The organism is Mesorhizobium sp. M0991 (assembly GCF_040318915.1).
Classification (GTDB): Bacteria; Pseudomonadota; Alphaproteobacteria; order Rhizobiales; family Rhizobiaceae; genus Mesorhizobium.
This window is the reverse complement of sequence record NZ_JAMYNE010000020.1, coordinates 1-55,713: the sequence shown is the minus strand read 5'-3', so window position 1 is coordinate 55,713 and position 55,713 is coordinate 1. Positions and strand designations below refer to the sequence as shown.

Annotated in this window: 57 protein-coding genes and 4 pseudogenes (1 of these 61 only partly in view); 15 read left to right on the top strand and 46 right to left on the bottom strand. The window is 60.5% G+C overall.

The annotated features are described in order from the left end of the window. The 15 genes from NKH70_RS24980 to NKH70_RS24910 form a co-directional block, all read right to left on the bottom strand. Nucleotides 1-1,055, bottom strand: partial view of an iron-containing alcohol dehydrogenase gene (locus tag NKH70_RS24980; RefSeq protein ID WP_353026273.1) — the 5' portion only. 268 nt of this gene lie to the left of the window's left edge; 1,055 of the gene's 1,323 nt are visible here — the first part of the coding sequence; its start codon is at nt 1,053-1,055; its stop codon lies beyond the left edge, outside the window. Then, nucleotides 1,048-2,577, bottom strand: coding sequence for a xylulokinase (locus NKH70_RS24975; RefSeq protein WP_352719847.1), 1,530 nt, complete (start codon nt 2,575-2,577; stop codon nt 1,048-1,050). The genes NKH70_RS24980 and NKH70_RS24975 overlap by 8 nt, the downstream gene beginning before the upstream one ends. A gap of 65 nt (nt 2,578-2,642) precedes the next feature. After that, on the bottom strand, nt 2,643-4,172 hold the full coding sequence (locus NKH70_RS24970) for an ABC transporter substrate-binding protein (RefSeq protein WP_353026271.1): 1,530 nt from the start codon (nt 4,170-4,172) through the stop codon (nt 2,643-2,645). 47 nt (nt 4,173-4,219) lie between these two features. After that, the gene (locus NKH70_RS24965; RefSeq protein WP_031212286.1) at nt 4,220-5,119 is read right to left on the bottom strand and encodes a carbohydrate ABC transporter permease; all 900 of its coding nucleotides are present in this window, start codon (nt 5,117-5,119) and stop codon (nt 4,220-4,222) included. Further along, entirely contained in the window at nt 5,119-6,030 is a 912-nt protein-coding gene (locus NKH70_RS24960; RefSeq protein WP_352719844.1) for a carbohydrate ABC transporter permease, read from the bottom strand. Before NKH70_RS24960 ends, NKH70_RS24965 begins: the two co-directional genes overlap by 1 nt. A 343-nt stretch (nt 6,031-6,373) precedes the next feature. Next, a complete protein-coding gene (locus NKH70_RS24955) occupies nt 6,374-7,420 on the bottom strand; it encodes an NAD(P)-dependent alcohol dehydrogenase (RefSeq protein WP_353026269.1) in 1,047 nt (348 codons plus the stop codon). Between the two features lie 545 nt (nt 7,421-7,965). Continuing rightward, nucleotides 7,966-8,466, bottom strand: a complete 501-nt coding sequence (locus tag NKH70_RS24950) for a GNAT family N-acetyltransferase (RefSeq protein ID WP_352719840.1) — start codon at nt 8,464-8,466, stop codon at nt 7,966-7,968. Nucleotides 8,467-8,489: 23 nt separating this feature from the next. Next, nucleotides 8,490-8,795, bottom strand: coding sequence for a type II toxin-antitoxin system TacA family antitoxin (locus NKH70_RS24945; protein ID WP_352592712.1), 306 nt, complete (start codon nt 8,793-8,795; stop codon nt 8,490-8,492). A 21-nt stretch (nt 8,796-8,816) separates the two neighbouring features. Then, nucleotides 8,817-9,011 (bottom strand): hypothetical protein, encoded by a 195-nt coding sequence (locus NKH70_RS24940; RefSeq protein ID WP_352719838.1) that lies wholly within the window; start codon nt 9,009-9,011, stop codon nt 8,817-8,819. Next, nucleotides 8,995-10,113: a Fic family protein gene (locus NKH70_RS24935; RefSeq protein ID WP_353026268.1), complete on the bottom strand. Its 1,119-nt coding sequence runs from the start codon at nt 10,111-10,113 to the stop codon at nt 8,995-8,997. The genes NKH70_RS24940 and NKH70_RS24935 overlap by 17 nt, the downstream gene beginning before the upstream one ends. Before the next feature lie 760 nt (nt 10,114-10,873). Further along, nucleotides 10,874-11,089 carry a hypothetical protein gene (locus NKH70_RS24930; protein ID WP_352719833.1) on the bottom strand — a complete coding sequence of 72 codons (216 nt, stop codon included), beginning with the start codon at nt 11,087-11,089 and terminating at the stop codon, nt 10,874-10,876. Beyond that, nucleotides 11,086-11,286 carry a hypothetical protein gene (locus tag NKH70_RS24925; protein ID WP_352719831.1) on the bottom strand — a complete coding sequence of 67 codons (201 nt, stop codon included), beginning with the start codon at nt 11,284-11,286 and terminating at the stop codon, nt 11,086-11,088. Before NKH70_RS24925 ends, NKH70_RS24930 begins: the two co-directional genes overlap by 4 nt. Nucleotides 11,287-11,717: 431 nt before the next feature. Next, the gene (locus NKH70_RS24920) at nt 11,718-11,960 is read right to left on the bottom strand and encodes a hypothetical protein (protein WP_352719829.1); all 243 of its coding nucleotides are present in this window, start codon (nt 11,958-11,960) and stop codon (nt 11,718-11,720) included. A 397-nt stretch (nt 11,961-12,357) separates the two neighbouring features. Next, nucleotides 12,358-15,783, bottom strand: a complete 3,426-nt coding sequence (locus tag NKH70_RS24915; RefSeq protein ID WP_353026267.1) for an acyl-[ACP]--phospholipid O-acyltransferase — start codon at nt 15,781-15,783, stop codon at nt 12,358-12,360. A 122-nt stretch (nt 15,784-15,905) separates the two neighbouring features. Continuing rightward, nucleotides 15,906-16,454, bottom strand: a complete 549-nt coding sequence (locus NKH70_RS24910; RefSeq protein ID WP_352719825.1) for a hypothetical protein — start codon at nt 16,452-16,454, stop codon at nt 15,906-15,908. A 336-nt stretch (nt 16,455-16,790) separates the two neighbouring features. Between NKH70_RS24910 and NKH70_RS24905 the strand changes: the two genes are divergently transcribed. After that, nucleotides 16,791-16,973, top strand: a complete 183-nt coding sequence (locus tag NKH70_RS24905; RefSeq protein WP_352719823.1) for a hypothetical protein — start codon at nt 16,791-16,793, stop codon at nt 16,971-16,973. 694 nt (nt 16,974-17,667) lie between these two features. Here NKH70_RS24905 and NKH70_RS24900 read toward each other — a convergent pair. After that, complete coding sequence (locus tag NKH70_RS24900; protein WP_352719821.1) at nt 17,668-18,315, bottom strand: helix-turn-helix domain-containing protein; 648 nt, start codon at nt 18,313-18,315, stop codon at nt 17,668-17,670. Between the two features lie 246 nt (nt 18,316-18,561). On the opposite strand from NKH70_RS24900, the gene NKH70_RS24895 reads away from it, so the two are divergent. Beyond that, nucleotides 18,562-18,771, top strand: coding sequence for a hypothetical protein (locus NKH70_RS24895; RefSeq protein ID WP_353026266.1), 210 nt, complete (start codon nt 18,562-18,564; stop codon nt 18,769-18,771). A gap of 399 nt (nt 18,772-19,170) precedes the next feature. Continuing rightward, complete coding sequence (locus NKH70_RS24890; RefSeq protein WP_353026265.1) at nt 19,171-19,557, top strand: hypothetical protein; 387 nt, start codon at nt 19,171-19,173, stop codon at nt 19,555-19,557. A gap of 47 nt (nt 19,558-19,604) precedes the next feature. On the opposite strand, the gene NKH70_RS24885 is transcribed toward NKH70_RS24890, so the two are convergent. Together NKH70_RS24885 and NKH70_RS24880 are read right to left on the bottom strand one after the other, a co-directional pair. Beyond that, nucleotides 19,605-21,131: an efflux RND transporter periplasmic adaptor subunit gene (locus NKH70_RS24885; protein WP_352719815.1), complete on the bottom strand. Its 1,527-nt coding sequence runs from the start codon at nt 21,129-21,131 to the stop codon at nt 19,605-19,607. 3 nt (nt 21,132-21,134) lie between these two features. Further along, nucleotides 21,135-21,395, bottom strand: a complete 261-nt coding sequence (locus tag NKH70_RS24880) for an FtsX-like permease family protein (RefSeq protein WP_502908397.1) — start codon at nt 21,393-21,395, stop codon at nt 21,135-21,137. Nucleotides 21,396-21,419: 24 nt separating this feature from the next. Here NKH70_RS24880 and NKH70_RS24875 point away from each other — a divergent pair. Next, nucleotides 21,420-21,590 (top strand): annotated as a pseudogene (locus NKH70_RS24875) (glucoamylase family protein); the annotation flags it as partial. A 220-nt stretch (nt 21,591-21,810) separates the two neighbouring features. Here the strand turns inward: NKH70_RS24875 and NKH70_RS24870 are convergent. The 7 genes and pseudogenes from NKH70_RS24870 to NKH70_RS24840 all read right to left on the bottom strand — a co-directional run bounded on the left by NKH70_RS24870 (nt 21,811) and on the right by NKH70_RS24840 (nt 28,270). Next, a complete protein-coding gene (locus NKH70_RS24870) occupies nt 21,811-22,257 on the bottom strand; it encodes a pyridoxamine 5'-phosphate oxidase family protein (RefSeq protein WP_352719944.1) in 447 nt (148 codons plus the stop codon). A gap of 363 nt (nt 22,258-22,620) precedes the next feature. Beyond that, on the bottom strand, nt 22,621-23,211 hold the full coding sequence (locus tag NKH70_RS24865) for an NAD(P)H-dependent oxidoreductase (protein WP_352719811.1): 591 nt from the start codon (nt 23,209-23,211) through the stop codon (nt 22,621-22,623). Between the two features lie 154 nt (nt 23,212-23,365). Further along, nucleotides 23,366-24,623, bottom strand: a pseudogene (locus NKH70_RS24860) (MgtC/SapB family protein). 2 nt (nt 24,624-24,625) lie between these two features. Continuing rightward, nucleotides 24,626-25,075, bottom strand: coding sequence for a thioredoxin TrxC (gene trxC, locus NKH70_RS24855; RefSeq protein WP_352719807.1), 450 nt, complete (start codon nt 25,073-25,075; stop codon nt 24,626-24,628). Nucleotides 25,076-25,237: 162 nt separating this feature from the next. After that, nucleotides 25,238-25,684, bottom strand: a complete 447-nt coding sequence (locus NKH70_RS24850) for a pyridoxamine 5'-phosphate oxidase family protein (RefSeq protein ID WP_352719805.1) — start codon at nt 25,682-25,684, stop codon at nt 25,238-25,240. Nucleotides 25,685-26,178: 494 nt separating this feature from the next. Continuing rightward, nucleotides 26,179-26,793, bottom strand: a complete 615-nt coding sequence (gene fixJ, locus NKH70_RS24845; RefSeq protein WP_352719803.1) for a response regulator FixJ — start codon at nt 26,791-26,793, stop codon at nt 26,179-26,181. Beyond that, nucleotides 26,783-28,270 carry a PAS domain S-box protein gene (locus NKH70_RS24840; RefSeq protein ID WP_352719942.1) on the bottom strand — a complete coding sequence of 496 codons (1,488 nt, stop codon included), beginning with the start codon at nt 28,268-28,270 and terminating at the stop codon, nt 26,783-26,785. The genes fixJ and NKH70_RS24840 overlap by 11 nt, the downstream gene beginning before the upstream one ends. Nucleotides 28,271-28,565: 295 nt before the next feature. On the opposite strand from NKH70_RS24840, the gene NKH70_RS24835 reads away from it, so the two are divergent. The 3 genes from NKH70_RS24835 to NKH70_RS24825 all read left to right on the top strand — a co-directional run bounded on the left by NKH70_RS24835 (nt 28,566) and on the right by NKH70_RS24825 (nt 29,760). Continuing rightward, nucleotides 28,566-28,877 carry a hypothetical protein gene (locus NKH70_RS24835; RefSeq protein ID WP_352719801.1) on the top strand — a complete coding sequence of 104 codons (312 nt, stop codon included), beginning with the start codon at nt 28,566-28,568 and terminating at the stop codon, nt 28,875-28,877. Then, nucleotides 28,874-29,356, top strand: coding sequence for a universal stress protein (locus tag NKH70_RS24830; protein WP_352464060.1), 483 nt, complete (start codon nt 28,874-28,876; stop codon nt 29,354-29,356). The genes NKH70_RS24835 and NKH70_RS24830 overlap by 4 nt, the downstream gene beginning before the upstream one ends. A gap of 134 nt (nt 29,357-29,490) precedes the next feature. Continuing rightward, nucleotides 29,491-29,760 (top strand): DUF6455 family protein, encoded by a 270-nt coding sequence (locus tag NKH70_RS24825; protein ID WP_292656670.1) that lies wholly within the window; start codon nt 29,491-29,493, stop codon nt 29,758-29,760. Nucleotides 29,761-29,979: 219 nt separating this feature from the next. Here the strand turns inward: NKH70_RS24825 and ccoS are convergent, their stop codons facing one another. From ccoS to ccoN, 8 genes are all read right to left on the bottom strand, one after another. Beyond that, nucleotides 29,980-30,135, bottom strand: a complete 156-nt coding sequence (ccoS, locus tag NKH70_RS24820; RefSeq protein WP_292656569.1) for a cbb3-type cytochrome oxidase assembly protein CcoS — start codon at nt 30,133-30,135, stop codon at nt 29,980-29,982. Then, complete coding sequence (locus NKH70_RS24815) at nt 30,132-32,414, bottom strand: cation-translocating P-type ATPase (protein WP_352464061.1); 2,283 nt, start codon at nt 32,412-32,414, stop codon at nt 30,132-30,134. Before NKH70_RS24815 ends, ccoS begins: the two co-directional genes overlap by 4 nt. Further along, entirely contained in the window at nt 32,411-32,908 is a 498-nt protein-coding gene (locus NKH70_RS24810) for a FixH family protein (RefSeq protein WP_352464062.1), read from the bottom strand. The genes NKH70_RS24815 and NKH70_RS24810 overlap by 4 nt, the downstream gene beginning before the upstream one ends. Next, nucleotides 32,905-34,464, bottom strand: a complete 1,560-nt coding sequence (ccoG, locus tag NKH70_RS24805) for a cytochrome c oxidase accessory protein CcoG (RefSeq protein WP_352719798.1) — start codon at nt 34,462-34,464, stop codon at nt 32,905-32,907. Before ccoG ends, NKH70_RS24810 begins: the two co-directional genes overlap by 4 nt. 217 nt (nt 34,465-34,681) lie before the next feature. Continuing rightward, complete coding sequence (gene ccoP / locus NKH70_RS24800; RefSeq protein ID WP_352719796.1) at nt 34,682-35,545, bottom strand: cytochrome-c oxidase, cbb3-type subunit III; 864 nt, start codon at nt 35,543-35,545, stop codon at nt 34,682-34,684. 2 nt (nt 35,546-35,547) lie between these two features. Next, nucleotides 35,548-35,697: a cbb3-type cytochrome c oxidase subunit 3 gene (locus tag NKH70_RS24795; RefSeq protein WP_352719794.1), complete on the bottom strand. Its 150-nt coding sequence runs from the start codon at nt 35,695-35,697 to the stop codon at nt 35,548-35,550. Between the two features lie 11 nt (nt 35,698-35,708). Continuing rightward, nucleotides 35,709-36,440, bottom strand: a complete 732-nt coding sequence (gene ccoO / locus NKH70_RS24790) for a cytochrome-c oxidase, cbb3-type subunit II (RefSeq protein ID WP_353026263.1) — start codon at nt 36,438-36,440, stop codon at nt 35,709-35,711. Nucleotides 36,441-36,451: 11 nt separating this feature from the next. Further along, nucleotides 36,452-38,062, bottom strand: a complete 1,611-nt coding sequence (gene ccoN / locus NKH70_RS24785) for a cytochrome-c oxidase, cbb3-type subunit I (protein WP_352719792.1) — start codon at nt 38,060-38,062, stop codon at nt 36,452-36,454. A 241-nt stretch (nt 38,063-38,303) separates the two neighbouring features. Between ccoN and NKH70_RS35850 the strand changes: the two genes are divergently transcribed. After that, complete coding sequence (locus NKH70_RS35850) at nt 38,304-38,720, top strand: hemerythrin domain-containing protein (RefSeq protein WP_502908396.1); 417 nt, start codon at nt 38,304-38,306, stop codon at nt 38,718-38,720. Here NKH70_RS35850 and NKH70_RS24775 read toward each other — a convergent pair. Continuing rightward, on the bottom strand, nt 38,717-39,445 hold the full coding sequence (locus NKH70_RS24775) for a Crp/Fnr family transcriptional regulator (protein ID WP_353026261.1): 729 nt from the start codon (nt 39,443-39,445) through the stop codon (nt 38,717-38,719). The two genes, NKH70_RS35850 and NKH70_RS24775, sit on opposite strands and share 4 nt — an antisense overlap. Before the next feature lie 154 nt (nt 39,446-39,599). Between NKH70_RS24775 and hemN the strand changes: the two are divergent. Next, a pseudogene (hemN, locus tag NKH70_RS24770) lies at nt 39,600-40,930 on the top strand (oxygen-independent coproporphyrinogen III oxidase). A 12-nt stretch (nt 40,931-40,942) separates the two neighbouring features. Here the strand turns inward: hemN and NKH70_RS24765 are convergent. The 6 genes from NKH70_RS24765 to NKH70_RS24740 form a co-directional block, all read right to left on the bottom strand. Beyond that, nucleotides 40,943-41,374, bottom strand: coding sequence for a potassium channel family protein (locus NKH70_RS24765; RefSeq protein WP_352719783.1), 432 nt, complete (start codon nt 41,372-41,374; stop codon nt 40,943-40,945). Nucleotides 41,375-41,418: 44 nt separating this feature from the next. Continuing rightward, nucleotides 41,419-41,898: a group III truncated hemoglobin gene (locus NKH70_RS24760; protein ID WP_352719781.1), complete on the bottom strand. Its 480-nt coding sequence runs from the start codon at nt 41,896-41,898 to the stop codon at nt 41,419-41,421. 39 nt (nt 41,899-41,937) lie between these two features. Continuing rightward, nucleotides 41,938-42,807, bottom strand: coding sequence for an SUMF1/EgtB/PvdO family nonheme iron enzyme (locus NKH70_RS24755; RefSeq protein WP_352719778.1), 870 nt, complete (start codon nt 42,805-42,807; stop codon nt 41,938-41,940). A 73-nt stretch (nt 42,808-42,880) separates the two neighbouring features. Then, nucleotides 42,881-43,984, bottom strand: a complete 1,104-nt coding sequence (nirK, locus tag NKH70_RS24750; RefSeq protein WP_352719776.1) for a copper-containing nitrite reductase — start codon at nt 43,982-43,984, stop codon at nt 42,881-42,883. A gap of 249 nt (nt 43,985-44,233) precedes the next feature. Then, nucleotides 44,234-44,680 (bottom strand): pseudoazurin, encoded by a 447-nt coding sequence (locus tag NKH70_RS24745; RefSeq protein WP_352719774.1) that lies wholly within the window; start codon nt 44,678-44,680, stop codon nt 44,234-44,236. Between the two features lie 149 nt (nt 44,681-44,829). Next, entirely contained in the window at nt 44,830-46,032 is a 1,203-nt protein-coding gene (locus NKH70_RS24740; RefSeq protein ID WP_352719772.1) for an NnrS family protein, read from the bottom strand. A gap of 252 nt (nt 46,033-46,284) precedes the next feature. Between NKH70_RS24740 and NKH70_RS24735 the strand changes: the two genes are divergently transcribed. Continuing rightward, on the top strand, nt 46,285-46,989 hold the full coding sequence (locus tag NKH70_RS24735; protein ID WP_352719770.1) for a Crp/Fnr family transcriptional regulator: 705 nt from the start codon (nt 46,285-46,287) through the stop codon (nt 46,987-46,989). On the opposite strand, the gene NKH70_RS24730 is transcribed toward NKH70_RS24735, so the two are convergent. The 4 genes from NKH70_RS24730 to NKH70_RS24715 all read right to left on the bottom strand — a co-directional run bounded on the left by NKH70_RS24730 (nt 46,986) and on the right by NKH70_RS24715 (nt 50,327). Then, nucleotides 46,986-47,201, bottom strand: a complete 216-nt coding sequence (locus NKH70_RS24730) for a DUF1858 domain-containing protein (RefSeq protein ID WP_352719768.1) — start codon at nt 47,199-47,201, stop codon at nt 46,986-46,988. The genes NKH70_RS24735 and NKH70_RS24730 overlap by 4 nt on opposite strands. A 91-nt stretch (nt 47,202-47,292) precedes the next feature. Next, the gene (locus NKH70_RS24725) at nt 47,293-47,631 is read right to left on the bottom strand and encodes a DUF779 domain-containing protein (protein ID WP_352719766.1); all 339 of its coding nucleotides are present in this window, start codon (nt 47,629-47,631) and stop codon (nt 47,293-47,295) included. A gap of 65 nt (nt 47,632-47,696) precedes the next feature. Beyond that, complete coding sequence (adh, locus tag NKH70_RS24720; RefSeq protein WP_352719764.1) at nt 47,697-49,214, bottom strand: aldehyde dehydrogenase; 1,518 nt, start codon at nt 49,212-49,214, stop codon at nt 47,697-47,699. 144 nt (nt 49,215-49,358) lie between these two features. Next, nucleotides 49,359-50,327: a helix-turn-helix domain-containing protein gene (locus tag NKH70_RS24715; RefSeq protein WP_352464088.1), complete on the bottom strand. Its 969-nt coding sequence runs from the start codon at nt 50,325-50,327 to the stop codon at nt 49,359-49,361. A 696-nt stretch (nt 50,328-51,023) separates the two neighbouring features. Here NKH70_RS24715 and blh point away from each other — a divergent pair. From blh to NKH70_RS24690, 5 genes are read left to right on the top strand one after another with little or no spacing between them, the layout of a single operon-like run. Beyond that, on the top strand, nt 51,024-52,319 hold the full coding sequence (gene blh, locus NKH70_RS24710; RefSeq protein ID WP_352719762.1) for a bifunctional sulfur transferase/dioxygenase Blh: 1,296 nt from the start codon (nt 51,024-51,026) through the stop codon (nt 52,317-52,319). A gap of 26 nt (nt 52,320-52,345) precedes the next feature. Then, complete coding sequence (gene bigR, locus NKH70_RS24705) at nt 52,346-52,657, top strand: sulfite-sensing transcriptional repressor BigR (protein ID WP_352719939.1); 312 nt, start codon at nt 52,346-52,348, stop codon at nt 52,655-52,657. Continuing rightward, nucleotides 52,654-53,064, top strand: coding sequence for a YeeE/YedE family protein (locus NKH70_RS24700; protein WP_352464092.1), 411 nt, complete (start codon nt 52,654-52,656; stop codon nt 53,062-53,064). Before bigR ends, NKH70_RS24700 begins: the two co-directional genes overlap by 4 nt. A 20-nt stretch (nt 53,065-53,084) precedes the next feature. Further along, nucleotides 53,085-53,492, top strand: coding sequence for a DUF6691 family protein (locus NKH70_RS24695; protein WP_352516579.1), 408 nt, complete (start codon nt 53,085-53,087; stop codon nt 53,490-53,492). Continuing rightward, a complete protein-coding gene (locus NKH70_RS24690) occupies nt 53,489-54,271 on the top strand; it encodes a sulfite exporter TauE/SafE family protein (protein WP_352464093.1) in 783 nt (260 codons plus the stop codon). The genes NKH70_RS24695 and NKH70_RS24690 overlap by 4 nt, the downstream gene beginning before the upstream one ends. 315 nt (nt 54,272-54,586) lie before the next feature. On the opposite strand, the pseudogene NKH70_RS24685 reads toward NKH70_RS24690, so the two are convergent. Together NKH70_RS24685 and NKH70_RS24680 are read right to left on the bottom strand one after the other, a co-directional pair. After that, nucleotides 54,587-54,893 (bottom strand): annotated as a pseudogene (locus NKH70_RS24685) (hypothetical protein); the annotation flags it as partial. Between the two features lie 180 nt (nt 54,894-55,073). Then, nucleotides 55,074-55,713 (bottom strand): amino acid ABC transporter permease (locus NKH70_RS24680; protein WP_353026259.1); only part of this gene is annotated, 640 nt, incomplete at its 5' end.

Here is a 55,713-nt window from a genome sequence, read left to right as displayed (position 1 = left end):
GCGTCGAGTGCCGTCTTCCTCATCTCGGCAATGCAAAGCGGTCCAAGTTGCCCGCCATAGCGCGCCAGCATTGCCGCCTCGTCGATGAAGGTCGGCCTTGCCTGCGGCGGCTCTTCCATGTCCAGTAGCCGCGCTTGCAGTCGCGCCATGACCAGCGAGGCAACCCCGACCTGCTGGCCGTGCGTGGTGCCGGGATGATGGGCTTGCGCGAACATGTCGATCCAGTGGGAGATTTGGTGCTCTCCCATGGACCCAGGGTGGGAAACGCCGGCGAAGCACACACCCATCGAGCACAGCGTCAGGATGCGCTGGAGGTGCCCGACGGCGGTGATGTCATGCCTGGCAAGGCCAGGCGCATGGGCCAGCATCGGTTCCTCATCACCCGCCTGCAGCAGGTAAGGCACCTCGGAATAGTAAGTGTCGAACAGCCGATGCGAAGCCCACCAGTCGATCTGGGCGGTGGAGCGGCAGAGGCTGTCGCCAAGCCCGGCGGCGCTGAGCCAGGCGGGTGCTGCAGCCGAAACACCAACGTCCAGGAAGATGCCCCGCGGAGCATGCGAGGGCAGCGAGATCTTGAGCCCGGAGGCCAACGTCACCGACGCTGTCGAGGCGCCGTAGCCATTCATCGAGGCGGCCGTGCCGAAGACGGCATAGGGCCGCTCGTCGAGGAAGGTTGCATGCTTGCAGCTGTCGTTGAGGACGCCCGACCCGACGGCCACGACCCCGTCGGCGTGACGCGTCTTCTCCCTGACCATCTGGATCGTTGCCTCATCGCAGTCGAGGCCGTCAGGCAGCACGATTTCGTCGATGTCGGCGATGGCGCGCAGCGCCTTCGCGACGCGCCGGCCCATCACATCGACGGTGTTGACATCGGACACAACAGCGATGCGGCTGCCTAGGGCCAGGGGCGCAACGAGATCCGCCTCCCGGCCCTCCGTCGTCTCCAGCAATTCGATCGTCTGGAACGGCAGGACCGCTGCCGCGCCTGTCTTGGGATCTTTCCAGCGTCCCGCGACAACGTCCTCGATTAAGGCGTTCCAGTTGGTTTCAGCCATGATCGGCCTCCATGAAGGCCGCGAGGCGCTCGTTCCAGGCTGAAAGCGTAGGCCAAAGATCGGCATGGATCGCAAGAAGCTCGGCGTAGAGCGCGGCCCGTTTCGCGTCCGGTTCGAAGGTTTTGGCCGGCTTGCTGGCCATTGCGAGCGACGCTTCGGCGATGGTGGAAAACCAGCCCACGCCCTTGGCCGCTGCCATCGCCGCGCCAAGCGAGGAGGCTTCCACTGTCGTCGAACGCATTACGGGACGGTCGAGTGCATCTGCCAAAATCTGCATCCACAGGTCGGACTTCGCTCCTCCGCCGATGGCTATGAACTGGTCGATGGTCTGGGCGGCAGCCGCAGCGGCCCGCTGACTTGTCGCGGCCTGATGCAGCGCTATGCCTTCCAGCACGGCGCGATAGATGTCGCCGCGGCGGCTGGAGCCGGATAGCCCGGCAATGACACCACGGGCAGCACTGTCCCAGTGCGGATCCATGACGCCCTGCCAGTAGGGCAGGAGCATTATGCCGCCTGCGCCGATCGGGCTGGTAGCGGCTTCGGCCTCGAGCGCCTCCAGGGCGTCGCTTGCGCCATGCAGATCGACGCCAAGCATTTCGCGCGCCATCCAGTCGACAAGAAAAGTGCCGGCGCGAAGGCACGTCTCGTAGATATAGCCATCATCGGCGACCGCCGTCTCTGTGCGGAAGGCCAAATCATGCACGTAGTCGATGCCGAAGCTGCCAGAGACGACAGCCGTACCGAGGTTGATGTAGGCGCATCGCGGCTGCAACACACCCGCGCCCGTGCCGGCGCATTGACCGTCGCCGCCGCCGGCGACGATCGGTGTGCCCTCCCGCAAGCCCGTCAGCATGGCCGCTTCCGACGTTAGTTGGCCTAGAACGGCGCCGGGCCGCGCCAGGTCAAGCATCATGCGCCGGGCGACGCCTGCCGCGTTCAGTATATCGTTCGACCAGTCCATAGCTCGCATATCGAGTATGCCCATCGGGTCGGCGGATGCGGTGGACGTCACCCACAGGCCACTCAAGCGAAACACCAGATAGCCGTGAACTTCGGCCATTCGCTCCACCCGGGCAAAAATCTCGGGCTCTTCCTCGCGAAACCAGATCATGCGGTAAAGGCAAGGAATGACGTCCAGCGGCTTGCCGGATATTGCGTGGACGCGTGCCGCGCCGAAGCTCTCGCCGAAGCGCCGTGCCTTCCGCCGGGCGCGCTCATCGAGCCAGAGCGTTGCAGGCCCGACTGCCTGGCCCTGCTCATCGAAAAGTCCGAAGCTCTCGCGTTGGTTGGCAATCGCAAGGGCTGCAATGCGTGCCGGCGAAACCGTTGCCGCGACAGCGCGCAGCGCTGCGACCGTCGAGGTCCACCATTCGGCCGGATCCTGCTCGAAATAGCCCGAACGCGGGTTGGACATTGCAAGCGGTGCACGGCCTTCAGCCACGGCCAGACCATTGCGGTCCCAGGCGATCGCCTTGGTTGCCGAGGTCGAGGAATCAATGCCGATGACGAGATCTGGAACCATTGCCGCCACATTGCCAAACGGCGAGGGCGGCCGAAGCCGCCTTCGCCCAAATCACCGATTAGCCGCTAAAGACCGGCGTCCTTGACTTTGCCGTCGACAATGCCGGCAATGGCATCCAGGCATGCCTTGGCATCGCCGCCATAGTCTTGGCCCGTAAGCAATTTGCCGAGTTCAACCGGAATGTCGTTGTTCGACAGATCCGCCCAGATCGGCATGTCCGGCTCCGATCCCATCTGGTTGTCGATAGTGTATTTGATCGCGTCGAAGTGGCGTGTCGTTCCGGGCCCGACAACGCCCTTTGCCTTGACCCGAGGATCTGTAAAGGACGAATTGCGCATCGGCGAGGCGCCGCCGCCGAGCGTCGACACCCGCGCCATCACATCCTTCGAGCAGACCCACTGCATGAACAGCCATGCTGCTTCCTTGTTCTTGGAATATTGCGACAGCGAAATCGTCGAGCCACCCTGGTGGCCGACGGCCGGGATTTCGTTGAAGCCGCAATCGGCGGCGGCGCGACGGCCAGGAACCTCCTTGGGCGCGGGCAGGGCCTCGAACAGGCCTTTGACCTTGGAATCTTTGGCGTCGAAGCCGGGGAAATCCTCGCCCCAGGTGATTGCCATGGCGGCCTGACCCTGTGTCAGCGCCTGTCCCTGGCCGTCCCACGTCCAAGTCGTCGCGGAGGGCGGCGAGTTCTTGACCAACTCCTGATAGAATTTGAGCCCGGCCACGCCGCGTTCGTCATTGCCGACAAACTTCTTGTCCTTGTTGAAGATCGAACCGCCATGGCCCCACAATGCGAAGGTCCAGTCGCATTCCAGCGAATAGTGGCCGGACTTCGCCTGGCACGCGGTGCCGAAGATGCCGTTGCTTTTTTCTGCCTCAGTGAGCGCCTGCACGGCCTTGAGGTAGGCGTCGAGGTCTGTCGGCAGCGCAATGTTGTGTTTGTCGAATAGATCCTTGCGGTACATCAGGATGAAGATCGGAATATCGAATGGAATTCCGCACTGTTTGCCGTTGTACATGGCAATGCCGTCGACCAGCGGCTTGGAGAAATCGTCCCAGTCGAAGTTGGGCATCGCCAGTTCTTTGTTCTGGTCATAATACTCGCGCGGATCGACGACATCCTGGGCAAATGTGGCCATCCAGGACTGGTCGAGATAGTAGACGTCGTAGGTGCCAAGTTGGCCCTGTACGTCTTGCGTCGCCTTGGCGAGAACCTGCTCCAGCGGCACGATCTCGACTTCCACCTCAATGCCGGTTGCCTTGGTGAATTCACCTGCGACAAGCTGGTTGGCCACGATCGTTGGCGGCGTCGCTTCCGAAGTGTAGCGGATTTTGGTGCCGGCATATGGCTTGCCGACATCAGCCAGCCACTTCAGCATGTCGGCGTCCTGGGCGCGGGCTTCCTCAACCCCGAGCCCCAGCATCCCCCGATTGGTGCGGCCGCCACCTAGCATGGCCGATCCGAAGGCAGAAAAGCCGACACCGGCGAGCGCCATCTTCCTCATGAAGTCGCGTTTGGTTATTCGGCGCGCCGTAAAATCGTTGCAGGTATCGGCGACGAATGTCTTCTTGTCGTGTTCACTGAAGCTCATGATCGTTCCTCCATTGCGTTTTTGTCGTCGTTCTTCTCGTCTGCGCCTCACTCCTTCAGGGACCCGAGGGTGAGGCCGCGGACCAGATGCCGTTGAACCAGCAGGATGAAGATGAAGCTGGGTATGATCGCGGACGTGCCGAGCGCTGTGATGTAGCCCCACTCGGTCGCGGTCGAGGTGACAAAGGTCGAGATCTTCACCGGCACGGTGCGGATCGACGTTGTCAGGAACAGTGAGAGCAGGAACTCGGTCCACGAAAAGATGAAACACAGAACAGCTGTCGCAGCGATGCCGCCCTTGACCATGGGAAGGACCACGCGTCGGAACGTCTGCCAGCGCGTCGCGCCGTCAATCAGCGCCGCCTCATCAACCTCGCGCGGAACATCGTCGAAGAACGATTTCAAAAGCAAAACTGCCAGCGGCAGGTTGATCAAACTGTGAACGAGGATGAGGCCCGTATAAGTATCGCGTAAGCCGAGATCGCGGAACATGAAAACGATCGGAATGACGATCGCGATTGGCGGCATGAAGCGCTGCGAGAGAATCCAGAACAGGAAGGACTGCTGGCCGCTGAACTGCATTCGCGACAGGCAATAGGCAGCCAGGGTGGCCAGCAGCAGCGTCAGCGCCGTCGATCCGACGGCTATGATGGCGCTGTCGAGCAACGACTGGCGGGAATCGTAGGAGCTCGCGCCACCCTTGATGACCCCGGCCGCCTCGCCGCCTTGTTCCATGCCGATGTCGACGCGCGAAACGCCAAGCAACGTCACACGGTAATTGTCCGGCGTCGGCGTGAAACCGGTGTAGACTGGTCCGCTGCGGTCGAAAATCGCCGAATAGGGTTTGATGGACGACAGAGCCCACCACGCGATCGGGAACATGAAGATCGCCACCACCAGGACGGCGAGCACGTCACGGGCGATCGTTTGGGCGCGCGACGACTCCATCAGAACCTCACCTTGAACAGCCTGACGAACAGGTTCGACACGACGATCAAGACGACGAGCACGATCAGCGACAGGGTCGCGGCATAGGGAAAGTCTCCGGTGAAGTAGATTCGACCCGCGTAGAATGAAAGTGTCTCGGTGGCCGTGCCTGGCCCGCCGGCGGTGATGATGTAAACGTAGTCGTAGATGCGAAAGAGATCGACGCCGCGGATCAGCACCGCGACCGCTATCACCTTGCGCAGCATCGGCAATGTGAGCCGCCAGAATGTCTGGATGCCGTTGGCGCCGTCGATCGCCGCGGCTTCGAAAGGTTCCTTCGGCAGCGCCCTGAGTCCTGCCAGGATGATGAGCACCATGAACGGCGTCCATTGCCATATGTCTGCCAGCAGGATTGCCGCCAATGCGGTTCCGGGCTGCGTCAGGATCGGCTGTGCCGGCGAGATCAGGTCGAGGGCATAGAGGTAGAACGACAGGACGCCGAAAGAGCCGTCCTGCATCAGCAGGAACATCATTCCGGTCACCGCAGGCGGCACCACCAGCGGCAGTGTCATCAGCGCCCGCAGCACGCCGTAACCTTTGCGATCGGTGTCAAGCAGAAGGGCAATGAGGATGCCGAGCGCAAGCTGAACCGCAAGCGCGACGAAGGTGTAGATCAGCGTGGTTTCCAGCGAATGCCACATACGCGCATCCGAGAAGGCCCGCGTCCATTGGTGGAGCCCTGCGAAGTCAAGCTGCCGGGAAACGACATTGCGTTTGTGAAACGACAGCCAGACTGAATAGGCGAGGGGGTAGATGCCGAAAACGAGAAGCATCACCGTGATCGGCGCGAGCCAGGGAAAAGGATGCTCGGCCGTCATGAACCGGGGCAGGGCCCACCTGGAAGTCGGCCGCGTGAGGATAGCGCTGCTCACGTGCAAATCTCCGCTCGGTCACAGAGACGCATCGGCCTTCTCCCTATCGGCCAGATTGTGCCAACTTGAACTTTTGTAAGTTTGTTGTGCCTTTTGTTAGGAACGTGTCGGACGGCCGCCGATTTGTCAAGTCGGTTCCGTCAGCGCTCAAGGGATTTGCTCGTGGTCCCAGAGGATGCCGTCATCGCCGGGTATGGAGTTGTTTTTGGAGGAAACGCCGCCGGTAAATGCCGTGCACCAGCCTCAAACGCGCTCAGGGCCGCCGCCAACTTTGGCAGCCCAAGGAAAGCTACGAAAGCATCGAGGAGATCGGGAGGACAGCCGGGGGCTTCTGGAACTCCCCTTAATCCGGCAACAGGATCTGAAGCTTTACGTCCGCCGGCCGGGCTTCGACTGCGCGGTCGAAGGCGGTGATGGAATCTTCGAAGGGGAAGGTCGCCGAAATGAGTGGCTTTAGGTCGACCCGACCCGACCCCATCAGCGCGATTGCCCGCTCATATTGGTGGCAATATCGGAACACAGTCTCGATGCGGACTTCCTTGGTCGAGGCGGTGGCGACATCGAATGCGATCGGCGCCACCGGCAGGCCGACCACCACCACCGCGCCGCCGGGCCGCGGCAGATCGAGCAGGGTCTCCCATGCCTTGGACGAGCCCGAGCATTCGAAAACGACATCGGCGCCCCAGCAATCGGTCAGGCGCTTTACCTCCGCCGCCAGGTTCTTGTCGCGGATGTTGACCGGGATCACGCCTTGATAGCCGCTGGCGATGTCGAGCTTGGGTTGGGCGAAATCTGCAACAATGGCGCGGGCGCACCCGCCGGCGAGTGCCGCGATCGCCACCATCGTGCCGATCGGCCCGGCGCCAATCACCACCGCCGTGTCACCAGGCGCGATCTTTGCTTTGGCAGCCGCCTGCATGCCGACGGCGAAGGGCTCGACCATGGCGCCTTCGGCGAAGCTGACATTGTCGGGCAGTTTGAAAGTGTAGTTGGCGGGGTGGACGACATAGGGTGTCAACACGCCGTGGATCGGCGGCGTTGCCCAGAACCTGACCGCCGGATCGATGTTGTATAGGCCGAGCCGGCTCGCCCGCGAATTGGGATCGGGGATACCCGGCTCCATGCAGACGCGGTCGCCGACCTTCAGATGCTCGACGCCTTTCCCTGTTTCGACGACAGTGCCGGCGGCTTCGTGGCCCAAGACCATCGGCGCTTCGACCACGAACGGGCCGATGCGGCCATGCGTGTAGTAGTGCACGTCCGAGCCGCAGATGCCCACCGTATGGATCTTGATGCGAACTTCGCCCGCGCCTACGGTCTGTGGCAGATCGATCTCACGCAGCTTGAGTTCGTGCTGGCGTTCAAGGACAAGGGCGCGAACGTTCGTCATCGACGTAATCTCCTCTAATGCCGATTGTTCGAGGCCTCCTCGACCTTGCTTGCACTCGGCACGTTCATCATAGCCGCTCATTCACGGCTTCAAAATCCAGTTCGGAAACGGGTGTGGCAAGATTCCGACTATCCGTACCAACCCGGCCAAGGGACTTTGAAGGCCGACCATGCCGCTGCCGATTGCGTTTGGATCATTCAGGGTGCTCTGAGGTATCCAGTGATAGATTCGGCATCAGGATGGGAACCAGTGTTTAGAGGGCGACGTGCACACTTGCTGCACACAAAGTTCTCCCATCTTTCGGTTCTGTTTTGGCGAAGCGGCGCAACAGGGCATGCTGTGACGCGATGTTTGAGAGATTGTCGCCCGGCTTCGGCTGCCCGAGCGACAGAGCACCTGACAGGGCGCCGTAGCACGACGAAAGAGGGTCCTTTTTATTGGGTCTGCGAGATGCTTCTGAGGGCTTCGGCAAAGCACAGGGTGGCCGAACCCGTCGCGGTCCGACGGCGAAGGCTGCGCGTTAGGCGATGTAGGTGCTGCGTCGATCATGGCTCCACCAGTTGCTGGATTGCGTGCATCGGTAGGACCAGCCGGAGGGAGTCCGGCAGCCGCACGAAGCCGTTTCCCTCATAGAAGGCAGCGGCGCGCTCGCTGATGGCATCCACCACCAGCATCGAGGAACCGACTGTGGCCGCGCTCGCATAGGCGCGCCGCACGGCGTCGGCGAGAAGCATCGCACCCAGGCGTTCGCCCTGACGGGCTTCCGAGACCGCCAGCCGTCCGATCAGCGTGGCGCTGACCAGCGGATAGCGCGGGATGTGCTTGCGCGCGGCGGCCGGCACGTCGCCCTGTGCAACGCCGGTTGCGCAAAGCGTATAATAGCCCAGCACGACATCCGGTTTATCAGGCTCCACGAGAATGAAGACCCCATTCGCCTTGCGCCGCACATCTTGGCTTGCCTGCGTCCGGAGATAACGGTCGAGTCTGTCGACGCCGCAGGCAAAGCCGTCCCGGTCGTGATGCGACGCGAGCGCCTCGATCTTCAAATCTGGCCGAGACGCCGCCATGCTCAGGACGCGACCCGGCGCTTGTGCTCGGCCAAGGCGCGGACCAGCCGCTCACTCGGCTCTGGCGGATTGACCAGCGCGTCGAAGAATGCCGCGCGGTCGCGATCGGACAGCACCAACGTCTCATGCTCGGCGATCGTCCGGCGCGCGGTGTCAGTGAGCGCAGTGACGCAGAAGTCGCTGACTTTGCGTCGTGACAGATGCGCTGCCCGCTCGATAAGATCCTTAGTCTCTTCATCCAACCGGAATCCGAGGCGTTCGACGCGGTTGGGCGTCTCTCGTTCGATCTGGGGCTGTTTGCGCGCCATTGGGATCACTCCTGTCGTGGTCTATGTTTCGCAAACAATGTACGTCACATAGACGAACAAATCAACGTCCGATTTCTGCCCTTCATCCACGCGCCGGTGGTCGAACATCAGCTTCGCCCGCTGTTCGGCTTCTACTGGGTGCTGACGGTGCCAGGCAGGCAGGCTCTTCGACAGCCCGCTTCTTCTGCCCTGTTGTGGTTTACGCTCGGCCAGCAAGAGTGTTCAATGCGTAACGTGTGTATCGTCGTTCGCCAGTTCTAATCAGTGCACCCTTGGCAACGAGGTCCTGCAAATCTCTTGTCGCTGACGCGCGAGATGCCTGAGTGATGGCGATGTAATTCTCGGCGCTGAGACCGCCCTTGAAACCATCTATACCTTCGCGGAACATCCGGGTGATGACCTTTTCCTGGCGCTCGTTGAAGTGACCGCGGTAGCGTTCGTAAAACTTGGCCTTGGCGACGGAGAATTCGACACGGGCAAGCGTTACGCGCTGCGCTTCAAGGATCGTTTTAGCGAAGTAGAGCAGCCAATCCGTAATCGCGTTGCTCTTGTTGCTGGCCTCCAGATGGTCGTAGTAGGCCTTGCGGTGGCGTTCAATCGTGTACGCCAAAGCGATGAGACTGGGCTCACCCAGGCTTTGCGCCAACGCCTTTTCGCAGAGGGCACGCCCTATGCGCCCGTTGCCATCCTCGAATGGGTGAATGCTCTCGAAATAAAGGTGCGCGATTCCGACACGCGTCAACGCCGGAATCGGTATCTTGCCTTTGGGCGCGGTTTCGTTGAACCAAGCCGCGAAGGCGTCCATTTCGGTCTTCACCCGGGCCGACGGCGGCGCTTCGAAATGCACTTTGGGCTTATCCAGCCGATTGGAAACGATTTGCATAGCATCGGCATGCTGGCGGTAGCTGCCGATGGTCCCGATACCCCGCTCACCCGACATCACCATCTTGTGCCAGGCGTAGAGGGTGCGGTGCGAGAGTGTATCGGCGAAACGCAAGTAAACATCGGCCATCATTTCAGCGATGCCGCGCTCGGCGGCCGGCGGAATGTGCCTGATCTCGCTTCCCAGGCCAAGTTGCTGGCGTAAGGATGATTGCAGATTCTCGCGGTTGAGGTATTCCCCTTCAATCGCGGATGTCTTCAAGGCCTCTTCGCTGATAAGATCGATGCGGATCTGGTCGCGATCGTTGGCACCGACATGACGAAAGACGCCCAGGAACTCGCCCGATCGCAACAGGAACTCGCTTTCCAGCGGTTCCAATACCTTCTTATCGTAGGTAAAATGCGGCCAGTCAGCCTGCTCCCAATTCCATACCATGAGTTATAGAGCACCTTTCTATAACTCATGAAGCCACGAAAGGTGAGCTATAGCAATCCTCGCTATGCCTCAAGGTCCTGTCGGATAGGTCAACACCCCCCGGCGGCACCGCAGGTTTTCCTGATTGCGCCGGAGTTGATCCAACCCAGGTCGGCTCCGAAAGGGCCGCTGGAAACGTTGAAGGACATAGCTTGAGGCGCCCCGAGAACCGGTCTTTCGCACAGCTCCCCTCACGCAGCTATCAAGGGCCGACACGTGTAGCGTCATTATGGAAGTCAGCGGCGGTTCGTACCTCACAGGCGCTCGCGGCTTTGCCTGTTCAAGATGTGGGCACGGCTCGGATCTGAACCGGTAGGCTGGAGCACGGAGCCGGCCCCGACGGGCCTTGGGGCTGGGCTCCGGGAAGTGTCCTGTCCCTTGGCACTGGAACCCTGATTTCGGGCCAGTCCAACTGGCGGTTGCTAGACGTATAGCAACTCATGCGCCTAAGTTTGCCTACGGCCCGCGCGCACCTGGCAAGCCCGCCCACCCTAGTCCCCCGCTTGGTGCAACAGCGCCCGTCCGGCCCGCCGCACCCAACCGTGCGGCGGGCTTTTTTCACGCGGTGGAACACCGGCGCACAGGGAAGTTCGGCGCACGCAGCATACCCTTCGCCTCACAGTATTGCTGCCGGATCGCTTGCCCTGATCGGCCCACGTCGTCGATCGACAAAGGTTCATATGGAGCGACAACGCTCGCTAGGGCTTCCCGATGATGGGAGTCATGCTCGGTCCTTTCTCGGCAGAGAGCGGGCAACAAGCCGAAGGCGCTCATAAAGAACAGCCTCGTCGAACTCACCGTCCGAGAAGAGTGCCATTGCGGTCACGCTCAGGCGCTCCGCCTGCTCGCTACTAACCGAGATACCTGCCTCGGCGCAGACACGATCAAAGACCTGTTTCAACAAAGCCAAATCGCCAGGATAGGCTATGCCACTCATTGAGACAGGCCCATGGCAGCAGATACTTCGACGACCGCCTCGGTTAGCTCTTCGTCGGATGCGACCAAATAAGGCGCAGCCTGCCTAATTTCCTTCAGTGCTGCTTTGATCGAAACTGTGTTGCCATACTCGGCCCTGTTTAGAAGTGCAGCGATTGCTTGTTCTAGAACTGGAGTTACCCTTTGCACATTGCTCATCCAACCCACCCCAAAAAACACGCCCCGGTGGGATAATAGTCTATTCCTGATTGGCTTCAATTGAATTTAAAAAACGTACGGTTGCTCACCGTTGCTTAGCCGTTCAGCCCGCAATATTGGTGAAAATTTATTCGGCATGCCTCTTGATGCGATCGCGGTGCTTGAAGTGCGCGTGCATGCTTACGGAGCCGGGCCTTGGCCGGCTGTTCTCTATCTGATTCCAAATGCCCACATTGGTAGAGAAACCGCCCAAGGTCTTCCACGCATTCAACCACCTCCATCTCAACGGCAGAGAGCTGCGTGAGGCTCCGCTCCTCGAGCCGCATCATCCTTTGCAGCGGTCGGATCTCACCCGGCATGCCTTCGACCAGCTTCCTGCCCTCCTGCAGGACGTTTACTTTCTCAACCAGCTCGAGCGAATCCAAGCGAGGTCAGTGATGATCATAGTGCGTCGCGGGCTCGTGCCGGCAAGCGGCTCGTCGAGTAGGAGCAGGCCAACCGATTGTTGTCAGCGCCAGACCGATTTGCAGCCGCTGTTTCTCGCCACAGGCAAGTTCCGAAACAGGCCGATCGAGCGCGCCGTGAGGTTCACCAGCGCTGCCGTGCTCAAGAATGCTCATTGAGACCGGAACGCCACGGATATTCTTGAACGGATAAGCCTGAACCCTGAACATTCCGCGCGCGCCTCGTCGAGGACTCGCCCAGGCCCGTGGTCGCAGCCGCTAAGAGCCGCGGCAAGCTGTCCGTGGTCATTGACTGTTCAGCGCCGTGGCGATTGGATCCGCGCCGGCGAGGAAGCGACAGGGCAGTTTGCCCTGGCTTTCAAGCTTGATCAGCGTCCGAGCACGCTGGCGGCGTCACCACCCCCGCTTGCCGTTCTGCGAGGTCCAGAACTGCTCGCCCTGAGTTCGGCAATCGGGATAGCTATATGTTTAAGTTTCCAAAGGTCAGACAGAGACGACCGCCTCACATCCTGTGATTTGCGGGACCTAGTGAAGTACCGGCGTTACTACGCGGGCGGCAAGTGGAGGGGACTGCGCGGGAAAGCGGGCAGCTTGGTTCGTCGGCCATTCAAGCGGCGTTAATCTTCATCTCTGCGCCGAGCACCATCTTTGTCACGGCGGCGAAGTCGAGCTTCCCCGAGCCGAGGACGGGCACTTTCGCAACGACGCGCACTCCGGCGGGCACCATCAGGTCCATGGCGCCGTTGGCCTTAGCGAAGGCCAGGAATTCGGCACGCGTGGCGTTGACGGCCTCGGTGATGAGGATCAGCTTTTCGCCCTTGCGCGCATCTGGCACGGCGGCGACCGCCGAGAGCGAGCCTTTCCACAATTCGCCCGCCAGCGCCTCGACGGCGGCCAGCGAGATCATCTCGCCACCGATCTTGGCAAAGCGCTTGGCGCGGCCTCGAATGGTGATGAAGCCGACATCGTCGACGGCGACGACATCGCCGGTGTCATGCCAGCCGTCTTCGAGCGGCTCGAGCAGGCCCGGCTTCTCGGTGCGCAGATAGCCTGCCATGACATTGGGCCCGCGCACGAAAAGCCGCCCGCCATCCTCGACGCCAGGCACCGGGTCCAGGCGATACTCCATACCCGGCATGATTTTGCCGACACTGCCGGAGCGGTTGTACATCGGCGTGTTGATGGAGATCACCGGCGCGGTTTCGGTCACGCCGTAGCCTTCGAGGATGCGCAGGCCGAACTTTTCCATATAGGTCGCGCGGGTCGAAGGCTTGACCGGTTCCGCGCCGGCAAAGCAGTAGCGCACTGAGCGGAAGTCGTAGGGGTGTGCGGTGCGGGCATAGCCGGCAAGAAACGTATCGGTGCCGAAGATGATCGTTGCGTTTGAGGCATAAACAAGCTCCGGCACGATCCGGTAGTGCAACGGCGAGGGGTAGAAATAGACCGGCACGCCCGAGATCAGCGGCAGCACCGTGCCCGCCGTCATGCCGAAGGAATGGAAGATCGGCAGCACATTGAAGACCTTGTCGCCCGAATGGAAGTCGATACGCGAGGCGGCCTGCGCGGCATTGGCCAGGATGTTGCGGTGGGTGAGCACCACCCCCTTGGGCGTGCCTTCGGATCCCGAGGTGAACAGGATCACCGCCGGATCTTCAGACTTGCGGGCGACCCGGGGTGCGCTTTTGCGCAAAAGGCCGAGCAGCTTATCCTTGAGGCCAATAGTGGCCCGCAGATCATCAAGCCACACAATATCGACCGAGCGGCCGAGTTCCTCGACCACGGCGCCAAGTTTCGCTTGTTCGACAAAGGCGCGCGAGGTCAGCACGGTGCGCACCTCGGCGGCCTTGCAAGCGGAGAGGATGTTGGCCGCGCCGGCAGTGAAGTTCATCATCGCGGGAACCTTGCCGACCGACATGACGCCGAGCAGTGTCGCACAGGCGCCATTAGCGTTGGGCAGCATGATACCGAGCGTCTGCTGGCCGGCATAGAGATGTTCGAATTTCTCGCCAAGCACGGCAGCCGCTGTCAGCAGCTTGCCGTAACTCAGCGAACCGGTGACCGGGTCCTGCACGGCCAGCTGCTTCATGCCGCGTTCGTTCGCCGTCTGGATGATCTTCTCCAGCACGGTCTTCTTGATGTCCTGGGTGCGGAAGAGGAGGTCCGACATGACCTGGTAGAGGGCAGCGCCCGCCGCTGCGCGGCGCTTCCGGCCCTTCAGATCCGGCGCTACTTGAAGTTTGACGGGCTCCAGAATGGTCACCTTGACCTTCGGGAACAGCCGGCGACGAACATGCTGCGAGGTCAGCCGCGAAAAATAGCTCTTCTCCAGGCCGTCGATGCGCACGGGCACGACCATCGAGCCGGTCTTGTCGGCCACCATGGCGGCACCGTCATAGACCTTCATCAGGCCGCCGGTCACGGTGATCCGGCCTTCGGGGAAGATGACCAGCGGATCGCCGCCTTGCACGACCTTGATAAGCGTGCGGGTCGACATCGGCTTGGCCGGATTGAGCGGCAGGGCGCGGGCGAGATTCATAAACGGCTTCATCCACCAGGCCTGGGCGATGGTGTAGTCGATGGCAAACACCGGCTCCTCATCGGTCAGAGTCAAAGCCAGCGGGCCGTCGAGGAAACTGACATGGTTGAGCGCCAGGATGGGTGCCGGGCCGGCCGCCTTGAGGTTTTCCAGCCCCTCCACCTCCAGACGATGGAAGGCTCGGAACAGAATGGAAACGAAGTCGCGGAAGGCGTTGGTTGGCAGATATCTCAGCATCAGCCAGGCGGCGACCACGTTGAGTGCGGCGAGGCCGAACAGGATACCTCCAGTGGAGACGCCCGCTGTTTGAATCGCGGCGACGAGTATGCCGCCCACCGTCATGAAGCCTGCATTGACGATGCTCACGGCGGCGACGACGCGAGCGCGGCTGGCTTCGGGCGCCCAGGCTTGTACGGCGGCGAAGGTCGGCACGACAAGAAAGGCACTGGCAATAGCCATGCCGGCAAGGTCGATCGCGACATGGACCGTGTTTGGTCCGGCGAAGAATGTTGCGAGCGTTTCGGCCCTAAGCGAAGGCTGCATGCTCCAGATGGTCCAGGCCAGGTCCAAGCCGAATAGTGCCATCAACGCCGTGCCAACCGGGGCTGGCAAGAGCACGATGCGGCCCTGCGACATCCATGCGGCTATGGCAGAGCCAATCGCGATCGAGACGGCGAACACCGCGAGATAGGCGGTGACAGCGATTTCTCCGCCACCGAGCGAATCCTTGACCAACGTAGGCAGGATCGAAAGGACAATGGCCCCGATCAGCCAGAACCACGACGTCATCAGTCCGGCGCGCCAGATCCGCTTGTCGGCACGCAAGCTGTTGACCTGTCGCCACGTCGAGCGAAAGATGTTTTTGTCGATGACTAGGTCGGGAGCCGCAGAACCGGTTGACGGAATGTATCGGCTGACAAACCAGCAACCGATGGCGAGGATCATCATCATCGGCCCAAAGACCGAGACGCCTATGCCATCGGCCGAGACAACGCCTCCGGCGATAGTGCCGCCGAGGATGGCGGCGAAGGTTGCCGATTCGATCCAGGCATTGGCGCGGGGCAATTCCTTGCGCTCGAGATGATCCGGCAGGATGCCGTACTTTATCGGTCCGAACAGTGCCGAGATGATGCCGAACATGAGCAACGCCATAATCAGCACCGGGATCGACGACAGCGCGATCCCAACGACTGCGACAGCAGCGGCGGCGATCTCGGCGAATTTCAGCCGACGGGCGATGAGCGCCTTGTCGAACCGGTCGGCGATCTCGCCACCAAGGGCGGACAGGAGCAGGAAAGGAGCCATGAAGACGGCACCCGCCAGGGTGACCAGTGATGCCGCCTTGTCCGCCGCCAGGGTGAACAGAATAAGGAAAACCAGCGTGTTCTTGAGGAAATTGTCGTTGAAGGCGGACAGGAACTGCGTCCAGAAGAGAGGCGCAAAACGCCGTGAAGTCATCAGATGACTGTTCGTATGGTTGTTCGTGACGATTTCCATAGCGGCGACTTCCATTGGGCAGACCGTTGAAGATCCTGGTCGGATCGATCAGCGGTCTTGCGCGGTTTGAGCCTTTTTGTAGTGGGAACCCGATTACGCTTCGTTACTGCGGCTCACATTGATCAGCAGCTTTTCGGTGTTGCCGGTTGATGAAGCAGCTTGCCTCTTCCGCGTCTCGCGGTGTCTTGGTGATGGTTCGAGGTATCCACGAGCCTGGTCGCGGCCATCGGGCAGAACCCTGGGCCGCTATGCTTGCCCCATGAAATTGATGCGGCCGTCATCATCCAGGCGGCGATAGCGAAAGTGGGCGTGGTCAACGTTTGCAGGCGCTTGAACCCTCGGGAGCATAGCTGTTGGAGATCATCGATATTGTCTTTTGGTTTCAGGGTGAGGTTGCGCCGGCGTTGGTCTGTTTCCGGGTTCGATACAATCAGCCGGTCTTGCGACAGTCTTCGCAGCCGGTCGAGGACGGCGTCAGTGAGCCGGCTCGCTTCATCGGCATGAGCGGTGACGGCATACGTCATCAAAGCAATAAGACTGCCCGCATCCTCACCCCGTCGTTTGGTCGAAAGTAAGGTGGGACAATCAGGGTGCGCAGACTTGTCATTACTGATACTGCGCTTCACCCCAGCTTTTAGCGTGCGCCCTTCGGCATATGCGTGGTTCACCATTCCTTCACTTTATTAGCGCACGTTCATATGCGGACATGTTGGTGTAGCTTGTACGTGCCCAAAGCCCCGGCGCATCGACCCAGCGCTGGGGCTTTTTTTGTCCGCCTGGCAATCCGCGTGTTCCCCAGACAGGGGCGTGAACTGCGCAGTCGCCCTTGAGGTGAGTTCGCCGCTGTGGTGTCCTCTTGCATCGACCAAGGTTAAGGCGATGCCATCGACTTGAGTATAGCTGTGCGTGTTTTGACATTTCGACGTCGCGGTGTCGGATTATTTGCATGCAAACCAGTTTCACGACGCTATCCTCCCATCCTCAACGGAAGATTCTGGGAGGAGTGCATGGCTGCGCATGAGCAACATGTCGTTGAAATCGTTAGGGACAACGGGTGGTCGGTTCGCGTGACGGTCAGCGGCACCACCACCACGGTCCCTTTTACATCAGAGAGCTACGCGCGCTCGTTTGCAGACGGTCAGGCATTCCGGCTGGGCGTTCAGGTCGCGGAGATCAAGCAGGCCGCCTAGCTGCGCGCTTGGCCCAAAGCCGCATGGCAATTGAAGCCCGAGTGACCAAAGTCGGTTGAAATTAGCCGTTGAGCGGCACAAGAGGGCTGCGGTTTCACCGCGAGTGCTGAGATAACTCGCTTCGATGGCGGCCGCGCCCTCGTGGTTGCGGCGTCCTTGTTACAGACGACGGTGCTGGCTTGCAGAAGGTTGACAGCGCCTGCATCGTCCAAACTCGGAGCCCTCATCACGGCGAAATTGCCGGGATGCTTGCCGAAAATGCGAGGGCAATTCGACGTCACCCACCTCCGCTGGGACGAAGGTATCCATCATCTGCAGCGGGTCGGCTGCGGTTGCCCGGTTGAAGCGGTCGTAGGCCTGCTTGGCGGCCTTCAAAGACAGGCCATCTGAATCGGCGTCCCAGTGGGATCCTCATCAGGGGTCGAGCGGCAAGCGCGCACGCGAGTTGCCGCGCTTCGCGGGCTGTCCAATCAGCCGGCCGGCTCGTAAACGCCGGCAGCCTCGTTGGCAGCTGCGAGCACCGCTTTCATGTCGCGTTGTTGAGTACAACGAGATCGGCTACCGAGCCGCTGGCCCGCACCGCCAACGAACTGAAATCCCGTGCCTGTGTATTATTGCTGACCCTTCCGCAAGCGTTTGGGCTTGAAGCGGCAACGCTTACGGTCTGCCACGCGCGGCAAGTGACCAAGTAGCCTCACTCGCTCATCGCATGAAGCACGTCGTGCTTGATGATCTCGATGCTGCGCAGATTGAGCAGGCGGATGACGCCTTTGTCTTTCAGCCGGGTGAAAACCCGCGATACGGTTTCGATGGTGAGGCCGAGATAATCGCCGATATCCATGCGCGACATCGGCAGTTCGACCTGTCGCAAGCCGCCCTGTCGCTCCGCCATGTCGACCAGGAACGCGGCGACGCGTTCGATGGCATTCTGACGGCCGAGAACCAAGAGATGTTCCTGCGCTCTCGTCAGGCCCTTGAGAGCCAACGGCAGCAGCTGACGGGAGAGATCCGCACCAGTGGCAAAGCGGAAGACGCGGACACCCACGGCGTTGATGGCTTCGGCGAAAAAATGATGGGTGGTGTCGGCTTCGAAACCGAATGTCTCTCCGGCCAGATGGAAGGCACTTATCTGCCTGCGACCGTCCGCAAGCAGGCGGTAAACACGCACGGCGCCAAACTCGACCTGATAGAAGGCTCCGGCCTTTTCACCTTGCGCATAGATTTCCGAACCGCAGCGAAAGAAGCTGACCGACTGTAGCGGTGTCGGATCGAATGCCGTAGGCAGGCTCGACTGTAAGGCGTGCAACGGCAGTGAAATTCTGGAGCTCGATTGGGCGTGCATGGCTGTTTCCCGGTTGATCCGTAACACAGCAATCGCGCGAATCAGCAGGTCGCGAAATTCGGTTCTATCCCTACGGGAAACTACCTAGTGCTTGGCTGGGAAAGCGGTGAAGGCCGGCAGCGTGCCTACGCGGCGCTCGCCTTCTCGGGAACTTGCGTATGCTTCTGCCGACTTGTGCCGCATTGAAATTGTCGGAGCACGCAATCATCAGCGTCGGTCGACAGCCGTCATACTGGCAGACTGGCAATGGAAACGCGGTTTCGACACGTCGGCAACCGGGCCGAAATCCGCCGCCTGCAATCGCAACTGAAATCACTGGTGAGGATGCAGGAGTGGGCAAATGAAAGCCAGATCGCCAAGATCGGAATCAGAGCCGTCGACATCATCGACGTCGACATGGCTCGCATTCAGATGATCTTCCCGGGTAAGCCCGACGAGGCGACCGGTGGGCGCTGAAAGCCAACGGCTTTCGCTGGTCGCCGTCGTCGCAAGGCACTTGGCACCGCCATCTTAACGAGGCCCGGACGATGGGTGGACGAACTGGTGATGAAAGCCATCACCGCCGAGGACGCCTGGTGAACCGCGCCGAAAGGGATCGCAATTCTTCGAAGTTATGGAGTTTTTCGGGAATGGCGATCCTTTCTTTGGTGGCGAGGCCGAGGGACAATTGATCGAACAGTTCGCGAGATGCCGATTCGCGCAGTCGCGCCAACTATGCTCTGGCTGCAACGCATCCAACGTTACCATCCATCCTGACATGAACGCGCCGGCAGTCATGCTACTGTGGAAGCGCAGCTGGCCGATCCTACGACATCGTTCTGGCAGCCTGCCATGAAGTGAAGAGGAGAGTTCACCATGTCCAGGATGAATCGCCGCGCCTTGCTTCTCAACTCCGCCAACGCCGTTGTCGCCTCGACGGTTGCGGCATCGGCTTTCGCCACAAAGCCGCGACGGGAGGACCGGGAACCGTCCCGCGATCTGCGGGCGCTGATCAATGCGCACAAGGCAGCGTACGCGGCATTCGGCAAGGCGATCCACGAAATGGGCGGCAGTAACCGCGACCACGACAGAGCCAGCCGGGCTGAGGAAAGGGCGCTGCTGGCTGTATGCGCCTATCCTGCGGTCAGGGAAGGTGATCGCCGGTCCAAGGCCCGATATCTTTTGAAGATCGAGGCGCGCGGTGAGCTCGACTTGGCAGAGCATATGCAAGCTCTTCTCCGCTCGACGATGGGGGAGGGATAGGACCGGGATTGCGTGTCCTGCTTCTCGTCGATGCCATTCGTGTGCAGCTAGAACCAGGCGTCGAGCCAGTTGCCTATGCCTCGCTCGATAGCATATTGCGAGCGGCATAGAGTTCGCCAATGAAGTCGGTGATCAAGGTCGAATTGATGCCGTCCGGCGGGCGCAGGAGTAGCGCGCGGAAATTGACGGCTGGCTCGAATGGCCTGGCCAAAATACCGCCGATCATGCCGTCCGCAACGACGGAGGGATTGACCATGCCCTTCGCTGCAAGGATAGCGATGGTCAGGCCGTAGGGCGTTTCGATCAGGATGCGCGGCCGTACCCCATGCGCGGCCAGGATCTTGTCTCCTTTGTTGTCCACCCGCCAGTTCCCGCTGGACGGTCACGCCGTCCGTGACCCTGTCGCTCGGGTGCAGTACCACGCGATCGCCTGGGGCAAGGCCCGACAGAACCTCCGCCGTACGGCTGTTTCGCTGACCGATCTTGATGATGGATACCCGTGTACGGCCGTCCCTTACCGCGAATACCGCCCAGTCGTCTCCTTGTCTGAACAGGGCAGCCACCGGGACGGCCAGGATGTCATGGCCTTTCCAGATCGTGACATGCACGATCACGCGGTAATCATGTCCTAGCGCCGACCACTTCGCCGGAGGGTCGGTGAAGTCGATCGTCGTGCGGACCCGTTGTTCCTCGATGCCAAGGGCTGAAACCTTGGTGAAGCCCGCCGGATCGACGCGGGAGACGCGGCCCTGGACCGGCAGTCCACCCCAGTTGTCGATCCAGACTGGCGCGCCTTGCTTTATGCGGACAGCGTCGGTCGACAACAGGTCCGCGACGATTTCGAGATCGAGCGGGTCACCGATTTCGATCAGCGGGGCACCAGCCTGGACCACACCTTCGCTCTCCTGCATGATCTTTAGGACGCTGCCGCTTACGGGGGCGCGCAACTGTATGCAGCAGGCGGGATTCAGCTCCGGCGCGGCACCCGATTGTTCGCCAAGTCGCGCTGCAACGCTGTCACGCTCGTTTCGGCGGACCTCGAGTTGGGCTTTCGCACTGGCAAGAGCTGCTTCATTGGTCTCAACGTTGAATTTGGCTGTGTCGAGAACCTTTAGGGAGATCGCTTCTGTGCGCGCCAGCGCCTCGGCCCGCCGGAGCTCCGTTCGCGAAAATGAAAGCGCGGCTTCGATCCGACGGGTTTCGGCTGCCGCAAGGTTCACGGCCGCGTCGGCCGCAGCCAGTGCCGCCCGCAGCTCCTCATGGGTGCGTGCGTCGTGAAAGCCCGGCAGCGTCGGCTGCATCACAGCCATGACGGTTTCGTCCTTGGTGACCTGATCTCCCACGTGACGCGGCGGAGAGATGCGCAGGACTTTGCCGGCGATAGGAGCCGACACTGTATAGACGTGGCGCACGCGCGTTTTCGCCTCGTCCTCGATCGTGACCTCCATGGGACTTTTCGTCACCGTCGCAAGGTCCACAGCAATGGGCCGCGGCCATGCGAACCAGACCGCGCCGGCCCCCAACAGCGTCACAGCCGCGATCCCAAAAATTCGTTTCATCCAGATTGCGCGCATGGTTCAATCTCGCGTCTTGAGAACGGTGACAAGGTCCAGCTCGTTGAGCCTTCGGCGAACCACGACAGCGGAAAGCACGGCTGCGGCGAGCACGATGGCGCTGGCGAAGACATAGGTGGATTGCTCGACGATCAGGCGCACCCGCATCAGTTCGCCTGCCAGGTTCTTCTGCATGATCCAGGCAAGGCCATAGCCAATCAGCCATCCGGGCGGCTGCGCGATCAGCGTGAGCAGGGCGAGTTCGAGTAGGAGGATGCGCAACACTTCGCCCCGAGTGTTTCGCCTTGGCACTTCGGCCTCAACGAAGGGCCGGTTGTCCTGATGCTCGAGAACGACCGCAGCGGCCTCTTGTGGCGGCTGATGCGCTCGTGCCGGTACATCCGCAGCGGCTTGCAACGGGCGGGGTTCGAGGGCGGCTGGTTGAGGGAGCTCGAACCAGGCCCGACGCCAACTGCTTGATCGGCTTGGCCGCGGAGGAATGAACAGGCCGAGAAACAGGGGAGCGTCGTAGTCACGACCTTTCCTTTGGCGAAGCGTTCCCGGACAATTCGGCGCTGGCCCCGGCCGGCAAGCCGCGATGACGGCGCGCTGACAATTCAGGCAAAAACGATCGGGCCGGCGCAATCGACTGCAGGGTGCCGCTCGCCGTTCGGCGCATGCATCGAACGGCGGAAACAGCCTATTCGCTTGCTTCACGGCCCGACACCTCTTCAACGAGAATCCGGAAGAAGAGGGGCGGCGAGCTGTCTGACACGGGAGGTATGACTGGCTTGAGGGCACCAGGCTCCCACCAGTCCGCGTGCTTGCTCAACACTGACCATGCATGACCGCGCTGATACTCGTGGCCGATCCGGTCACTCAGTTCTTCATAGCGGCCGTAGACAACGACGCTTCTCCATCCGCGGCCTTGGCCGTGTTCCTCTACCTGGGCGCACACCAAGGGATTGGCTCTCATCCATTCGATCTTCTTGCCTAGCAAGGAAAACGCATAGAGGTGAGTGTCAGCGTAGGCGTAGTTGAAGCACACGACGTAGGGCTGTCCGTCCTTCGCGCATGCCAGATGGCCGACGCGATTGGCCGCCAGCAATTTCGTGCATTCCAAACTGGAAAGTGTACGGATCCGCATCGATGCGATCTCCTGTTTTTTGTATTTCACATCTTGGCAGCCGCACTCGCAATGACGTGGATCAAACTGCTGCGTCCGCTTGGTCGGCAGGGCTCGGTCGCCCCTCGGAATGCGCGCGCGCCAATGGCAGCGGTAGCTTCAGGCTTGGGACATCTATTCCGGCCGTCGTCATGGATGCTCTCCTGAGTTGAAGATCTCGATGGGAGGCAATGAACCGGGAAACAAGGGCCGGCGCTTTGATGCGGGTCAAACAAAGTTGCAGTGCTGACCGGCGCTTCGCAAAGCCGTGCCAATTCTCATGGTCGGCCACCTTTGCATTCGTGCGAAAGGGGAGCTTTGCTGTTCCGGTTGAAGACAACCGTGCTAAAGCGCCCGCTTACCGAGCCTGCGCATTTGTTCGACCCATTTCGCCCGTGTCGTATCGGTGGCACCCGCGACCATGCCGAACAAGGTTTCGCGCACCGGGCTCACGCCGGCGAAACGCAGAATGCTCCGCCGCATGCCGGCAATGCCGTGGCTGAGGAACCATAGCCGGTAAAGGATGGCAGGCATGCCCATCGTGACCACGACGCGGGCGGAGCGGCCGCGAAGCAGTTTCCTGGGCAGGCCGCCACCCTTGTCCGGGTAGGCAAAGGCAGTTTCCGGCCGAATCACCTGTTCCAGAAAAGCCTTGAGCAGAGCCGGTACGGTCCCGAGCCACAGCGGAAAGACAAATACAATGTGCTCCGCCCAGACTATCGCTTCAGCGGCGTCCTCTAGGCTGTCGGGAATCGCGCCGTGCTCGAACTCCTGCAACGTCCGAAGCATTGGAAAATCGAGTGCCGCGAGGTCGACCCGGCGGACCATATGCCCCGCCAGTTCTGCACTTTCGCCATAGGCCCTGGCGAGATTACGGCAAAGCCGGTGTGGCGACGGATCGGGATGGCCGAGAACAATCAAGATGCGCCGCGGCATGGGTTACCTCCGAGGCGGCTTGGCAGCAACCGGACGTGCCGTAATTTCGGGGCGTGACCCTTCAAGCTGATCATGGCCTACTCCTTCGTGGAGTTTCATAAAACGGCTGTCCGGCTTGGCCCTTGATCGGCATCAAAGAGGCCGGATCTCGGCGCTACCAGAAGGTCGAGGGCGGCAACATCGTGCCGTAGCCGGCTATTGCGGCGACGAGGGTTGCACCTGCGAGCGGCAACCAGAACCTGATCGGGCCGGCAAATGCGGCCAGCGACAGGCGGCAGATCGCGTTTGCTGCCAGCGCCGCGAGCACCGCCTGGCCAATGGTCTCGACAGGGACCGAATGCTTGACCAGGCGCAAGGCACTGAGCACCGAGACATCGACATCGAATGTGCCCGCAAGCGCCGAACTCGCCAGCAAGCCGCGTCCGCCGAATTGAGCAGCCAATGCAGCGCTCGCGGTCGCGACGATCGCAAACAGCAGGGCGAAGAGCAGCAACGGGCCTAGGTCGAAGGGATTGCGCGCGACGCCGGCACCCTTGCGATCCCCGCTGTTCCGAGCCAGGAGCAATGCTCCGCAAACAGCGAAGGAGAGCGCCGCGACAATTGCGGGAATGCCGACCGAAGGGAACACGCTCGGCTCAACGATCAGAACCACAGCGCAGACGCGTAGCAAAGAAACCATTGCGGCCAGCGACGCCGCGCCAGCGAGCGGCAGAGGATTGCTTGCCGACACGGCGTTGCGGGCCAGCGCCACGGTTACGGCGGTGGAAGAGACGATCGCGCCGGCGAGCGAGCTGACGAGCAGGCCGCGGGTGGTCCCCAGGACGCGAACGGCGACATAGCCGGCGAACGATATCGACGCCATCAGCACCGTGAGGAACCAGACTTCCCATGGATTGAAGCCGCCCCATGGATCCATCGTCCGGTTTGGCAGCAAGGGCAAGGATGATCGCGCTCATCACAGCCAGGATCAGCGCGGAACGAAGCTCGATCCAAGTCAGTCGCTTCAGGAGGCCGTGCAGGATTTCCCGACTGGCAAGGATGGCCGCGAGTGCTGCTCCTCCTGCAGAAGCGGCGCGGTAATCGCCAGCGACGGACAATGCACCGAGCGCGAATACGCAAAGGGCTGCTATTACCGCCGTAACACTGAAATCCTCATCATGGGCTGCCTCACGCGCCTTGTACCAGGCGAAGATTGCCGCAAAGGCGATGAAACCACCGACCAGCACGGACACTCCGTCGAGAGCATCGGCCAGAGCTGCGAGAATGCCGCCGAGCAGACCGGATATGCCGTAGGTTCGAATTCCGGCCGTCCGGCTACGATCGGGCGCTTCCCGCTCTCGCCAGCCGCGCTCCAGTCCGACGAGCAGGCCTATAGTTAGTGCAAGTCCGAGCCGGGCGATGAGCGGATCCACGATTAGGCGCCGGCCACAGGCAGGTGGTCGCGGATCCACCTGACGATCTGCCCCGCCTTCATTGCGCCGGATGTGCGTGCAACCTCATGTCCGCCATGGAACAGGATCATGGTCGGGATGCCGCGAATGCCGAGCCTGGCTGAAACGGCCTGCTCATTATCGGAGTTGAGCTTGATCAGCCGAACATGCGGTTCCAGTTCGTTTGCTGCGGCTTCATATGCGGGCGCCATCATCTTGCAGGGCCCGCACCATGGCGCCCAGACATCCACGACAACGGGAAGGGTGCCTCGCTTGACCTGACGATCGAAGGTTCGTGCGTCGACGTCCTCGGGGTGGCCGGAGAACAGCTTTTTCCCGCACTTTCCGCATTTTGCGTTTTTGGCATCGCGCGCTGGCGGCAGTCGATTGATCCCGCCGCATTTGCTGCAAACCACCAGATTTTCCTGCGCCATCGCCCTTCACCACTGGTATACATGCGCCACAGAGTGCCTATCCCCAAGCTGGCTCGAACTTCCAATGTTTTTTTGCGCGATGGACGGTTTTAGCGTGAAAACGGATTGCCCGGCACAATCCACGGCGGCTGTGCGCCCGCGGTGTTCGGACGGGAAAGCACGCTATTCCTTTGCTTCCCGACCCGACGCCTGCTTGATAATGATCCTGAAGAAAACATGCGGAGTGCTGTCCGAAACAGGAGGCGTAACCGGCTTCAGAGCGCCAGGCTCCCACCAGTCGATGTGCTTGCTCAACACCGACCACGCATGGTCGCGCTGAACCTTGTAGCCGATCCGGTCAGGCAGTTCTTCATAGACACCGTCGACAATCACGCTTCTCCATGCCCGTCCTTGGCCGCGTTCATCGACCTGGACGCACACCAGCGGATTGGCACGCATCCAGTCGACCTTTTTGCCCGGCATGGAAAATGCATAGAGGTGATTGTCGGCGTGGGCATAGTAGAACGGCACGACGTAGGGGTGTCCATCCTTGGCGGATGCCAAGTGGCCGATCCGGTTGGCCGTCAGCAATTTTGTACATTCCAAAGCAGAAAGCGTGCGGATCAGCATCGGCGCGATCTCCTGTTTTTCGTGACAGCACGGTGTCGCCGGTGCTCCATCGACTCTGATATTCGGCATCGCGGATCGTAGCCCTGCCGCCAGGGAGGTCATTGATCACGATCAAGGAGTCGGTCGGCCGACAGATGAATCGACAACCGTGGCTAGGCCGCCGGTGACTCGCATGGCGGCCCATGTCAGTGTCAGGGTCCATACCGGAGTGGGGATTCGGAAAATGATCCAGATCAAGGCGGGGCCTGCTGCTCCCACCCATCATAGGGGATGATGTGGAAGCCGATCTCAAGCGCTCCGTTCGATCGTGAGCTGGAACTCGCCGTCCTCGATGAGGATGGCGAACATGCGCTTATCTTTCCTTGCATAAAGGAGCGAGAAGGCTGGAAGAACGCCGCCACCCGCGCACGCATCGACGTTCACCCGACCCACTGGCGAGACTGGGTGCCGGATAGGGTTCCGCTAAACGACGGGAAGTCTCTCCGCGACTCGCTTTAACGTTTGGATTCCACAACCAACGCCATGCGCACGAGATGCGACAGACTGCTCGCGGCCATCTTGCTCATGACATTGGCGCGATGGATCTCGACCGTGCGCGGGCTGATGCCGAGGTCATAGGCAATCGTCTTATTGGGCAGGCCGGACACAAGGCCGTCCAGCACTTGTCGCTCCCGCTCCGACAGGGCCGCCAGACGACCACGGATTTCCACGCCTTGGGGGTGTGTTGTCTCCGTCCGATTGCGACTGTCCAATGCGGAGCGGATCGCTTCGATCAGCAGCTCGTCGTCAAACGGCTTTTCGATGAAGTCGGCGGCACCTTCCTTCATCGCCTGAACAGCGAGGGCCACATCGGCATGACCCGTCATGACGATGACCGGAAGCGTATGCCCGCGGGTCCGGAGCTGTCGCAGGAACTCGATGCCGTCAATGCCCGGCATGCGCACATCGGTCACAATGCAGCCGTCGAGATTGCCCGTGGCCGTAGCCAGAAAAGCTGTCGCCGATTCGTACAGGCGAACGGCGAAATCAGCCGTCGCCAGGAGAAAACCAAGCGATTTGCGAACGTCGACGTCGTCGTCGACCACGTGCACAAGATGGTTACCGGTCATTGGCGACCTCTTCCTTCTCCACGATGCGCAAGGTGAACCGGAACGCGGTTCCTCCAGTCGGTATTGCCTCGGCCCAGATGTGGCCCCCATGCGACTCAACGATTGTACGGCAAATAGAGAGGCCGACGCCCATGCCCTGTTTCTTGGTGGTGACAAATGGCTGGAAAAGCTGTGCGGAGACTTCGGGCGCTAGACCAGTGCCTGTGTCGATCACGCTTACCTCTGCCATGCCGTCGTCACGGGCCACGGTCATGACTTGCAACTCGCGGCGTGGCACGCCTTGCATGGCTTCTATCGCGTTGCGCATCAAGTTGAGCAGAACCTGCTGAATCTGGATGCGGTCGGTCAAGACCAGTTCGGCGGCGGGATCAAGCTTGTAGCTGACGCGCACGTCTACTTCTCTTGCACCGACCAGGGCCAGGGACGAGGCTTCCTCGATCAGTGTGGGCAGGCGTTCGACCTGGCGCTCGCTCTCGCCTCTTGCGACGAAGTCCCGAAGGTGGCGAATGACGTCTCCGGCCCTCAAGGCCTGTTCCGCTGCCTTTTCCACGGCCTCCCTCAACATCGGCGCGTTCTCTTCCGTGCTTTTTTCGAGAAGCCGGCGGCTGCCTTTAAGGTAGTTCGTGATTGCCGTGAGAGGCTGGTTGATCTCATGCGCCAATGTCGAAGCCATTTCGCCCAGCGCGGTAAACCGCGCCATGTGTAGAAGCTCCTGCTGCTGCTCCTGTATTCTTGCTTCCGCTCTGTAGCGTTCGGTCAGATCCCGGCAGAAGCCGGTAAAGAAGCGGCCGGTCCCAGGATGCATTTCACCGACGGCAAGTTCCATCGGAAAGGTTGAGCCATCCTTACGCATTCCAGTGACGGTGCGGCCGAGCCCGATGATGCGGCGTTCACCGGTCGTCAGATAGCGGTGGAGATAAGCGTCATGCTCTTCGCGATAGGGCGACGGCATCAGCAGACTGACATTTTGTCCGAGCACCTCGCTCGACTGGTAGCCGAACAGCGTTTCGGCAGCGGTGCTGAAGGATTGAATACGGCCCTGTTCGTCGATGACGACCATTGCATCGGGCACCGTTGCCAGGATCGAACGCAAATGATCTTCGCGCAAGCGCAGGGCGGCGTTCGCAAAGGAGAGCTCGCTAACATCGGTGCCTTCGACGAAAATAGCCGTGACGCGACCGTCGTCGGCCTTGATGGGCTGATAGACGAAATCGAGGATGCGCTCTTCGACCGGCTCGTCATGGCTGTTGCGAAGGGCGACCTTCACGCCCTGACCCCTGTAGGGTTCGCCCGTTTCGCACACCTGGTCCAGCAGTTCGTAGAAACCTTGACCTTCGAGCTCGGGCAGGGCCTCGCGTACCGACTTTCCTATCACTTGCCTTTGGCCGATCAGGCGCTGATAGGCGGCGTTGGTCAACTCATAGACATGACCCGGCTCACGCATCAATGTCATGAAACCGGGGGCTTGCTCGAACATCTGGGCCAGCCGGTCGTGTTCGGCCGTGGTCTGCCCCTGGCCGCGAACGTCGGTCGACAAGTCACGTGTTTGTCTGTCGTCCAAATCAAGTCCTTTGATCAGGGAACCCGCAACGCAGTCTAGTTATCATTCATCGCTCTTTCTGCACACGCAAAACCATGATGCCAAATAGTCGCGATCAAGCCGGTTGCTAATGCACTTTGACGCGCATCAAGGCGCCGCAGGCCAATGCACCCCATGCTGCGTTCAACTGCTCCAGCGAAAGGCGCCTCCAGTGTCCTACAAATCAATTGCCGTGAACCTCGCCATCGATGCACCTCCTACGGCCATGGTGAGCCTCGGGGTTGAACTTGCTGAAAACTTCGGCGCTCACCTTATCGGCCTCGCGGCTGCGGATGTCCCGCCTCTGGTCGCGACTGGCGACGGTATGGTCTACGAAGGCGAGATCATGCAGATCCAGCGAACGGAAATCGAAAAACGGCTCGCCGAACTGCGCGCCGACTTCGAGAGGCTGGTTCCTGCCTCGATCTCAAGCGAATGGGGTCAAGCCGTCTGCAGCCCGACGCGCTTCCTCAGCGTTTGGGCCCGTGCGGCGACCTCATCGTGACCGGCGGCGACAAAGGAGAAAATGTCTATCGCACCGTCGATATCGGTAGCCTTGTACTCGGCACAGGCCGGCCAGTACTCGCCGCTGCAAGCCATATCGAACATGTCATGGCAAATACCGTGCTGGTCGCCTGGAAGGACACCAGGGAGGCGCGACGGGCGCTGACCGACGCATTGCCCTTCTTGGCCAAGGCCAACGACGTCGTCATCGCCACAATCGACAGCGAGCGCGACGACGGCATCCGTGACAGCCTCGCTGATGTCGCAGTCTTTCTTGAGCATCACGGCATCATGGCGCGGACCGAGTTCATCCGCGGCGACGCTGACGGTGAGCATCTGTTGGCATTTGCGAGCTCAATCAACGCCGATCTGATCGTTTCCGGCGCATATGGCCACAGCCGCCTGCGCGAATGGGCATTCGGTGGAGTCACGCGCACGTTGATCGAAGAAAGCAGCATCAACCGACTCATGTCGTATTGACCCCCGGCCGCATCGCAAGTCCGCCAGTTGCGGCATTCACGCGAGGGTCATCGTCCGCAGACGGCCCGTTGACCGAGATCAATGCAGCGGTCGCCGAGATGACAATGATATGGCGGGAAACGGGAGTGACCGACATGACTTTTCTCGACTACCTGATCTCAGTTGACGCTAGGACAGCCTTGATGGGCCGCATGATGCGGAAGCTGGGCGTCGACAAACAATTGAAGATCGTTCCAGACAATATAGCCGTCACCAATCGGGCGGTGGACCGCTGCCGCGCCTGCGGACACCAGGACGAATGCTCGACCTGGCTCGACGAGCAGCAGCAAGCCGACGATCCGCCAGACTATTGCCGCAATCGCGACCTGATCGCGCGGCTGCAGCATGCGGCCGGTCAGCGATAGGAGCGTCTCCGGCCAAATGGCAGTTTGCGTCACTAACGTCGCGCTGGCCGCCTCATGGCGGTCAACCAACACGAGACCATAAGAGATTGTCACTCACGGCACCTCGGCCAGCGATGCGCCCAGGATCACCTCTTCAAGCCCTCATCCGCGCCCTGATCTTCATCAGTTTCAACGGGTACTGCCGGCGGCATCGCCATCATGTCGGCACCGCGGAGCCAGTCAGCTTTCAGGTCTGTCATCTCGGTCGATGAGGATGCGCTCCGCGGCTCCGTCGAGGTCCTCGTATTGCCCGCTCCTCAAAGCCCACAGAAACCCAGATAGCCCAAGAGCACCGAGGAACAGGGCCACAGGTATCAGATAGACGAGCGTCGTCATGACGATCGCGCCAGTGCGCCGATGGCGGACCGGTTGCCGCGCCTGCCCACCGTCTCCGGTGCGTTCGTCGCAAAGGACGCCAGGCGTAATGCATTTCCGATGACAAGCAGCGACGAGGCGGACATGGCGATTGCGGCGATCAACGGTGTGACGTGCCCCGAAATGGCGATCGGCACGGCGACGGCATTGTAGATAATCGCGATGGCGATGTTTTGCCGGATCAGTCGTCCGGCCTTGCGCGAGACGTCGAGGGCAAGGGGTACGGCCGAAAGGCTTTCGCGCAGGAACACGAAGTCCGCTGCCTTGCGGCCGACATCGGCGGCCGTGGCTGGAGCTATCGAGACGTGTGCCGCGCTTAGCGCAGGGGTGTCGTTGAGGCCGTCGCCAACCATCAGCACCTTGTGGCCGTCCTTCGCCAGCGTTTCGATATGTTCTACCTTGCCCGAAGGAAGCAGCGCCGGAACAAAGTGATGGATGCCCAACGCCGCCGCCACCTCGCCGCAGGCAGCGGCGGTGTCGCCCGACAGCATTTGCGCGGAAACCCTCGCGTTGTTTAATTGCTCGATGGCCGCTCTGGCGTCTGCACGCAACGCGTCCTCGAAGACGAAGGAAGCCACAATGATCCCATCTTTCGTCAGAACCGTTCCGCCATATCTGCTTTCGCCCCCGGTTCGGGCCTTCCACCCGGCCCATCCGCGCCTACCCAGCCGCCAGGTGCTGCCCGCGGCAGTGGCTTCGATGCCGAATCCGGGGTGCTCGCTGACAGCCTCGAGCTTTGGCTGGCCGGCGAAACCTGCAAAGTTGGCAATGGCCTTTGAAAGTGGGTGACGGGAATGCGAGGCCATATCGGCTGCGATTGCCAGCATAGTCGGGTGGATGGATGGTGCGTTGACGAGTTGGGGCTGTCCGAGCGTTAGCGTGCCGGTCTTGTCGAACACCGCGACGTCGATTGCCGCCAAGCGCTCCATGGCGGAACCGTCCTTGACCATGACGCCAGCTTCGAACAGCCGGCGCGCCGCAACAACCTGCACGATCGGTACGGCAAGGCCGAGCGCACAGGGACATGTGATGATGAGGACGGCGATGGCGATCGTCGTTGCCCGGTGCCAGTCGCCGATGGCCACCATCCAGCCGAGAAACGTCACGAAGGCGGTCAGATGGACCACCGGCGCATAGAGCGCCGAAACGCGGTCGGCGATCCGGCGATAATGCGCGCGACCGCCCTCGGCCGCTTCCATTAGTCGGACCATCTCTGCCAGGAAAGAGTCTTTTGCGGCGGCTGTCGCCTCGACCGTCAGTGGGCCCGTGAGATTTAGAATGCCTGCCTGTACGGCTTCTCCTGACGCCACGGTTCTGGGAGCGCTCTCACCGGAAACCAGCGAACAGTCGAGATCCGAGGAGCCTCGAATAATCTTGCCGTCGACCGGAATCCGCTCACCCGCCGCGATCAGCAACTGCATGCCGGGTTCTATCTCGCCAACCGGCCGGTAGTCGCGCGTGCCATCATCACGCATCACCAAGGCGCCACGCGCCGCGAGCCGTGACAGGCCGTTCACCGCGGTCCGGGCACGCTCCCGCATCACGTGATCAAGCGTGCGGCCGATCAGCAGGAAGAACAGCAGCGATACCGATGCGTCGAAGTAAGCGTGGTCGCCATGGTTGATGGTTTCGTAGAGGCTCATCGCGTAGGCGAGTGAGACCCCAACAGCAATCGGCACATCCATGTTCATGCGGCCGTGGCGCAACGCGTTCCATGCCGAGCGGAAGTAAATGCCGCCGGCGAAGGCGAGGGCAGGGATGGCAATCAGCGCCGAGATCCAATGGAACAGGTCGCGGGTCGGACCTTCAGCGCCGGACCAGACCGAGACCGAAAGCAGCATGATGTTGCCCGCCGCAAAGCCGGCAACCGCGACGGCGCGGATCAGTTCCGAAAGCGTCTTGTCTTTTTCATCAACCTCGGGCTCCAAAAGATGCGCTGGGTAGCCCAGCCGCTCAAGCGCAGCGACGAATGGCGGTGCCTCATTCCCACGCCATCGGATCGAAACCCGTTTCGTCGACAAGTTGACCCTTGCGTCTTCGAGGCGATCGAGCTTTTCGAGTGCTGTCTCGATCGTCTGTATGCAGGCGCCGCAGTGAACAGTCGGCACTGAGAGATCGGTCTGGTGAAGATCATCGCCAAGCGAGCGGCTCGCCAATTTGACTTCATGGTTCGACGGCAAGACGGGTGTGACCCTATCGAGGGCCAGCGCCATTTCAGCGCCCGGCGCGCAGCAGCTCATTGCAGCGCTCCTTGGGAAATCATGATCCGACGGACATCGCGGTAGGGTTCGGCGAGACCAGCATCGGCATCGACTTCGACGATCCAGACGCCATCTCTCGGCGTGTGCTGCGTCGCAAATTCCTGGCCTGTAGTTGAGGCCAGAGTGAGGGACTTGTCCTCCGCCTCGTAAGCGGGGTGGCGAAACAGAACCTTCACAGAATGCAGGGGAATGGGCTTGCCGGCGGCATCGCTGAGGCTGTAGCGGACCTCGCCCCATGCGATGGTGAGTTTGCTGGTCCAGCCGAGTGCGGTCTGCGCGCGCCCCTCCTCGGCCTTCTTGTTGAACTGCTGGCTCGCCACATAGGTGTTTTCAACGACAAGACCGGTCCAGCTCGTGCTGGCCAGCGTCGCCATGGTCACATTCACGCCAACAACCACGCCGAAAAAGCCGAGAATGGTAAGCAGCATATGCCTTCCGGTAAATTCGCGGGGCCTTCGCATATTGACGCTCATCTAAGGATCTCCGGTGCGTTGAACGTGGCCGTGTATTCATCGACTTCGAAACTTGCCTTGTCTTCGACCCGGAACTTGAATGTCTGCGCTTGCCCCTTGAGCTGTTCAGCCGGCTGGCGGACGAAAACCTTCAGCATCTTCAGCCGGTCTGGTTCGACGGCGATGGCAAATGAGCGATCTGCAGGCAGGTCGATCCCGACGACGTTCATTTCGGCGCGTTGTAAGCCCTGCATGGTGACGACAATCGTCCTTGGCTCGGGGATCATGTTGAGCAGCTTGACGGTGTAACCATTGCGGATCGAACCATCGGACAGCGTCACGAACTGCGGATTGCGGTCGTGCAGAACGCTGACGTCGAGCCGGTCGCGCGTCAGCAGCGAATAGAGCAGGGCAAGGCCGATCGCCGACCACGCGCCCATGTAGACGAAGGTGCGTGGCCTGAAGATTTTACGGAGATGGAAATGGGCCAACCTATCGGAGAAAGCGCCGCCGTCGGTCCGCACGAGCGACGGGTTCACCGAGCAAGAGCCGCCTGCGGTGGCTACCGCCATGTTGGCGCTGTAATCGGACAGCGTCGCATAGGAGATCAGTCCCCGCTCCTTGCCGAGCTTGTCCATGACGCCGTCGCAAGCGTCGATGCAGAGCGCGCACGTGATGCATTCGAGCTGCTGGCCGTCGCGAATGTCGATCCCCATCGGGCAGACGGCGACACAGGCATTGCAATCGACGCAGTCTCCAACCGGCTGCCCCGCGGCAAGCACCTTCTTGGCGTGGCGCGAACGCGGCTCGCCGCGCCAATCATTGTACGTTACGGTGAGCGAATTCTCGTCGAGCATGGCCGCCTGGATGCGCGGCCATGGGCACATATAGGTGCAGACTTGCTCGCGCATCAGTCCGCCGAACGTGTAGGTGGTCGCCGTCAGCACCGCGATGGTGATGTAGGCGATGGGCGCTGCGGTCCCGGTGAAGACCTCTCGAATTAAAGTTGGCGCATCGGCGAAATAGAAGATCCAGGCACCCCCCGTTGCCGCGCCTATGACCAGCCAGATAGCGTGTTTGGATGCACGCAGCACAAGCTTGCGCGCGGCCCAGGGGCCGGCATCGAGTTTCATGCGCGCGTTGCGGTCGCCCTCGATCGCGCGTTCGACCACCAGAAACAGGTCGACCCATACGGTCTGTGGGCAGGTATAGCCGCACCAGGCCCGGCCGACCGTAGAAGTGACCAGGAAAAGGCCGATGCCGGCCATGACCAGCAGTCCGGCAACATAGTAGAATTCCTGCGGCCAAATCTCGATGAAAAAGAAGTAAAAGCGGCGATTGGCGAGATCGATCAGCACAGCCTGGTCCGGGGCAAACGGCCCCCGATCCCAACGCAGCCAAGGCGTCAGGTAGTAAATGCCCAGCGTGATTGCCATCACCAGCCACTTGAAGCGACGAAAGCTGCCTGAAGCGCGCTTCGGGAAGATCTTCTTGCGTGCGGCATAGAGCGGCTGACGCGTTTTGGCCGAGTTGACCGCCTCGGCCTCAAGTCGCTCTACCTGAATGTTGTCCAGCACCAATATCTCCAGTCGCGCAGCCGATCATTTTGCCGTGCAACCGGACATCTCTGATGTGGAGCGACGTCCGGAATGCAGCGTGCTAGCCAAGCTTTGCCGCATGATGGGCCGCGCCGCGTTGATGCAAGTCAATCGCCGATGCCTCAAATACGATCGAGGCCCGGCGCAAGCCGGGCCCGTCGCTTAGCCGGCGGAGGGCCGGGAATAGAACCCCCCTCTATTCCCCACCGCCAAGCGAATGGATGTAGACGGCGAGCTCCTTGACTTTGGTGTCGCCAAGACGTTCGCCCCAGGCTGGCATCACGCCCTGTCTGGGCGCGCGAACCTGGGCAGCGATCGATGCTTCCCCGGATCCGTAAAGCCAGATGGCATCGGTCAAGTCGGGCGCGCCAAACTCCATGTTGCCTTTTGCATTTTCGCCATGACACGCCACGCAATTCTCCGCGAAGACCTTGGCACCCGGCTCGACCAGACTTTCGTCTTGAACAGGTCCCGACAGGCTGGCGACATAGGCGCTGACCTTCCTGATCTGGTCAGCTGTGATAATGTCGCCAAAGGCCGGCATTTCGGATAGGCGTGTGTCCGGGTCCGATGAAAAACGGATGCCGTGTGTGATCGTCTGCTGGATCTGCTCGGCACTTCCGCCCCACAGCCAATCGTCGTCGTTGAGATTGGGAAAGCCGCTGGACCCTTGAGCGCCGGAGCCGTGGCACTGCACGCAATTGACCTTGAACGCGGCGCCACCGGCCGCACCCGCGAATTCGCGCAGCGCATCGTCGGCGGCAATCTCCAGGACAGTTTTCGACTGTACAGCCGCAACATACTTGCCCTTGGCGATTTCCGCTGCGGCGAGCTCGTTCTTCACATCATTTCGGCTCGAATAGCCGATTACGCCTTTGGTCGCGGAGCTCAGCATCGGCCATGCTGGATAGGCGATGGTATAGCCGATCGCCCAGAGGATGGTGATGTAAAAGGTCGTGATCCACCAGCGCGGAAGCGGATTGTTGAGCTCCCGGATGCCATCCCACTCATGGCCGGTGGTTGAAATGCCCGAGACTTCATCGATATGCTCGTTGCTCATTGTCAATCGTCCTTGAGAGGTATCCGGGCGGCTTCGTCAGCTTGCCTGCGGCCGCCGGGGCGAAGCGCGAAGGCACTGCATCCGACGAAGAAAAGCGCCATGGCGAGCAGGCCCCAGCTGTCGGCAAATTCCCGCATCAGATTGTAATTCATCGATATCTTCCTCAGCGGTAGCCGGCGGCCTCATCATAGTTTTTGAAGTCGACCAGCGTGCCGAGCATCTGGAGGTAAGCGACAAGGCCATCCATTTCGGTGACCTGCTGCGGATTACCGTCGAAATCACCGAGCTTGGCCTTCGGATAGCGTGCTTCGAGGCCGGACGTGTCGACGTTGGCATCCGCTTGTGCCATGAGATCGGCATTGGCATTAGCAATCATGTCATCGGAGTAGGGGACGCCGACACGCTTGTTGGCGATAAGATGTGTCGAGAAGTCCTTCACCTCGATCGGTGTATTTTTCAGGAATGCGTAGCTTGGCATGATCGATTCCGGCACCACAGAGCGCGGGTCGGTAAGATGCTGGACGTGCCATCCATTCGAATAACGGTCGCCCACCCGCGCGAGGTCCGGTCCGGTGCGTTTCGATCCCCACTGGAACGGGTGGTCGTACATCGACTCGGCCGCCAGGCTGTAATGCCCATAGCGCTCGACTTCGTCGCGGAACGGCCTGATCATCTGGCTATGGCAGAGGTAGCAGCCCTCGCGCACATAGATGTTGCGGCCGGCGAGCTCGAGCGGCGAATAGGGCCGCATGCCTTCGACTTTCTCGATCGTATTGTCGAGATAGAAGAGCGGCGCGATCTCGACTATGCCGCCGACCGTCACCACCAGAAGGGAGCCCACGAGAAGAAGCGTGGCGTTCTTCTCGATCACGGCATGTTTGTCCATCAAGCCCATTTTCTGGCTCCTTATTCGGCAGGCTGGAGGGCGGGAACAGGATCCGGCATCGGTTGCTCCTCGCGCTGGTAGCCGAGGATCGTCATCGCGATGTTCCACGCCATGATCAGCATTCCGGCGAGATACATCGCGCCGCCCAGAGCGCGCATGACATAATAGGGATGCATGGCTGCGACGGTCTCGGCGAAGGAGTAGACCAGGAAGCCCTGCTCGTCGTATTCGCGCCACATCAGGCCCTGCATGACGCCGGAGACCCACATCACCGCGGCGTAAACGACGATCCCAAGCGTCGCCAGCCAGAAGTGCCTGTTGACGAGCCGCAGCGAATAAAGCCGGTCGCGGTTCCATAACTTCGGGACCATGAAATAGATCGCGCCGAACGAGATCATGCCAACCCATCCGAGCGCGCCCGAATGGACGTGACCGATGGTCCAGTCGGTGTAGTGCGAGAGCGAGTTGACGGCCTTGATTGACATCATCGGGCCTTCGAAGGTCGACATCCCGTAGAAGGCGATGGCCATGACCATCATACGGATGATCGGGTCGGTGCGCAGCTTGTCCCAGGCGCCCGAGAGCGTCATCAGGCCGTTTATCATGCCGCCCCACGAAGGCATCCAGAGCATGATCGAGAACACCATACCGAGCGTCTGGGCCCAGTCCGGCAGAGCGGTGTAGTGGAGGTGGTGCGGACCGGCCCAGATGTAGAGAAAGATCAAAGCCCAGAAGTGGATGATCGACAGCCTGTAGGAATAGACAGGTCGGTTGGCCTGCTTGGGCACGAAATAATACATCATGCCGAGGAAGCCGGCGGTGAGGAAGAAGCCGACGGCATTGTGGCCGTACCACCACTGCGTCAAGGCATCCTGGACGCCGGAGAAAGCTGAATAGCTCTTTGAACCCACGAACGAGACGGGCATCGATAGATTATTGATCACATGCAGCATCGCGATCGTCACGATGAAGGACAGATAGAACCAGTTGGCGACGTAGATGTGCGGTTCCCTGCGCTTCAGGATGGTGCCGAGGAACAGGACGAGGTAGGCGACCCACACAATGGTCAGCCACAGGTCCACATACCATTCGGGCTCGGCGTATTCGCGGCTCTCGGTGATTCCGAGCAGGTAGCCGGTTGCAGCCATGACGATGAACAGCTGATAGCCCCAGAATACGAACCAGGCGAGATCGCCGCCGAACAGCCGGGCACGACAGGTCCGCTGCACGACATAAAGCGACGTGCAAATGAGCGCATTGCCGCCGAAGGCAAAGACCACGCCGGAAGTATGCAAAGGCCGTAAGCGGCCGAAGTTGAACCAGGGCTCGATGTTAAGATCCGGGTAGGCAAGCTGCAGCGCGATCACCACGCCGACCAGCATTCCCACCACGCCCCAGAACATAGTGGCGATGGCACCGTAGCGGATCGGCCCATCCATATAGGCGGACGGATCGATTGCCGCGGGCGCTGCGAAGCTCGTGTTGCGAAGAAGGATGGTGATAAAGCCAAGCAGCACGATGAGCAGCACCCACATGTGCTGCCGAAAAGGTTCGTCCACACCGAAGCCGGCAGCTACCAGCGCGACAAAGGCGAAAAGGCCCAAAGCGACGATTTCTGTGCCGAACTTCATGACATGTCCCCGAGGTCGGATTCCGATGCGCGGACGCCAATCCGCATCGACACCAATTCAGCAGTCTCCCGATCGCCGCCTTGATCCATGTCAAAGCCATTTGCTTTTGGATTGGGCAGCTTTGATCTCGCAAACGGTCAGGAGGCTGTCATTGAACAGGGAGAGGGAGCGGGAATCGTCGCGGTTCGAAACAGGCCGCGACAGTTCGACATCCGGCAGAGAGGCGGTCCCAGCGGCGTTGATGAAACGCGCGCATCTGGACAAACTGCAGCTCTGTGATGTCCTGGAAAGAATCGCCGACACCTTGCCGAGTGTCGACCGCCTGAAATGCCTTGGCACAGCCAACGCGATCGTCCCGTTGTTGCGCAACATTCATCGATATGAAGAGACGATCATCTTTCCCGCCTACGAGGCTTCTGTCGCTGGCAGCGATGCCAACCTTGCCTCAGTCCGACGACTGCGCGCCGAGCATGTCGAGGACGAATGCTTTGCCGGTGAGGTGACCGAAATCCTGCTGGCGATCGGCCATGGCGAGAGGTTGCACAACCCGGAAGCCGTCGGGTTCATGCTGCGCGGGTTCTTCGAAAGCATGCGCCGGCATATCGCGTTCGAACGCGAGCATGTCTTGCCCATGATCGCGATGACCGACGAGCACTAGGCGCCTGAACGCCGCTCCAGCCGGCTCAAGTTGTCCACCCTCACGTGCCGATTGTTCTCGATCCGGATCACGCCGTCGGTCCGCAGCCTGGTCAACTGGCGGCTAACCGTCTCGATCGTCAGGCCAAGGAAGTCGGCGATGTCGGCGCGTGTCAGCGGCAGATCGAAACTCGCCGACCTAGCGGCTGGATCAATCGTGGGATCGATGTTCTTGGCGATCATCAAGAGAAAACTCGCCACTTTTTCCGAAGCGGTCTTGCGCCCCAGCGTCAGCATCCAGTCGCGTGCATGGTCGAGCTCGTTCAGCGTTTGCTTGAGCAGGCGATGCTCGAGCTCTGGTGATTCCTTCATCATCCGTTCGATAGCCGCTTTTGGAAATGAGCATAGGGAAACTGCCGTTGCGACTTCCGCGTTGATTGCGCTTTCCACCTTGAACGGCCGTCCCAGAAAGTCGGGCGCAAACTGGAGGCCGACGATCTGCTGGCGACCATCGGAAAGGCTCTTTGTCAGCTTCACCACACCCGAAAGCACGTTCGAATAGCTGTCGACGGTCTCTGCGTCGCCGATCAGTTCGAACCCTGGGTCAACGCTGTGTCTTGATGACGTCTTGGCGAGTGCGACCAACTGGTCGGGATCGAGCGCACCCCAGACACCGCGATGCCGTGCCTCACAAGACTGGCAAAGTACTGGACTGCCGGAACTGTGAACATCTTGGCGCACTGTCATCATGATTGTCCGAACATTCAAAGTACCGGCACGATAGCACCGGCGGCTGCAAATCTCTTGCGGCAGTTTGTTCGCAAAGGGCCTTGACCGAAATCAAGGCGGCGATGGGGACCTGCAGCCAGGATTCAACTTTGTAAGGATGACGGAAGGCGACATGCGACCGGAATTGGCTGCCAGACTCGGCGAGAATGTGCCCCGCTACACCAGCTATCCTACCGCGCCGCATTTTCACGCGGGCGTCGATGCCGCCGTTTGTCGTGGCTGGCTGGAGGCGCTCGAAAGTGGCGGCGGGATCTCGCTCTATCTGCACATCCCCTATTGCGATAGACTCTGCTGGTTCTGTGCGTGTCATACCAAGCAGACACGCCATTACGAACCGGTGACTGCATATCTTCGTTCGCTGCATGCGGAGATCGCGACGGTTGCGGGTTTTGTCGCCAGCAAGGGCCATGTCCGCGCCGTGCATTTCGGCGGCGGTTCGCCAACCATGCTGAAGCCCGAGGATATGGTGGCGTTGGGGACTGCCTTACGGAACAGCTTCGATTTTGTTAAGGACGCAAAAATCAGCGTCGAGATCGATCCCAACGACATGGACGAGGCGCGCCTCGATGCACTGTGCGAAATCGGCATGACCAGGGCAAGCCTCGGTGTGCAGGACTTTGACCCGAAGGTGCAGAAGGCGATCAACCGCGAGCAGAGCTTCCTGCAGACCAAGACGGTTGTCGACGGAGTTCGTTCACGCGGCGTCGGTTCCGTCAATCTGGACCTGCTCTACGGCTTGCCGCACCAGACCAGCGAGAGCAGGCGCTGACCCTGGAACCAGACAGGATGGCGCTGTTCGGCTACGCGCATGTGCCCTGGTTCAAGAAGCACCAGACGATGATCGACGAAGCGTGGCTGCCTGGCCGTGCGGAGCGGTACGCTCAATCGCAAATTGCCGCCGACCTCGTACTGAAGGCAGGGTATGAAGCGGTGGGCTTCGACCATTTCGCCAAGCCAAGCGATGCGTTGGCGCAAGCAGCCCGTACAGGCACCTTGCATCGCAATTTCCAGGGCTACACCGAGGATCGCTGCGAGACACTGATCGGGCTTGGCCCTTCATCCATCAGCCGTTTTCGCCAGGGTTACGCGCAGAACATGCCGGCGACGGCAGAGTACGGTCGCATGGTTGCAGGGGGCGGACTGGCCGCGGTCCGCGGCATCGCATTTTCCGATGATGACTGCGTCCGGGGCTGGATCATCGAGCGACTGATGTGCGATTTCGCCTTTTCGGCGATCGAACTGGTAGAGCGCTTCGGCGAGCGTGGCCAGCGGCTCCTTTTCAAGGCAAGTTCCCTGGCGATTAACGATCCGGCCCGGTTGCTGGAGCTCGATGGCGACAATTTCGTCGTCCCGGCGGAAAGTCGCCCGTTTGTTCGCAGCATCGCAGCAATGTTCGACGCTTATCTTGAGAGCGGCAAGGGCAGGCATTCGGTGGCAGTTTGAGCGCTGCCGCGGTCAGAAATGCTCGCCGGCTTTGAACGGGCCGATCCGGGTCCCCGCCGCGATCAGGTACGCGGTCGACCAGCCTATCAGCAGGAATCCATTCACCCCCTCAAGTGCCGCCAATACGCGCCATGCGTGAGCGGGTACGATGTCACCGTAGCCGACCGTCGAAAAGGTGATGGTGGAAAAGTAGAGTGCGGTTTCGAAGTCGGCGAAGATATCGAGCAACCGGTAAAGTCCGGCCCAAACCCAGACCTCCGCTGTCATCACGGCGAAGAGCCCCATGACCACGCTGATCATCGCGACTGTTCGGCTGCGGTGCCCATGCATGCGAAATCGCGCCACCAGATGTCCCATCGCGCGAGTGACTGCGATAAGGCCAAAAGTGTGAATTACTACCGTCAGGCTTATGACGATCGTACCGACGAAGAGGTTGAGAGCCATCCAAGGAAATTACGAAATTCGAAGGAAGCATTCCTTGCGCGAAGTCAATCCGGCCGGGTTTCGCCGATGCCTGCCGGTTCGCCATCGCCCGTCACAACGGGAGCGAGACGAAAGAACATCGCCAGCTTCAGGCTTGTCGCGATCCGTTCAGCGCGGTCGACGAACACCGCAGCCGTTTCCGGGGCGAAGAGTTCGACCGCCGTCTGCCGGAACAAGGCCAGCCAGACATCGAAATCGGCCTCGGTGACATCCTTGAGTTTGAGGTGCGCCGGCACCGGTCGTCCTTGGTAGTCGCCGCTCTTCAGGATAACGGAACACCAGAAATCCGTCATTTTCTCGAGATGAGGTTCCCAATCGCCGGTGATTTCGCGCGCGAAAATCGGTCCAAGACGCCTGTCCTTCCTGACCTTTGCATAGAATTCGCGGACCAATCTTCCGATCGTCGTGCGCTCGACGCCGGTATGGTCCAGCGGCCGTTCCGCGACGGGACCCGCCCGATCGGCAGAAGCTGATTTCAATGTCATCATGCACTCTTGTATGCGTCAGGAAAATGTGTTTGTGCGTCAGGAAAATCCTAGGCGCCGAAGGGCAGCCTGCACAGGGCTGGGTCGGTCGCGGACAAGCCGGAAACCCAAATTGTCAGGCGGCGTCCCGACTGCGCAACCGCCGCTTTTTCCATCCCGAATGAAGTTGGACATGTAGGTGCGGTGAAATCCCTCGACAACGTGTACGCCGCAATTGTCGATAGAACTCTCGATCCGCTTGCCATCAATCGCTATTATGGCGTGGGAATAGCATGTCGAGGTCCATTCCCAGACATTTCCCGCAATATCTGCCACGCCTTTTGAATTGGTGCCGAAGGACCCCTGAGCCCTCGGTTCCGGATCAGGTTTCCGCCCAAGCGCAGTCTCGAGCCGATACCGGGTGAGCCACCGCCGCGCCGGGTTGTTCGGGTCGCCTTCGCCCTCAATGTCACCTCGGAACTGTTCGCTGGCCGCATAAGCCCACTCGACGTCCGTTGGCAGCCGCCATGCCTGTCCCGTGCGGGCTGACAGCCAGGTCGCATAGACTTCCGCATCTATGTGGCTGACACCGGTGACCGGAATGTCGCCACTCTTGCGTGAGTCGGCGGGCTTGCAGGCGCCGTCCGCTACGCAGCGTCCGTATTCCGAAATGCTTACCTGATATTTCATGATCTCCAGCGGCGCCTCCATGGTTTGCTGCACGATGGGCGCTGCGACGGGATGGTTCCCCTTGAGGAACTCCCCAGCCTGTGGGTGCTCGAACGAGCCGGATCCCAGGACGACCAGTTCGCTCACTGCGGTCTGGTGGGGGAGGCCAAAAGGGCGCGTGTCGAGCGCATGGCTTACGCCCCAACCGATCAATGCGACGGCCGCAGTTGTTCCGAAGGTAATGACGGGGTCAAAGGACATGGTGCCAACTCCGGCCGCAAGCGCAACCCCTTTGGCTCCGCCGCGGGGTCGCACCGAGGATCGGATCTCCGCTCTACGAGGTGATAGCCCTGGGCGCTTCGACCTGCATCATCAGATCGTCGTCCCAGTTTCCCTCGACCATGAAATGCGCGGTCGCGCCGAGTTCGACTGCCTCGATCAGATTGTGGTTGACATAGGCATAGATGCCAGGCTGCAGGAACGTATACAGCGCCGCCCCTGCCGACCCGCCACGGATGAACCAGGTTTCCAGATCCTTGGCCGGTGGGTTGGCGAACTTGCCGTGTTCCCAGACAAAGTCGCCATGACCCCCGATCAGGTGCGGACGCGTGTCGCGGTTGGCCTGGGAATGAACGAGCAACATGGTTTCACCGACCCTTGCTTTCATGGCATTGTCGCCGGTCAGCGAACCAGCCCTGCCATTGAACACCACATGCGTCGGGATTAGCCCGCGCATCACCTTGAGGGTATCGTCGTAATTGTCGCCGGCGGTTTCATATTTCTTGAATTTTCCCTGCTCGTCGCTAGGGATGTAGAAGTCGTTCTCGCCGATGTAGTAGATGCGATCATACCGAACGGGGTTGCCCTTCTCGTCCTTGAGGCCGTCGCGTGGCAGCACCATCACCGCGCCGCTCATCCCCGATACGACGTGCCACGGGATCATCGCGCCGCCGGGTGCGCAGTGATAGACGAACGTTCCAGCCCGCGTGGCCTTGAAGCGCAGCGTAACCTGCTCGCCCGGATTGACCAGCGTCAGCTCGCCGCCGCCGAGCCCGCCAGTGGCAGCATGGAAATCGATATTGTGGGCGAGAGTATTGGTGTCTGGATTGATGAGGGTAAGCTCAAGATAATCGCCTTCATGCACGACCATCAGAGGGCCTGGGATCGAACCATTGTAAGTCATCGCATTGAGCTGCGTGCCGTCGGCGTCAATGACCATCGGTTTCTCCTCGATCGTCATGGTGAATTCGACGATCTTTGGACCGCCCTTGGCGACCTGATCGTGAGCATGCACGAATGGCGGCGGGACCAGCGTTATCTTTTCACGGGGCAGCCCGGCGACATCCTTGACGCTTGCCACTGCCGGCATTGCACCAATGGTGGCGACCGCGGCTGCGGTAAGAACAGAACCCAACAAAGCTTCGCGTCTCGTAAGCATTTCCATCTCCTTGGTGTCGGCCATTCGATGTCATCAGAATAGCCTCGGCTTCAGCCAAGTCTTTGCGCTAGCGCAAATCCATCGCGTCATTCAGTTTTCTGTGTTTCGGAGACTAATGTACCGACGGAAGGCATCGGCTTTGCTGCATGAAATCGGGAATCAAATAGGCCGGGCTGGACCTCCCCCTCGGTCCACCCGGCCTTCCCCCGGCCGCCGAAGCGGAGGGGATCTGCGAGATCTGAATGAAGGTCAGTTAGAAGCGGTTTTGGTCGCCTCGGCGAACAGTTCGGCGAATACCGGCTTGGCTTTCCCGACCTGCTTGACGGCTTCCGCCGCCGCCAGGTTGACGGGCTTGCCGACGACGATCAGCGCAACCATGCCCATGCCGTAATGTGGAGCGCACTTCACGCCATAGACCCCCTCCTGCGTAACGGTCACGGCAATTTCCGCGCTGGGCTTGCCCTTGAAGGCTTCAGCTCCGTCCGGAATCATGCCCTTGATGCTTTCGGCGTTGTGGGACTTGTCGGTGGGCACGAACTTGATCGTGTCTCCGGGCGCCGCCCGAACAAAGGCAGGCTGGAAGACCATTGAGCCTTTCTCTCCCTTGTTCAGCATCTGCACGACATGTTCTTCGGCATTTGCCGTACCGGCGATGGAGAGCAGGGCGATAGCGGCGGCAATCAGGGGCAGTTTCATTGGAATTCCTTTCTTGACTTCGTCACGGCACTAACCGTTGCGCTCTTCTACTGGACCGGCAGACGTGGTGATTTGCGCTGGCGCAAATTGGCGTGCGAAATATGCGTGGGAGAGCCCGTCTTGCCCGGCGAGCCGGCTCCCGCCCGCCTTCAAGCTGCGGTTCTTGACTGCCGCACTTGCAACCGTGGTCGAACCAGTATGCCGCCGAACAGGCCCGCATAGCCAACGAAGGATGCGATCCACAGTGCCGCAGAGATATGAAGGAGTACTGCCTCGGTGGGCGCGAACGCAGCTGCGATCCGAAAAATGGCCGCAAGCACGACCGCGGCAAAGATCCCACATGTGCCTGTACTTGCTCGCAGTTCACGGCCCGTGTGTCCGAGCGTGGCGCGGGTCATGACGGCCAGCGTCATACAGGCCAGCGCTCCGACGCCGAACGCATGAATGCCGGCCACCGCGGGCACTCTCTCGGGCACGAAGACAGCGAGGCCGGCAATCAGGAGGCCGATCGGCACGAAGGCGAATGCCACGTGCAGGACCAGCACCAGAGGATCGCGCAGCGTTCGGTCCCCAGCCCAACGAGCAAGCCGGACCGCATTGAGGACCGCTCCGGCGATCAGCACCGCGCCGGTGCCTGAAAGGGTAGGAAAGAAGGCCCAGGCCGCCAATCCGGCCGCAGAGAGTGCGATCGTCCCCACGTCGAACCTGCCGAACGGGACCGGCAGGCGCCCCGGTCTCTCACGCACCAGCCAGTTCCGGGTGAAGGAAGGAATGATGCGGCCGCCTATGATCATGACAAGGACGACCGCCGCGCCAAGACCGAGACGGCGGCTGGTGTCGGACATGCCTTGATAGTGCGCCTCGGCATGAAACATCATATTCGACGCCAGAAGTGCCGTCACCGGCAGCAGGACCTTGAGGTTTCGCCAGTTTCGGCCCGCGATGATTTCCGTGGCGGCAGCCGCAACGACTGCGAGAAGAAAGGCGCAGTCTATGACGGCACTGAGCAGCCAGCCTGCCTGCGCCGAAAAGAAGACGATGAATCGCCCCGCGGACCAAAGCAATACGAGGCCCAGCAGGGGAAGGCCCTGCACGGGAAGCCTTCCGGTCCAGTTCGGGATTGCGGTCAATAGGAAACCGGTCACAACGGCCGCCACATAGCCAAACAGCAACTCGTGGATATGCCAGTCCACGGGCGAGAAGCTGCTGGAGGTCTCGAGCCTGCCGTAAAACAGAGGCAGCCAGAACAGCATCGCCGCACCGCCATACAATGAGCCGATAAGAAAGAATGGCCGGAACCCGTAGGAGAGAACAGCCGGATAGGTGCTCGGCCGTGTTCGTGGAATTGCCATGACTTCCCTTCAAAGAGAAAAAACAGGTGGGCGTGATAGGCGACATGGACGGCCGCCACGTCGGTCCTTCTATCGTGACTGGGCAGACGGAATTTGCCGCAGCGCAAACGAGATTTGGAATTTCAGGGAAAGGCGGCGAATACGTGCCTCTTGCCGCACGAGGGCCGCCCATGACACATTCTATGACCGGGCTGCCCTGACCAGCGCGAACCTGGATGCATTGGGCGCAACAGCACTTGGGAGGGGACAGCGTTGGGTAGCCTCGATCGCTCGCTGATTGCCGGGCTTCCTGTCTTTGGGGGCATAGCCCCCACGGATCTCGACCGCATAATCGGCCAGGCCAGGTCGTTGAGGATTGCCAAGGACCAGCCGGTGTTCGAGCAGGAGCAGGAAGCAGATTCCTTTTTCTTGTTGCTCGACGGACATGTGCGCGTGGTGAAATCAACTCCCGATGGTCACGAGGTGACGGTGCGATACATAAGTCCGGGTGAGTTGATGGGCATCGCCCATGCGCTTGGCCTCACCACCTACCCGGCAAGTGCCATTGCCGCGGTTGATTGTATCGTTCTTGCCGGGCCGAGTCGCTTATGGCCGACATTTGCCGCCGATTTCCCCAGTTTCGGCTCCAATACGTACAAGGCCGTGGGCAGCAGGCTTCAGGACGCTCATTCGCGCGTCATCGAGATGTCCACCGAGCAGGTCGAACAGCGCGTGGCCCGTGGGCTGCTCAAGTTGGTCAAGCAGTCGGGCAAGAAGACCAACGAGGGCATCCTTATAGATTTCCCGATCTCACGTCAGGACATTGCCGAGATGACCGGCACGACGCTTCACACAGTCAGCCGGCTGCTCTCGGCATGGGAAAACCAAGGATTGGTCAAAAGCGGACGCCAGAAAGTGATGGTGGTCGAGCCTCACCGGCTCCTGGTAATTGCGGAAGGGCGTGATGAAAAAGCCTAATCCGGGTCACCCGCATTTGTCGCCGCCAGCAGGTCGCGACGGAGTTCTTCTTCACTCAGATCGTGCTCTCGTGCCGCGTCGGAAACGGTGTGAAACGAAGCAATCGGGCAGCCGACGCAAAGCATCCCGTGCTGGAGCACCACCCGGATGGTCGCCGGCGACCCGCGCATGATTTCGTCCATCGCCGCATCGTCGCTGAATTTGCGTTTCATGCCGCTTGTCCGCGTTTGGAGAGCGACATCCTGCTGCTGGTTTCAGGGATGTTCGTTGCGCTGAGGCAAACAAGAATCAGTTCGGCCTACCTCACGCCTGAACGACGCAGATCGTCGATCGCGTCAGGAATCTCTTCTCCCGCCCATTGTCGAGCGAGAACATGCCGCCGCGGCCAGGCACCACATCGATAACAAGATTCGTATGCTTCCAGGCCTCGAATTGCGAAGCCCCGATGTAGAACGGCGCGCCGTGGATGTGGCCGAGCAACACATCGTGATCGCCGATGATGAAACCGGTACGCGGATAGCACATGGGCGAAGAGCCGTCGCAGCAGCCGCCGGATTGGTGGAACAGCACCGGTCCATGCTCGGCAACGATCTCCGCGATCAGTTCGAGCGCTGCCGGCGTTGCCGTGACTTTCGCATGCATGGCTTTTCCGATTTTTTACCCTGGGGCGCGGCCCTCGCGGGGCCGCGCAGTAGACGAAAAGACGATCAGAAGAAGCCAAGCTTTTTCGGACTATAGCTGACCAGCATATTCTTGGTCTGCTGGTAGTGGTCGAGCATCATCTTGTGCGTCTCGCGACCGATGCCCGACTGCTTGTAGCCGCCGAAGGCGGCATGCGCGGGGTAGGCGTGGTAGCAATTGGTCCAGACCCGGCCGGCCTGGATCGCGCGGCCAAAGCGGTAGGCGCGGTTGCCGTCACGCGTCCAGACACCGGCGCCAAGGCCGTAGAGCGTGTCGTTGGCTATTGCCAGCGCGTCCTGATCGTCCTTGAAGGTCGTAACCGAAACCACCGGTCCGAAAATCTCCTCCTGGAAGATGCGCATCTTGTTGTTGCCCTTGAACACCGTGGGCTTGACGTAATAGCCACCCGCCAGGTCACCCGGCAAAAGGTTGCGGGTGCCGCCGGTCAACACTTCCGCGCCTTCCTGAAGGCCGATGTCGATGTACGACAGGATCTTTTCCAACTGCTCGGACGAGGCCTGGGCACCGATCATCGTCGCCGGATCGAGTGGATCGCCCTGCACGATCGCCTCGACACGCTTGAGGGCACGTTCCATAAATCGGTCGTAGATCGACTCATGGATGAGGGCGCGGCTGGGGCAGGTGCAGACTTCGCCCTGGTTCAGGGCGAACATGACAAAGCCTTCGATCGCCTTGTCGAAGAAGTCGTCGTCCTCGGCGATGACATCCTTGAAGAAGATGTTGGGCGACTTGCCGCCCAGTTCCAGCGTGACCGGGATCAGGTTTTGGCTGGCGTATTGCATGATCAGGCGGCCCGTCGTGGTCTCGCCGGTAAAGGCGATCTTGGCAATGCGCGGCGAGGAGGCGAGCGGCTTGCCGGCCTCGAGCCCGAAGCCGTTGACGATGTTGAGCACGCCTGGCGGCAACAGATCGCCGACGAGATCGGCCCACAGCAAGATGGCGGCCGGGGTCTGCTCGGCAGGCTTCAGGACCACGCAGTTTCCGGCGGCAAGTGCCGGTGCAAGTTTCCAGCAGGCCATCAGCAGCGGGAAGTTCCATGGGATAATCTGTCCGACCACGCCGAGCGGCTCATGGAAATGATAGGCGACGGTGTCGTCGTCGATCTGCGAAAGGCTGCCTTCCTGGCCTCGTAGGGCGCCGGCGAAATAGCGGAAATGGTCAATGGCGAGCGGCAGGTCGGCCGCGGTCGTTTCGCGGATCGGCTTGCCATTGTCCCAGGTTTCGGCGCACGCGAGAAGATCGAGGTTTTCCTCCATGCGGTCGGCGATGCGGTTGAGGATGAGCGACCGCTCGGCTACGCTGGTGCGCGCCCAGGTGTCTTTGGCCGCATGGGCCGCGTCAATCGCCGCCTCGATGTCATGGGCGTCCGAACGCGCCACTTCGCACAGCAGCTGACCGTTTACCGGTGAGTGGTTCTCGAAGTAGCGGCCGGAGTGGGGCTCTGCCCATTTGCCGCCGATGAAGTTGCCATAGCGCTTGTCGAACGGCGCCTTGACCGCACGTGAGAATTCTACCTTGTTCATGTTCTCCTCCCAAAGTCGACGCCGCGGGATGCGACGCTTAAGGGGAGAGACTTGCGATTTCCGCCGCCATTGTCACCGTGGCGAGGACAGTAGCCGGGCGCGGTGTGTCGCAGAATTGCGACAGTCATGTGAGTTTTCGAATGGTCAGTGGGACCTATGGACGTCCAGGCGATTGAGCTTGCGATGAAGCGTCGCGCGGCTGATCCCAAGCGCCTGCGCAGCAGCCGACACATTTCCGTCTGCTCGCGCCAGCGCCCGCTGCAGAACGCCGCGCTCCGCCTCGGCGAGAACTGCGGGGCCGCTCTCCGTCCAACCGAGCAGATCGGCCGCGGGCATCGGCTTGTCGAGACACAGCTGGGTAATTCCAAGCGCCAGGCGAGCCGACCGCGTCGCGCCGACCACAAGGTCGTCCGCATCAACCGCGATCAGCGCGCCGGAGCCCTTGTCGGCTACTGGCGCCAGAAGGATCCGCGCCTTCGGGAAGGCCATCCTGAAGTTCTCCGCCTCAATCCGACGCACCGCGTCGACCACGGCCACCGAAATGAGATTGGCGAAGGCTTCGGTCAGATCGGCCCGGCAGGAAGACACGTCAAGCGCAGCCACAAGATCTCCCCGGTGATCATAGATCGGTGCCGTGGTGCAACTCAGCCCCGTGTTGCGCGTGTGGAAGTGCTGGTCGCGATGGATTGTCAGCGCTCGCTGTTCCACCAGGCAGGTGCCGATCCCGTTGGTGCCCTGGCTTTCTTCGTTCCAGATAGAGCCGGTCCACAAGCCCCAGGAATGAAAAGTCTCGTCGTCGACGGGCGCGCCGCGCCGCTCGACCGGCACGCCGTCACGATCGGCAAGAAGCACGCAGCAGCCAACCCCGCCCACCGCGAGATAGAGACGGTCCAGGCTGGATTGGGCCGCCCGGACGAGCGGTTCAATGCGTTGCCGGGCCGCGATCAACTCCATTTCCGTCAGGTAGCGTGGGGGCCTGCAATCGGCGGGATCGAGCCGGTGCAAACTGGAAGAGCGTCGCCAAGAGGCGACCAGCGCGGACTTCGCGGCGGCGTCCGAAGCGATCGCGGCCTGAATGCGGTCGGCATGACGACCGGACAGATCCTCGCTCATGTCCATCCTCCCTTTCAGCTTCTGGAACAGCCTGCCTCAGAAGAGGCAACGTTGGCATAGCACCAGGTTCCGCCTTCAATCACCACGCTGTCAATTCGACAGAAGCACCAGAAGGCACATCCTTATGTTTCCCGTCAGTTAGTGATGTTTGGCAGATCGATAGTCATTCCTCGCCAGTGCACCTTTCGGTGTTGATGCCCCAAAGCCTACAAGTACGAATTACGAATTCATTGATCGAGGGCAAAGACGAACCACTATGTTCAGCCGCCGTACCGTGCGGAACGATGCGGGAAGGTTCTGATATTGGCCGGCCCATGAAGGCAAGGATCAGATACCTCGGCTTCATTACAGATCAGTGCTATCAAAGCATGTTCGCCCGGCACCAGTTCAAAAGGAGCCCTCACGGGCGCCGGCATGTGGCTACAAGAAGGGCAGCGACCGATATTTCTCGATCGTGAAGCTCGGCAGGGCAGCCATGAGCTTCCGAGCTGCCCAGCGGGCGGTCTCCAGATCTCCGTTCATCGCCGACCAGGGGGCGAGGTATCGATAGAAATGATGATGCCGGCAGGGGCGGCGATGACCTTACGGGCGGAAAGGCTGTGGCCATAGGTGCCCGCTCGCTTTTTCGCCGCGACACCCTTGCGTCAAATATCATTATACATTATATGCAATTGTATATTGACGTTAGGAGCAGACATGAGAATGATCCGTGTGAACGATAGGCTTTCCGTAGGTCCGCAGCCCGCACTATCTGAAATTCTGTTGCTTACTGATCAGAAGTTCGCAGGAGTGATAAACGTTCGGCCTGATTTGGAAGAGCCCGCCCAGCCCGGAAACGAAGCTGAACGAGAGGCCGCCGATCGAGCGCGCATCTCCTACAAATTCATACCTGTCACAATGCCGACCATCACAGAAGCGGACGTGCGGTCCTTCCAGGCAGCTATGGCCAATGTTGGTGGCGCGGTCTTTGCCCACTGCAAGACCGGCACCCGCGCATTGAGCCTATATGCCTTGGGCGAGGCGCTCGATGGCCGAATGTCGCCTGTCGAGATTACTGCAATGGGCCAGAATCTCGGGGTAGACCTGTCGGCAGCAAGCCGGTGGTTGGAAGGGCACAGGCGGACTCGACCGGTAGTGAAGGGGTTTTTCGACCCCCGAACATGGAGCGCGCAATATGTAGTTTCGGATCCCAGTACCCGCAAATGCGCGATTATCGACCCGGTGCTCGATTTTGATGAGAAGTCCGGGGCGACCACAACATCCAACGCCGATGCGATGCTTGATTATATTGCCGAAAAGGGACTGTCCGTTGAATGGATTCTCGATAGCCATCCTCATGCCGATCACTTTTCTGCTGCGCAGTACCTGAAGGGGAAGACCGGCGCGCCAACTGCGATAGGAGCGAGGGTCGTCGACGTCCAACGTTTGTGGCAAGGCATCTACAACCGACCTGAACTTCACACAGACGGCTCGCAGTGGGACAGGCTGTTTTCGGATGGAGACACTTTCAAGGTCGGTTCAATAGAGGCGCGCGTAATGTTCTCGCCCGGTCACACCCTAGCCTCGATCACCTATGTGATCGGTGATGCGACTTTTGTTCACGACACCATCTTCATGCCCGACAGCGGAACGGCTCGCGCTGATTTCCCTGGTGGTGACGCTCGCACGCTGTGGAGATCGATCCAGGCCATTCTGACGCTTCCAGACGAAACGCGGTTGTTTACTGGGCACGACTACCAGCCAGGCGGACGCGAACCCAAGTGGGAAAGCACGGTCGGCACTCAGAAGCGTACCAATGCACATCTGGCCGACATGACCGAAGAGGGCTTCGCCGCACTGCGTCAAGAGCGAGACCGTATGCTGCCTATGCCGAAGCTGATCCTCCATGCCTTGCAGGTCAACATCCGGGCTGGGCGTTTGCCGGAGCCGGAAGCAAACGGTAAGCGCTATCTAAAATTTCCCCTCAACGCATTGGGAGAAGTAGTGTGGTGAGCGAAATCCTTATCGATGAAACCGAAATGGAGATGTCGCTTGCCGCAATGGAATCCCGCGCCGGCGAAGTTGCAGCTCTTCTAAAGACACTGGCGCATCCAATGCGACTGATGCTCGTCTGCACCCTTGTTGAAGGAGAGCATTCGGTTAGCCAATTGGAAGATGAGCTCAACATCCATCAACCAAACCTATCCCAGCAGCTGACAGTGTTGCGGGACGCCAAAATTGTGGAAACCCGGCGCGACGGAAAACAGATCTTCTACCGGTTGACCGCCGAGAAGGCTGCTCAATTGGTTTCGGCGCTCTACACGATCTTCTGTTCGGACGGTCCGTCATGACCTCTTATCTTCCTTCGCTTTTGGGCGGGGCTCTGATCGGGCTTTCGTCTATGATGCTCTTGATCCTGAACGGTAGAATTGCCGGCATCAGCGGGATTGTTGGCGGGTTGCTCCAAGGCAACAATAGGTGGACAAACGCTGCCTTCGTCGTCGGGTTGCTGCTTGGCCCGGTCGGTTATTTCCTAACTTTTCATCATTGGCCGACCGCGACCATCACTGCGTCACTGCCGCTGGTTATGATAGCTGGTTTTCTGGTCGGTTTCGGATCCCGCATGGGTTCGGGTTGCACCAGTGGTCACGGAATAATGGGGCTGGCGCGGCTATCGCCGCGGTCAATTGTCGCCGTTGTGACGTTCCTTCTGAGCGGCGCTCTAGCCGTCGCGCTTCTCCACGGAGCAGTCTTGTGAGACACGCTAAATTACAGGTCATGGCGGCCCTGGCCGCGGGCACCATCTTTGGCTACGGTCTGGCGTTGTCGGGTATGCTTGATCCTGTCCGTGTACAGGGCTTTCTCGACGTCTCTGGCGCGTGGGATCCGAGCCTCGCATTCGTGTTGGGCGGCGCCGTTGCAGTTGCAACGGGAGGCACAGCCTGGATGGGGCAGATGTCACGACCATTTCTGGCGGAGACCTTCCATTTGCCTGTCAGTTCGCGGATTGACGCCCCCCTGGTTCTAGGTTCGGCGATTTTCGGCCTTGGATGGGGACTGGGCGGGTTCTGTCCTGGCCCTGCGGTAGCTTCGTTGTCTCTGGGATTATCGCCGGTACTTTTCGTAGCCTTAATGCTGGCGGGGATGGTTGCTCATGACCGCTGCTTTGTCCGAAGAGCATCATGACAGGTACTTTGTTTTCTGCTGTGGGCTCAGGGAGTCTGGTGGGCTTCACTCTTGGTATGGTCGGAGGCGGCGGATCGATCCTTGCCACGCCGCTCCTGCTCTATGTTGTCGGTGTCGCTCAGCCGCATATTGCCATCGGCACGGGCGCCCTGGCGGTGGCCGCCAACGCATTGGCGAACTTTGGAGGCCATGCCCTCAAGGGGCACGTCTGGTGGCGTTGTGCTATCGTATTTGCAGGACTGGGCTCGGTTGGGGCGCTCGCAGGTTCGACCTTGGGAAAGTCAATCGACGGGACGCATCTGCTTTTCTTTTTTGGGCTGCTTATGCTTGTGGTCGGCGCACTGATGCTTCGCCCGCGGCGCCGTTCTTCGACAGCAGGCCGACCTGTCGATGCCAAGATGTGTGCGATGACTGCTGCAGTCGCCGCCGTCGCCGGTGCGGCCTCTGGCTTCTTCGGAATTGGCGGCGGCTTCCTCATCGTTCCCGGATTGATCCTGGCGACCGGAATGCCGACGATCAATGCAATCGGCACGTCTTTGCTTGCCGTCGCAGCTTTCGGCCTCGCGACGGCCTTCAACTACGCCCTGTCGGGAATGGTCGACTGGCAACTGGCCGCAGAATTTATTGGAGGCGGCATTGGCGGCGGGTTGATCGGCATGTTTGTGGCGACACGCCTCGCTTCGTACAAGAACATGCTCAATCGGATCTTTGCCGTACTTGTAATTGTCGTCGCGGGCTATGTTCTCCACAGGAGTGTCGGTCAACTGGCAGGCGGATAGTTTAGAGTTGCAGCTTGATAGATTCGCCGATCGGAGGTGAGGTTTTTTCGCCTCGTGCGTTCATCACCCGGTCTTTGCTAGTAATGTATGCCCTGCAGCATGAGCCCAGAGACCAAGTAGTCTGTGATCACGGCCGTCACTGTCCGACGCGCCGCGTCCCGAACGGTCCCCAAATGACATTGGCTGGTGCCGATACTGATCGCCTCCGCCACCTGGCTTTCGTTCGGCGAGTATTCCTACGGGCCTTTCGGGAAGCGACAGTATGATCCTGCCGGAACATGAACGACGGGCAGCCGTGCAGACAGAACTGGCCAATCACCCTATCCGTCGAATTGTGGCTCCTCGTCGGCCTACGCATCGAACGAAGCGACCGCTGCGAGCTGGCCTCGACCCCGGCAGCGCGTCGAGCGGGACTTCAGGCAGCGCCGGCCATTTCCCCGGGCAGTTCGCCTCCGCGGACATTGACCTGCAGCGCATGCAAAATGAGCTTTGGCATCGGCAATGTCCTGTCGCGGGCCTCTCGAAGCTTGATGAAGTCCTGCTGCGATTGGCCGGCGACATGCGCATTTTTTGCTTTTTGTTGTTCCACTGAGCTCTCCCACAGTGACCCGCGCCCGCCCGGCGTTGCTGGCCGTCGAGCAAGCCCTCGGCCGCAGCTTGCGCCAGGGTTCGGAGTCGTCGTTTACATGAGCCCGCAGATCCTTTGCAGACACGCCCGATGCTCGTCGTCAGTTGTTTGCAGGCCGTACTGCGCGGTGAATTCCCCCGACCTCGATGCTTTAGAATTCCGAGGAGGTTCCGCTCAGGTCCGCACCCTCAGCGCCCGCTCCAGCCTGTCGGCAATCTGTGTGACGATATAGGCAATCACCATGTAGATCACGACGGCAATGACGAAGGCTTCGAGGTAGTAGTAGTTCAGCGCGGCGGTCAACTGGGACTGGGCGAAGATATCGACAACCTCGATGGCGAATCCGAGCGAAAGCGCCTTCATGATGACCATCATCGAGGTTGTCAGGTCGGGAATTGCCGTGAGGGCCACCTGGGGAAATAGGATACGTCGGAACAGTTGGCCGCCCGTATAGCCCAGCGAATGGGCTGCGTCCGACTGACCGGTATCGAAGGCGTTGAGGGCTCCTTTGATGATCTCCGCTTGGAACGCCGCAACACAACCGGTGACTGCAATGACAAGGATTACCCAATTGGGCGTTTCGTGGGCGTTGAAGTTGATCCCGAGCAACGAGAGCAGGAACTGGAGTGCCGGGGGCAGACCGAAATAGGCGAGGAAAATCACGATCACCATCGGAACGCCCTTGAAGACGACCTTATAGGCCATGATGAGCTCTCGCAGCACGGGGATCCGCCTATATTCGACGAGCGCAAAAAGGCTGCCGACGATCGTGGACAGGATGAAAATCGTGAAAGCCATGCCGAGCGTCACGGGT

Bases quoted from the DNA above. Each gene is read 5' to 3' on its own strand.
- NKH70_RS24975 (WP_352719847.1), bottom strand. From the start codon at position 2,577: ATGGTTCCAGATCTCGTCATCGGCATTGATTCCTCGACCTCGGCAACC.
- NKH70_RS24970 (WP_353026271.1), bottom strand. From the start codon at position 4,172: ATGAGCTTCAGTGAACACGACAAGAAGACATTCGTCGCCGATACCTGC.
- NKH70_RS24965 (WP_031212286.1), bottom strand. From the start codon at position 5,119: ATGGAGTCGTCGCGCGCCCAAACGATCGCCCGTGACGTGCTCGCCGTC.
- NKH70_RS24955 (WP_353026269.1), bottom strand. From the start codon at position 7,420: ATGACGAACGTTCGCGCCCTTGTCCTTGAACGCCAGCACGAACTCAAG.
- NKH70_RS24945 (WP_352592712.1), bottom strand. From the start codon at position 8,795: ATGGCGCGCAAACAGCCCCAGATCGAACGAGAGACGCCCAACCGCGTC.
- NKH70_RS24935 (WP_353026268.1), bottom strand. From the start codon at position 10,113: ATGGTATGGAATTGGGAGCAGGCTGACTGGCCGCATTTTACCTACGAT.
- NKH70_RS24930 (WP_352719833.1), bottom strand. From the start codon at position 11,089: ATGAGTGGCATAGCCTATCCTGGCGATTTGGCTTTGTTGAAACAGGTC.
- NKH70_RS24925 (WP_352719831.1), bottom strand. From the start codon at position 11,286: ATGAGCAATGTGCAAAGGGTAACTCCAGTTCTAGAACAAGCAATCGCT.
- NKH70_RS24920 (WP_352719829.1), bottom strand. From the start codon at position 11,960: ATGTTCAGGGTTCAGGCTTATCCGTTCAAGAATATCCGTGGCGTTCCG.
- NKH70_RS24915 (WP_353026267.1), bottom strand. From the start codon at position 15,783: ATGGAAATCGTCACGAACAACCATACGAACAGTCATCTGATGACTTCA.
- NKH70_RS24910 (WP_352719825.1), bottom strand. From the start codon at position 16,454: ATGGTGAACCACGCATATGCCGAAGGGCGCACGCTAAAAGCTGGGGTG.
- NKH70_RS24905 (WP_352719823.1), top strand. From the start codon at position 16,791: ATGGCTGCGCATGAGCAACATGTCGTTGAAATCGTTAGGGACAACGGG.
- NKH70_RS24900 (WP_352719821.1), bottom strand. From the start codon at position 18,315: ATGCACGCCCAATCGAGCTCCAGAATTTCACTGCCGTTGCACGCCTTA.
- NKH70_RS24895 (WP_353026266.1), top strand. From the start codon at position 18,562: ATGGAAACGCGGTTTCGACACGTCGGCAACCGGGCCGAAATCCGCCGC.
- NKH70_RS24890 (WP_353026265.1), top strand. From the start codon at position 19,171: ATGTCCAGGATGAATCGCCGCGCCTTGCTTCTCAACTCCGCCAACGCC.
- NKH70_RS24885 (WP_352719815.1), bottom strand. From the start codon at position 21,131: ATGCGCGCAATCTGGATGAAACGAATTTTTGGGATCGCGGCTGTGACG.
- NKH70_RS24870 (WP_352719944.1), bottom strand. From the start codon at position 22,257: ATGCGGATCCGTACACTTTCCAGTTTGGAATGCACGAAATTGCTGGCG.
- NKH70_RS24865 (WP_352719811.1), bottom strand. From the start codon at position 23,211: ATGCCGCGGCGCATCTTGATTGTTCTCGGCCATCCCGATCCGTCGCCA.
- trxC (WP_352719807.1), bottom strand. From the start codon at position 25,075: ATGGCGCAGGAAAATCTGGTGGTTTGCAGCAAATGCGGCGGGATCAAT.
- NKH70_RS24850 (WP_352719805.1), bottom strand. From the start codon at position 25,684: ATGCTGATCCGCACGCTTTCTGCTTTGGAATGTACAAAATTGCTGACG.
- fixJ (WP_352719803.1), bottom strand. From the start codon at position 26,793: ATGACCGGTAACCATCTTGTGCACGTGGTCGACGACGACGTCGACGTT.
- NKH70_RS24840 (WP_352719942.1), bottom strand. From the start codon at position 28,270: ATGTTCGAGCAAGCCCCCGGTTTCATGACATTGATGCGTGAGCCGGGT.
- NKH70_RS24825 (WP_292656670.1), top strand. From the start codon at position 29,491: ATGACTTTTCTCGACTACCTGATCTCAGTTGACGCTAGGACAGCCTTG.
- ccoS (WP_292656569.1), bottom strand. From the start codon at position 30,135: ATGACGACGCTCGTCTATCTGATACCTGTGGCCCTGTTCCTCGGTGCT.
- NKH70_RS24815 (WP_352464061.1), bottom strand. From the start codon at position 32,414: ATGAGCTGCTGCGCGCCGGGCGCTGAAATGGCGCTGGCCCTCGATAGG.
- NKH70_RS24810 (WP_352464062.1), bottom strand. From the start codon at position 32,908: ATGAGCGTCAATATGCGAAGGCCCCGCGAATTTACCGGAAGGCATATG.
- ccoP (WP_352719796.1), bottom strand. From the start codon at position 35,545: ATGAGCAACGAGCATATCGATGAAGTCTCGGGCATTTCAACCACCGGC.
- NKH70_RS24795 (WP_352719794.1), bottom strand. From the start codon at position 35,697: ATGAATTACAATCTGATGCGGGAATTTGCCGACAGCTGGGGCCTGCTC.
- ccoO (WP_353026263.1), bottom strand. From the start codon at position 36,440: ATGGGCTTGATGGACAAACATGCCGTGATCGAGAAGAACGCCACGCTT.
- ccoN (WP_352719792.1), bottom strand. From the start codon at position 38,062: ATGAAGTTCGGCACAGAAATCGTCGCTTTGGGCCTTTTCGCCTTTGTC.
- NKH70_RS35850 (WP_502908396.1), top strand. From the start codon at position 38,304: ATGAAACGCGCGCATCTGGACAAACTGCAGCTCTGTGATGTCCTGGAA.
- NKH70_RS24775 (WP_353026261.1), bottom strand. From the start codon at position 39,445: ATGACAGTGCGCCAAGATGTTCACAGTTCCGGCAGTCCAGTACTTTGC.
- NKH70_RS24765 (WP_352719783.1), bottom strand. From the start codon at position 41,374: ATGGCTCTCAACCTCTTCGTCGGTACGATCGTCATAAGCCTGACGGTA.
- NKH70_RS24760 (WP_352719781.1), bottom strand. From the start codon at position 41,898: ATGACATTGAAATCAGCTTCTGCCGATCGGGCGGGTCCCGTCGCGGAA.
- NKH70_RS24755 (WP_352719778.1), bottom strand. From the start codon at position 42,807: ATGTCCTTTGACCCCGTCATTACCTTCGGAACAACTGCGGCCGTCGCA.
- nirK (WP_352719776.1), bottom strand. From the start codon at position 43,984: ATGCTTACGAGACGCGAAGCTTTGTTGGGTTCTGTTCTTACCGCAGCC.
- NKH70_RS24745 (WP_352719774.1), bottom strand. From the start codon at position 44,680: ATGAAACTGCCCCTGATTGCCGCCGCTATCGCCCTGCTCTCCATCGCC.
- NKH70_RS24740 (WP_352719772.1), bottom strand. From the start codon at position 46,032: ATGGCAATTCCACGAACACGGCCGAGCACCTATCCGGCTGTTCTCTCC.
- NKH70_RS24730 (WP_352719768.1), bottom strand. From the start codon at position 47,201: ATGAAACGCAAATTCAGCGACGATGCGGCGATGGACGAAATCATGCGC.
- NKH70_RS24725 (WP_352719766.1), bottom strand. From the start codon at position 47,631: ATGCATGCGAAAGTCACGGCAACGCCGGCAGCGCTCGAACTGATCGCG.
- adh (WP_352719764.1), bottom strand. From the start codon at position 49,214: ATGAACAAGGTAGAATTCTCACGTGCGGTCAAGGCGCCGTTCGACAAG.
- NKH70_RS24715 (WP_352464088.1), bottom strand. From the start codon at position 50,327: ATGAGCGAGGATCTGTCCGGTCGTCATGCCGACCGCATTCAGGCCGCG.
- blh (WP_352719762.1), top strand. From the start codon at position 51,024: ATGAGAATGATCCGTGTGAACGATAGGCTTTCCGTAGGTCCGCAGCCC.
- bigR (WP_352719939.1), top strand. From the start codon at position 52,346: ATGGAGATGTCGCTTGCCGCAATGGAATCCCGCGCCGGCGAAGTTGCA.
- NKH70_RS24700 (WP_352464092.1), top strand. From the start codon at position 52,654: ATGACCTCTTATCTTCCTTCGCTTTTGGGCGGGGCTCTGATCGGGCTT.
- NKH70_RS24695 (WP_352516579.1), top strand. From the start codon at position 53,085: ATGGCGGCCCTGGCCGCGGGCACCATCTTTGGCTACGGTCTGGCGTTG.
- NKH70_RS24690 (WP_352464093.1), top strand. From the start codon at position 53,489: ATGACAGGTACTTTGTTTTCTGCTGTGGGCTCAGGGAGTCTGGTGGGC.